Source organism: Natronorubrum marinum (assembly GCF_052040125.1).
In the GTDB taxonomy this organism is placed as follows: domain Archaea; phylum Halobacteriota; class Halobacteria; order Halobacteriales; family Natrialbaceae; genus Natronorubrum.
In genome coordinates, this window is the sequence record NZ_JBPPFV010000001.1 from 1059092 (window position 1) to 1114788 (window position 55697).

58 protein-coding genes (2 of these 58 running past the window's edge) are annotated in these 55697 nt (G+C 64.4%); 37 read left to right on the top strand and 21 right to left on the bottom strand.

Annotated features, from left to right (window positions below; all coding sequences use genetic code 11):
• Positions 1-1629, bottom strand: partial view of an SLC13 family permease gene (locus ACSFC5_RS05315; RefSeq protein WP_440764202.1) — the 5' portion only. 333 nt of this gene lie to the left of the window's left edge; only the first 1629 of its 1962 coding nucleotides appear in the window; the start codon lies at positions 1627-1629; its stop codon lies off the left edge, out of view.
• 224 nt (positions 1630-1853) lie between these two features.
• Between ACSFC5_RS05315 and ACSFC5_RS05320 the strand changes: the two genes are divergently transcribed.
• The 3 genes from ACSFC5_RS05320 to ACSFC5_RS05330 all read left to right on the top strand — a co-directional run bounded on the left by ACSFC5_RS05320 (position 1854) and on the right by ACSFC5_RS05330 (position 4131).
• Positions 1854-2228, top strand: a complete 375-nt coding sequence (locus ACSFC5_RS05320; RefSeq protein ID WP_440764203.1) for a tautomerase family protein — start codon at positions 1854-1856, stop codon at positions 2226-2228.
• A 129-nt stretch (positions 2229-2357) separates the two neighbouring features.
• Entirely contained in the window at positions 2358-3554 is a 1197-nt protein-coding gene (locus ACSFC5_RS05325) for an MFS transporter (RefSeq protein WP_440764204.1), read from the top strand.
• A 109-nt stretch (positions 3555-3663) separates the two neighbouring features.
• Positions 3664-4131: a universal stress protein gene (locus tag ACSFC5_RS05330; protein ID WP_440764205.1), complete on the top strand. Its 468-nt coding sequence runs from the start codon at positions 3664-3666 to the stop codon at positions 4129-4131.
• Between the two features lie 29 nt (positions 4132-4160).
• Here ACSFC5_RS05330 and ACSFC5_RS05335 read toward each other — a convergent pair whose 3' ends face one another.
• The 4 genes from ACSFC5_RS05335 to ACSFC5_RS05350 all read right to left on the bottom strand — a co-directional run bounded on the left by ACSFC5_RS05335 (position 4161) and on the right by ACSFC5_RS05350 (position 9329).
• Positions 4161-4988, bottom strand: a complete 828-nt coding sequence (locus tag ACSFC5_RS05335) for a DUF7847 domain-containing protein (RefSeq protein WP_440764206.1) — start codon at positions 4986-4988, stop codon at positions 4161-4163.
• Between the two features lie 68 nt (positions 4989-5056).
• Positions 5057-6310: an ArsA family ATPase gene (locus ACSFC5_RS05340; RefSeq protein WP_440764207.1), complete on the bottom strand. Its 1254-nt coding sequence runs from the start codon at positions 6308-6310 to the stop codon at positions 5057-5059.
• A gap of 64 nt (positions 6311-6374) precedes the next feature.
• The gene (locus ACSFC5_RS05345; RefSeq protein ID WP_440764208.1) at positions 6375-7802 is read right to left on the bottom strand and encodes a glycosyltransferase family 2 protein; all 1428 of its coding nucleotides are present in this window, start codon (positions 7800-7802) and stop codon (positions 6375-6377) included.
• A gap of 426 nt (positions 7803-8228) precedes the next feature.
• A complete protein-coding gene (locus tag ACSFC5_RS05350) occupies positions 8229-9329 on the bottom strand; it encodes a pyridoxal phosphate-dependent aminotransferase (protein ID WP_440764209.1) in 1101 nt (366 codons plus the stop codon).
• Between the two features lie 106 nt (positions 9330-9435).
• Here ACSFC5_RS05350 and ACSFC5_RS05355 point away from each other — a divergent pair, with 106 nt between their 5' ends.
• The 4 genes from ACSFC5_RS05355 (at position 9436) to ACSFC5_RS05370 (ending at position 12367) form a co-directional block, all read left to right on the top strand.
• A complete protein-coding gene (locus ACSFC5_RS05355; protein ID WP_440764210.1) occupies positions 9436-9948 on the top strand; it encodes a CinA family protein in 513 nt (170 codons plus the stop codon).
• Between the two features lie 129 nt (positions 9949-10077).
• Complete coding sequence (locus ACSFC5_RS05360) at positions 10078-10719, top strand: hypothetical protein (protein WP_440764211.1); 642 nt, start codon at positions 10078-10080, stop codon at positions 10717-10719.
• A 161-nt stretch (positions 10720-10880) separates the two neighbouring features.
• Positions 10881-11366 (top strand): metal-dependent hydrolase, encoded by a 486-nt coding sequence (locus tag ACSFC5_RS05365; RefSeq protein WP_440764212.1) that lies wholly within the window; start codon positions 10881-10883, stop codon positions 11364-11366.
• A gap of 128 nt (positions 11367-11494) precedes the next feature.
• Positions 11495-12367: a CPBP family glutamic-type intramembrane protease gene (locus ACSFC5_RS05370; protein ID WP_440764213.1), complete on the top strand. Its 873-nt coding sequence runs from the start codon at positions 11495-11497 to the stop codon at positions 12365-12367.
• 133 nt (positions 12368-12500) lie between these two features.
• Here ACSFC5_RS05370 and ACSFC5_RS05375 read toward each other — a convergent pair whose 3' ends face one another.
• On the bottom strand, positions 12501-13502 hold the full coding sequence (locus ACSFC5_RS05375; protein ID WP_440764214.1) for a cell division protein CdpA domain-containing protein: 1002 nt from the start codon (positions 13500-13502) through the stop codon (positions 12501-12503).
• 196 nt (positions 13503-13698) lie between these two features.
• Here ACSFC5_RS05375 and ACSFC5_RS05380 point away from each other — a divergent pair, with 196 nt between their 5' ends.
• Positions 13699-13983 carry a DUF5789 family protein gene (locus ACSFC5_RS05380; protein ID WP_440764215.1) on the top strand — a complete coding sequence of 95 codons (285 nt, stop codon included), beginning with the start codon at positions 13699-13701 and terminating at the stop codon, positions 13981-13983.
• 6 nt (positions 13984-13989) lie between these two features.
• Positions 13990-14688, top strand: a complete 699-nt coding sequence (locus tag ACSFC5_RS05385; protein ID WP_440764216.1) for a CPBP family glutamic-type intramembrane protease — start codon at positions 13990-13992, stop codon at positions 14686-14688.
• A gap of 83 nt (positions 14689-14771) precedes the next feature.
• Here the strand turns inward: ACSFC5_RS05385 and ACSFC5_RS05390 are convergent, their stop codons facing one another.
• The 4 genes from ACSFC5_RS05390 to ACSFC5_RS05405 all read right to left on the bottom strand — a co-directional run bounded on the left by ACSFC5_RS05390 (position 14772) and on the right by ACSFC5_RS05405 (position 18014).
• Positions 14772-15452 (bottom strand): DUF7345 domain-containing protein, encoded by a 681-nt coding sequence (locus tag ACSFC5_RS05390; RefSeq protein WP_440764217.1) that lies wholly within the window; start codon positions 15450-15452, stop codon positions 14772-14774.
• Between the two features lie 20 nt (positions 15453-15472).
• Complete coding sequence (locus ACSFC5_RS05395; RefSeq protein ID WP_440764218.1) at positions 15473-16291, bottom strand: putative sodium/potassium/calcium exchanger; 819 nt, start codon at positions 16289-16291, stop codon at positions 15473-15475.
• A 295-nt stretch (positions 16292-16586) separates the two neighbouring features.
• Entirely contained in the window at positions 16587-17678 is a 1092-nt protein-coding gene (locus ACSFC5_RS05400; protein ID WP_440764219.1) for a helix-turn-helix transcriptional regulator, read from the bottom strand.
• Positions 17679-17753: 75 nt separating this feature from the next.
• Entirely contained in the window at positions 17754-18014 is a 261-nt protein-coding gene (locus ACSFC5_RS05405) for a hypothetical protein (protein WP_440764220.1), read from the bottom strand.
• Between the two features lie 186 nt (positions 18015-18200).
• Between ACSFC5_RS05405 and ACSFC5_RS05410 the strand changes: the two genes are divergently transcribed.
• Complete coding sequence (locus ACSFC5_RS05410) at positions 18201-18665, top strand: DUF302 domain-containing protein (RefSeq protein WP_440764221.1); 465 nt, start codon at positions 18201-18203, stop codon at positions 18663-18665.
• 241 nt (positions 18666-18906) lie between these two features.
• Entirely contained in the window at positions 18907-20019 is a 1113-nt protein-coding gene (locus tag ACSFC5_RS05415; protein WP_440764222.1) for an AI-2E family transporter, read from the top strand.
• Between the two features lie 80 nt (positions 20020-20099).
• Here ACSFC5_RS05415 and arcD read toward each other — a convergent pair whose 3' ends face one another.
• From arcD to nreA, 3 genes are all read right to left on the bottom strand, one after another.
• Positions 20100-21536, bottom strand: a complete 1437-nt coding sequence (gene arcD / locus ACSFC5_RS05420) for an arginine/ornithine antiporter ArcD (RefSeq protein ID WP_440764223.1) — start codon at positions 21534-21536, stop codon at positions 20100-20102.
• 203 nt (positions 21537-21739) lie between these two features.
• Positions 21740-21928, bottom strand: coding sequence for a hypothetical protein (locus ACSFC5_RS05425; protein ID WP_440764224.1), 189 nt, complete (start codon positions 21926-21928; stop codon positions 21740-21742).
• A gap of 24 nt (positions 21929-21952) precedes the next feature.
• On the bottom strand, positions 21953-23266 hold the full coding sequence (nreA, locus tag ACSFC5_RS05430) for a DNA repair protein NreA (protein ID WP_440764225.1): 1314 nt from the start codon (positions 23264-23266) through the stop codon (positions 21953-21955).
• Positions 23267-23402: 136 nt separating this feature from the next.
• On the opposite strand from nreA, the gene ACSFC5_RS05435 reads away from it, so the two are divergent.
• The 4 genes from ACSFC5_RS05435 to ACSFC5_RS05450 all read left to right on the top strand — a co-directional run bounded on the left by ACSFC5_RS05435 (position 23403) and on the right by ACSFC5_RS05450 (position 27463).
• Positions 23403-25250: a cation:proton antiporter domain-containing protein gene (locus tag ACSFC5_RS05435; protein WP_440764226.1), complete on the top strand. Its 1848-nt coding sequence runs from the start codon at positions 23403-23405 to the stop codon at positions 25248-25250.
• A gap of 235 nt (positions 25251-25485) precedes the next feature.
• Entirely contained in the window at positions 25486-25665 is a 180-nt protein-coding gene (locus ACSFC5_RS05440) for an HVO_2753 family zinc finger protein (protein ID WP_006090569.1), read from the top strand.
• A gap of 7 nt (positions 25666-25672) precedes the next feature.
• Positions 25673-25939, top strand: coding sequence for an elongation factor 1-beta (locus tag ACSFC5_RS05445; RefSeq protein ID WP_440764227.1), 267 nt, complete (start codon positions 25673-25675; stop codon positions 25937-25939).
• Positions 25940-26146: 207 nt separating this feature from the next.
• A complete protein-coding gene (locus ACSFC5_RS05450; protein ID WP_440764228.1) occupies positions 26147-27463 on the top strand; it encodes an MFS transporter in 1317 nt (438 codons plus the stop codon).
• A 112-nt stretch (positions 27464-27575) separates the two neighbouring features.
• Here ACSFC5_RS05450 and ACSFC5_RS05455 read toward each other — a convergent pair whose 3' ends face one another.
• Both ACSFC5_RS05455 and ACSFC5_RS05460 read right to left on the bottom strand, forming a co-directional pair.
• Positions 27576-28016 (bottom strand): hypothetical protein, encoded by a 441-nt coding sequence (locus ACSFC5_RS05455; RefSeq protein ID WP_440764229.1) that lies wholly within the window; start codon positions 28014-28016, stop codon positions 27576-27578.
• Positions 28017-28101: 85 nt separating this feature from the next.
• The gene (locus tag ACSFC5_RS05460; protein WP_440764230.1) at positions 28102-28791 is read right to left on the bottom strand and encodes an MBL fold metallo-hydrolase; all 690 of its coding nucleotides are present in this window, start codon (positions 28789-28791) and stop codon (positions 28102-28104) included.
• A gap of 134 nt (positions 28792-28925) precedes the next feature.
• On the opposite strand from ACSFC5_RS05460, the gene ACSFC5_RS05465 reads away from it, so the two are divergent.
• A complete protein-coding gene (locus ACSFC5_RS05465; RefSeq protein WP_440764231.1) occupies positions 28926-29921 on the top strand; it encodes a hypothetical protein in 996 nt (331 codons plus the stop codon).
• 217 nt (positions 29922-30138) lie between these two features.
• Here the strand turns inward: ACSFC5_RS05465 and ACSFC5_RS05470 are convergent, their stop codons facing one another.
• Positions 30139-31323, bottom strand: a complete 1185-nt coding sequence (locus tag ACSFC5_RS05470) for a cystathionine gamma-synthase (RefSeq protein WP_440764232.1) — start codon at positions 31321-31323, stop codon at positions 30139-30141.
• A 70-nt stretch (positions 31324-31393) separates the two neighbouring features.
• Positions 31394-31804: a helix-turn-helix domain-containing protein gene (locus ACSFC5_RS05475; RefSeq protein ID WP_440764233.1), complete on the bottom strand. Its 411-nt coding sequence runs from the start codon at positions 31802-31804 to the stop codon at positions 31394-31396.
• Positions 31805-31922: 118 nt separating this feature from the next.
• Between ACSFC5_RS05475 and ACSFC5_RS05480 the strand changes: the two genes are divergently transcribed.
• The 7 genes from ACSFC5_RS05480 to ACSFC5_RS05510 all read left to right on the top strand — a co-directional run bounded on the left by ACSFC5_RS05480 (position 31923) and on the right by ACSFC5_RS05510 (position 37041).
• Entirely contained in the window at positions 31923-32231 is a 309-nt protein-coding gene (locus ACSFC5_RS05480) for a 50S ribosomal protein L21e (protein WP_440764234.1), read from the top strand.
• A gap of 6 nt (positions 32232-32237) precedes the next feature.
• Complete coding sequence (locus ACSFC5_RS05485; RefSeq protein WP_440764235.1) at positions 32238-32594, top strand: RNA polymerase Rpb4 family protein; 357 nt, start codon at positions 32238-32240, stop codon at positions 32592-32594.
• 345 nt (positions 32595-32939) lie between these two features.
• Positions 32940-33536: a DUF655 domain-containing protein gene (locus tag ACSFC5_RS05490; RefSeq protein ID WP_440764236.1), complete on the top strand. Its 597-nt coding sequence runs from the start codon at positions 32940-32942 to the stop codon at positions 33534-33536.
• 94 nt (positions 33537-33630) lie between these two features.
• Complete coding sequence (locus tag ACSFC5_RS05495) at positions 33631-34041, top strand: GNAT family N-acetyltransferase (protein ID WP_440764237.1); 411 nt, start codon at positions 33631-33633, stop codon at positions 34039-34041.
• Between the two features lie 190 nt (positions 34042-34231).
• Positions 34232-35083 carry a 16S ribosomal RNA methyltransferase A gene (locus tag ACSFC5_RS05500; RefSeq protein WP_440764238.1) on the top strand — a complete coding sequence of 284 codons (852 nt, stop codon included), beginning with the start codon at positions 34232-34234 and terminating at the stop codon, positions 35081-35083.
• 108 nt (positions 35084-35191) lie between these two features.
• Positions 35192-36409 carry a mechanosensitive ion channel family protein gene (locus tag ACSFC5_RS05505; protein WP_440764239.1) on the top strand — a complete coding sequence of 406 codons (1218 nt, stop codon included), beginning with the start codon at positions 35192-35194 and terminating at the stop codon, positions 36407-36409.
• Positions 36409-37041, top strand: a complete 633-nt coding sequence (locus ACSFC5_RS05510; protein WP_440764240.1) for a HemK2/MTQ2 family protein methyltransferase — start codon at positions 36409-36411, stop codon at positions 37039-37041. The genes ACSFC5_RS05505 and ACSFC5_RS05510 overlap by 1 nt, the downstream gene beginning before the upstream one ends.
• 48 nt (positions 37042-37089) lie before the next feature.
• Here the strand turns inward: ACSFC5_RS05510 and ACSFC5_RS05515 are convergent, their stop codons facing one another.
• The 3 genes from ACSFC5_RS05515 to ACSFC5_RS05525 all read right to left on the bottom strand — a co-directional run bounded on the left by ACSFC5_RS05515 (position 37090) and on the right by ACSFC5_RS05525 (position 39696).
• Complete coding sequence (locus ACSFC5_RS05515) at positions 37090-37929, bottom strand: M48 family metallopeptidase (RefSeq protein ID WP_440764241.1); 840 nt, start codon at positions 37927-37929, stop codon at positions 37090-37092.
• Between the two features lie 45 nt (positions 37930-37974).
• Positions 37975-38187: a hypothetical protein gene (locus ACSFC5_RS05520; protein WP_440764242.1), complete on the bottom strand. Its 213-nt coding sequence runs from the start codon at positions 38185-38187 to the stop codon at positions 37975-37977.
• A gap of 87 nt (positions 38188-38274) precedes the next feature.
• On the bottom strand, positions 38275-39696 hold the full coding sequence (locus ACSFC5_RS05525) for a GntP family permease (RefSeq protein WP_440764243.1): 1422 nt from the start codon (positions 39694-39696) through the stop codon (positions 38275-38277).
• Between the two features lie 252 nt (positions 39697-39948).
• Here ACSFC5_RS05525 and ACSFC5_RS05530 point away from each other — a divergent pair, with 252 nt between their 5' ends.
• The 5 genes from ACSFC5_RS05530 (at position 39949) to ACSFC5_RS05550 (ending at position 44948) form a co-directional block, all read left to right on the top strand.
• Positions 39949-40950: a 5-methyltetrahydropteroyltriglutamate--homocysteine methyltransferase gene (locus ACSFC5_RS05530; RefSeq protein WP_440764244.1), complete on the top strand. Its 1002-nt coding sequence runs from the start codon at positions 39949-39951 to the stop codon at positions 40948-40950.
• Positions 40947-42023, top strand: a complete 1077-nt coding sequence (locus ACSFC5_RS05535) for a methionine synthase (protein WP_440764245.1) — start codon at positions 40947-40949, stop codon at positions 42021-42023. The genes ACSFC5_RS05530 and ACSFC5_RS05535 overlap by 4 nt, the downstream gene beginning before the upstream one ends.
• A 321-nt stretch (positions 42024-42344) precedes the next feature.
• Positions 42345-42962: a nitroreductase family protein gene (locus ACSFC5_RS05540; RefSeq protein ID WP_440764246.1), complete on the top strand. Its 618-nt coding sequence runs from the start codon at positions 42345-42347 to the stop codon at positions 42960-42962.
• 90 nt (positions 42963-43052) lie between these two features.
• Positions 43053-43835, top strand: a complete 783-nt coding sequence (locus ACSFC5_RS05545; protein WP_440764247.1) for a class I SAM-dependent methyltransferase — start codon at positions 43053-43055, stop codon at positions 43833-43835.
• An 84-nt stretch (positions 43836-43919) separates the two neighbouring features.
• The gene (locus ACSFC5_RS05550) at positions 43920-44948 is read left to right on the top strand and encodes a DUF7972 family membrane protein (RefSeq protein WP_440764248.1); all 1029 of its coding nucleotides are present in this window, start codon (positions 43920-43922) and stop codon (positions 44946-44948) included.
• 70 nt (positions 44949-45018) lie between these two features.
• On the opposite strand, the gene ACSFC5_RS05555 is transcribed toward ACSFC5_RS05550, so the two are convergent.
• The gene (locus tag ACSFC5_RS05555) at positions 45019-45855 is read right to left on the bottom strand and encodes a DUF8054 domain-containing protein (protein WP_440764249.1); all 837 of its coding nucleotides are present in this window, start codon (positions 45853-45855) and stop codon (positions 45019-45021) included.
• Between the two features lie 200 nt (positions 45856-46055).
• Here ACSFC5_RS05555 and ACSFC5_RS05560 point away from each other — a divergent pair, with 200 nt between their 5' ends.
• The 9 genes from ACSFC5_RS05560 to ACSFC5_RS05600 all read left to right on the top strand — a co-directional run.
• Positions 46056-47132 (top strand): TrmB family transcriptional regulator, encoded by a 1077-nt coding sequence (locus ACSFC5_RS05560; protein ID WP_440764250.1) that lies wholly within the window; start codon positions 46056-46058, stop codon positions 47130-47132.
• Between the two features lie 274 nt (positions 47133-47406).
• A complete protein-coding gene (locus ACSFC5_RS05565) occupies positions 47407-48867 on the top strand; it encodes an extracellular solute-binding protein (protein WP_440764251.1) in 1461 nt (486 codons plus the stop codon).
• Between the two features lie 2 nt (positions 48868-48869).
• Positions 48870-49880 carry a carbohydrate ABC transporter permease gene (locus tag ACSFC5_RS05570; RefSeq protein ID WP_440764252.1) on the top strand — a complete coding sequence of 337 codons (1011 nt, stop codon included), beginning with the start codon at positions 48870-48872 and terminating at the stop codon, positions 49878-49880.
• Position 49881: 1 nt separating this feature from the next.
• Positions 49882-50889: a carbohydrate ABC transporter permease gene (locus ACSFC5_RS05575; protein ID WP_440764253.1), complete on the top strand. Its 1008-nt coding sequence runs from the start codon at positions 49882-49884 to the stop codon at positions 50887-50889.
• A gap of 2 nt (positions 50890-50891) precedes the next feature.
• Positions 50892-52106 (top strand): ABC transporter ATP-binding protein, encoded by a 1215-nt coding sequence (locus tag ACSFC5_RS05580; RefSeq protein WP_440764254.1) that lies wholly within the window; start codon positions 50892-50894, stop codon positions 52104-52106.
• A complete protein-coding gene (locus ACSFC5_RS05585) occupies positions 52099-52302 on the top strand; it encodes a DUF8005 family protein (RefSeq protein WP_440764255.1) in 204 nt (67 codons plus the stop codon). The genes ACSFC5_RS05580 and ACSFC5_RS05585 overlap by 8 nt, the downstream gene beginning before the upstream one ends.
• A 144-nt stretch (positions 52303-52446) precedes the next feature.
• Complete coding sequence (locus ACSFC5_RS05590; RefSeq protein WP_440764256.1) at positions 52447-53523, top strand: Gfo/Idh/MocA family protein; 1077 nt, start codon at positions 52447-52449, stop codon at positions 53521-53523.
• A gap of 158 nt (positions 53524-53681) precedes the next feature.
• Positions 53682-54650 (top strand): sugar phosphate isomerase/epimerase family protein, encoded by a 969-nt coding sequence (locus ACSFC5_RS05595; protein ID WP_440764257.1) that lies wholly within the window; start codon positions 53682-53684, stop codon positions 54648-54650.
• Between the two features lie 118 nt (positions 54651-54768).
• Positions 54769-55697, top strand: the 5' portion of a protein-coding gene (locus ACSFC5_RS05600) for a sensor histidine kinase (protein WP_440764258.1). Its footprint extends 211 nt past the window's final position; the window shows 929 of its 1140 coding nt (coding positions 1-929); its start codon is at positions 54769-54771; its stop codon lies off the right edge, out of view.

Here is a 55697-nt window from a genome sequence, read left to right on the forward strand (position 1 = left end):
CAGGAAGATGGTCATGGTGACGACGGAGAACAGGATGAGCACCATCGAGATACCCTCGAGTGCTTGCAGTTGTTCGCCGATCCAGGCCGCGAGGCCGGTGTCGCCGAAGCCGGCGGCGATCGCGAGCCCGCCGCCAAAGAGAAGGATCACGCCCCACGGGATGTCGACGGCGTTGCTCCAGTCGAGCAGGAACGTGTGCTCGCCGTCCTCGGTCGTGGTCGGCAGTGTGAACAGTACCATTGCACCGCCGATGGCGACGACCGTGTCCGCGTCATCCGGAATCGGGAACGCGAAAATCGGATCGAGGAACAGCGCTACCGCACCGGGAACGAACGCCGGAGCGGAATCGAACTGCCCGATCAAGCTGGCACCGATCCAGGCGAGAGCCATGCTGACGAAGACGACGAGCACCAGTCGCTCCTGTTTGCTCATCGAGCCGAGATCGGAGAGCTGTCGATCGATCGTGCCCGCACCGATCGGGAGCTGGTCGAACTGCGGGGACATCGCGATGCGAGTGACGTGAATATAGACTGCAACGAGACCGATCGCCGAGATGGGGAGGCCGTAGAGCATCCACTGGGCGAAGCTAACGCTCTCGCCGAAGAGTTCTCCAGCCTGCCCCGCAAAGAGGATGTTTGGCGGCGTGCCGATGAGCGTCGCGACCCCGCCAACGGATGCACCGTAGGCAATACAGAGCATGAGTGCGATACCGAACGAGAAGTTCCCCTCGGTGGTATCGATATCGAGGTCGCTATTGTCGACCAGATCCGCGGTCTGGTAGATCACCGCCAGTGCGATGGGGACCATCATCATTACCGTCGCGCTGTTCGAGACCCACATCGAGAGAAACGCCGTCGCGAGCATGAACCCGAGGATGAGCCGTGAGGGTTCGGTCCCGACGGCTTTGATGGTTCGTAGCGCGATCCGGCGGTGGAGGCCCCACCGCTGCATCGCCATCGCGAGGAAGAATCCACCCATAAAGAGGAAGATCAGCGGATTGGCGTAGGACGGCGTCGTCTCCGCGGCCGGAAGCGCGCCGGTCAGCGGGAACAACACGATCGGAAGCAACGACGTTGCAGGGATCGGAATCGCTTCGGACATCCACCAGACGGCGACCCACGCGGTGACGGCGGCAACGGCTTGCCCTTCCGGGGTGAGTCCCTCCGGCGTCGGCGAGAGAAAAAGAAGTGCGAACAAGACGGGGCCGAGGCCGAAGCCGATCTTCTGGCGAAGCCCGTACGAGCCGCCGACATCGAACGGGGATTCTTCGTTTCCATCACCGTCATCATCACCGCCGTTTCCGCCGTTACCACCGCCGGTACCGCCGATATTTCCGTGTTCGGTTGCCGTGTCGCTATCGTCGGTACCGCTGTCGACGTCGCGGTCCCGGCCGTCTCCCGCGGTCTCGCCGAGATCACGACCGCCGTCCGCGAAGGCCGTCCGCGCGAGACGTCGTTCCTCCGCGGAGAGGCCGTCCATGTCCTCGACGATTGCGGGACCGTCGAGCGTGAGGTACGCCTTCGTCTGCTCGTTGAGTCGCCACAGGTACGCCCACAGTCGCTGCGTGGCCGTTCGAACGCGGTTCGAGAGCTGGTTCGTCAGTCCGTGGTCGGGCTTTGAGTTCGCCATGTGATTCCGTCGGTGTCAGCGCGCAGTTCGGTCTCGTTAGCGGCACTCGGCTTTCGCGGACCGCTTGGTCGGGCCGTTCAATAAGTAACCAGCAAGTAGCAGCCGTTTCCGCACACTCGAGCGTTGATAAGATCCGATTACGGGCCCGCGATCCGAGCGGTGGGCCACTCGAACGACGGACGAATCGCCGGAATTCACAAGCCGGCGGCCGGCCAAATCCGGGTATGCCGCTGTTACAGTTCGACACGACGCTGTCGCTCACCGGGGACGAGAAAACGGCGCTTGCGGACCGAGTAACGGAACTGTACACCGACGAGATGGCGACGACGGCCGGCCACGTCGCCGTGACGATCCGCGACCGCGAGTCGGCCGACCTCCACCTCGGCCGCGCGGTGGACGGGCCGCTCCTCTTTCTCGATGCCGAAATCCGGCAGGGTCGGCCGTTCGAACGCAAGCGCGCGTTCGCGCTCGAGGCCATGGCGTACCTCGGCGAGACGTTCGACGTCCCCGACGAGAACATGAAGGTCGTCTTCACCGAGCACGCGGGCGAGAACATGATGGGCGTCGACCGCGTCGGTGGCGAGTGGGACGGCGAGTGAGCGACGAGTGAGTGACGAGCGAGCAGCGAGTTCACGTCGGAACCGTGCGACGGCAAAGCGTCACGAGCCGGTACGTCTCTCCGCCACCGGGACAGTAAAGCGCGTTCTCGAGAAAGCACGCGTCGTTCGATGGATCGGTCGTACTGGCGGACGGTTTCGCTCGTGACGCTGTGGCAAGTGTCGGCGAGCATCTGTTACTACACGGTCTTCGCGGCGACGCCGTTCTTTCGTGACGAGTTCGGACTCTCCCGGTTCTCGGTGGGGTTCGTGGTGACGGCGCTGACGCTCGGCTACGCGATCTGTCTGCTTCCCGTCGGCGCGCTGATCGACCGTTTCGGCGAGAAGCGATCGCTCACACTCGGACTCCTCGGACTGGCGACCGGTGCCGTGATGGTCGCCGGCGCACCCACCTACGCCCTGTTGCTCGCGGCTGCGTTCTTCCTCGGTTCGATGTACGCCTCCGCGATTCCGGGGACGAACAAGGCGATCTACGACAGCATCGCCGCGGGCCGCCAGAACTTTGCGCTGGGAATCAAGCAGGTTGGCGTCACCGCCGGCAGCGGCATCAGCGCCCTGCTCGTAACCGGGTTGGCGGGCGTGCTCTTCTGGCAGGCCGGCTTCCTGATCGCCGCGGGTGTCGGGTTCGTCGTTGCCCTCCTCTTCGCCGTGCTCTACAGCAACGCGAGCGGCGGCGGCCAGGCGGAGTATCCGGATTTCCGAAAACTGTCGCGCAACCGACCGTACCGCGTACTCGTCGCGGCGGGCTTTTTCCTCGGCGCCGCGCTGTTCACGACGACCGGCTACACCGTCCTCTACGTCGAGGAGGATATCGGCGCCTCGGTCGCCTTCGGCGGCGTGGTGCTCGCGCTGGTCCAACTGTTCGGGAGCGTCGGCCGCGTCGTCACGGGCTGGCTGAGCGACAACCTGCCCGGCGATCCGCAGGTTCGGATCGGCGCGATCCTGATCGTGCAGGTCGTCGCGGGGGCTGTCCTGTTCGTGGTCGTTGCAGCGACCGATAGCGCGCTGAACGCCGCTATCGCGTTCTCCGCCCTCGGCTTCTTCGTGCTCGGAAACACCGGCATCTACTACTCCTACATGGCGACGCTGGTCACGGCCGACGAGATGGGCGGTGCGACCGCCGCCGGCCAACTCTCGCTCGTGATCGGCTCGGTCGTCGCCCCGCCCGTCTTCGGCTACCTCGCTGACACCGTCGGCTACCGTGGCTCGTGGTGGCTGCTCGCAACCGGTATGGGCCTGGCCGTCGGTTTCCTGCTGTACGCGGTTCAGCTCGAGCCCCCGATCGACGAGCCGGCGATGCAGGAGTGACAGGGTCGGATCGGTTCGCCGACGGCGTAATCGGCGTTCGGAGGCCATGCAGCACCTCGAGGCCGGATCCGGGAGACGACTTTTGATTCGGGCGGCCGAAGGAACGGCCATGTACCGCATCCTACTCCCGGTCGACGAAACCGAGGCTCGAGCGCGCGCACAGGCCGAATCGATCCTCGAGAACCCGGCTGCAGACGACTGTACCGTCGACGTGCTACACGTCCACCGCGACGTTTCGGCACCGAACGCCGAGTGGGCCGCCGGCGGGTTCTCCGAGACCTTCTCGGAGGAGATGGCAGAGAACGTCGAGAACCTCAAGCGGCTTCCGAACGCGGTCGAGGTGGCTGTCGACGTTCTCGAGTCCGGTGACGTCGACTGGTCACTCCACGAGACGACGGGCGAGCCGGCCGAGGCGATCCTCGAGTTCGCCGACGAGCGCGACAGCGACGTGATCGTCCTCGGTATCGGGACGGAGTCGCCGATCGGTAAGGTCCTGTTCGGCAGCGTCGCACAAGCGGTGATCCTCGCGAGTGATCGGCCGGTAACGATCGTGCCGGAGGATCGATCGGAGTCGTAGCTGCGAACAGGGCACCGCTCGCGACTCGGTTACCAGTTCGCGTTCCGGTCGTCGTCCCCGTCGTCGCCGGTTCCCCAGCCGCCGTCGAGATCTCGATCGTCGCCCCCGCTACCGAAGTCCCGGCTGCCGTCATCGTTACCGGCGCCCCAGCCGTCGTCGCGCGCACCACCCGCCGGGCTCGACTGGCCATCGTCCCAGCTACCGGCTCCGCTCGTCGAAGCGGGTTCGCGGTTCTCCAGGTAGACCCTGGCGTAGGACAACTGGACGATCGGTCCGACGATCGCCGTGATGATCGCACCGACGAGGGCGACGAAGACGAACGACTCGACGTCCACCGAGAAGAGGGTGGCGACGATCACCGTCGAGAACAGGACCAAGAGCGATAGCAGCGTGATACCGAGCAGCTTCAACAGATTTCCGTGGGCGACGTTCCAGCTCGTCCCCAGTCCTTCGAACGCGTTCTCGTCGTCGATCACGATGGCAGGGAAGGCCAGGGAGAGTCGAAGCCCGAGGTAGATCCCGGGGATGATCAGCAGGATGAGACCGATCGTGACCGCCACGGCGTAGATCAGGGTCGCGCCGATCAGCGACAGCAACCGTCCGAGGACGGTGTCGAGTTCGATGCCGATCGTCGCCGACTCGCCCCGCGCTTCGGCGAACGCGAATCGGTGAGCGACCCCGTTGGCGACGATTGTTAGTAAAAAGCCGAGGAGCGTGAACGTGACCGACTCATCACCGAGGCCGTCTACGAAGCCGACGATCAGAAACAGGAGGATCAGTATCGGGTTCCGTTTGAGCCAGTCGAACGCCTCGAGCATCGTATCGACCGAATTCTTCCGGTGGAGCTGCACTGACATAGAGTTGCTATTTATCGTTCGCTGATAAAAACGGTGCGTTTTCCGGGACGGCGTCGTACTGAAACCGGTCAACGAAGACAGGCCGCGACGACCTCGAGCATCCCCTCGCCGCGAACCTCCTCGGCGAACAGGGGAACCCGCCGGACGTCGGTGCCACGAAAGAGGTCCTGGGCCTCCGCGAGGGCCTTCTGCTGGACGTCCCAGCGCCGCTGGCAGAACTCGCAGTCGTCCAGATTCGGCTGGAGGAACTCGCCGTCGACGTCGTCGGTGACGTCCGAGAGGGGTTCCATGACGCGGTTGACGACGAGGGTGCCGACGGGAATCTCGAACTCCCGGAGCTGTTGGCGAAGCCGTTTGGACTCGAGGACGCTCATCTCCTCGGGCACCATGACGATCCGGAAGTCCGTCCGCGCGGGATCGCGCAGCACCGCTCGGAGCCGTTCGATCCGGTCTCGGAGTTCGTCCAGATCGTCGAGGTCGTCCTCCTCGGGCGGCTCTTGGCCGCCGAACATTCCTTTCATGCCCTCGAGCATGCCGCTCATCCGCTTGCGGAACTTCAGGATTCGCCCCATCATCGTGTCCATCAGTTCGGGGAGCTGGAGCAGCCGAAGGGTGTGGCCCGTCGGCGCCGTGTCGACGACCACGCGCTCGAATCGCGGGTCGTCCATGTACTCGAGGAGGAGTTGCATCGCGGCGGCCTCGTCGGCACCCGGCATCGCGCCGCCGAAGATGGCGTCCATGGGCGACTCGCCGCCGAGCATGTCGCCGAGTCCGCCCATGCCGCCCATGCCGCCGCTGTCGGAGTCGCCGCCGAACGGTCCCTGATTACTGCCGCCGAACGCGTCGTTGCCACCGCTGCCGAAGCCGGCACTCCCGTCGTCCCTCCCGGCGCTTCCTCCACCACTCCCGCCACCGAAAAAGGCGGTCTGCCCGCGTTCCATCGCGGCCTCGGGATCGATTTCGGCCGCGTAGAGGGGGATATCGTCGCGGAGCCGGCCGGGTTCGGACGGCACCTCGGTTTCGAACGTATCGGAGAGGGAGTGTGCGGGGTCCGTCGAGACGACGAGCGTGCTGGTCCCGCGCCGGGCGCTGTCGAGGGCGGTCGCCGCAGCCATCGTCGTCTTTCCGACGCCCCCTTTCCCGCCGTAGAGCACGTAGTCGGGGCCGTCGATCGGCTCGTCTGACGGCTCCACGTCGATCGTCTCGCGTTCGTCGTCCGCGACGGAGTCCGTCGGCGTCACCTCGATGGTGTGTGCGCCGTCGTCGCCGCTCGAAGCGTCCTCGGCCTCCTCGTCGACCGGCTCGACGTCGATTCCACTCATGCCAGCCGGTTCTCCGTCCCGACACGAGTATTCGTCGGTCTCTCGGTCCGACTTGGCGGGCCAGTCACGGTCGCCCTCGAGCGCGACTCCGAGCGACGTCGCCAATCGCCAGCGCCGTCGGAACTGCCAGTACTAGCAGGATGAGCCCCTGTGTGATCGGATTGACGACGATCGAGTAGCCCGCCTGATGCCAGCGGCTTCGGAAGGGAAGCGCGTCCCAGGCCGCGCGGTAGGCTACCACGCTCAAGTAGCCCCAGACGAGCGCGTTGAAGCCGACGAGCGCGAGAAGGGGCACCGTGAGCGAGCCGACGGCTCCGCCCCCGCTGTACAGAAGCCCGACGAGCAGGGCCGCAGGGATGCCGACGACGGATAACAGCGCCAACGCCTGTATCAGGAAGAGTCCCGTCCAGAACCGGCTGCCCTCGAGGCCGGCCCACCCGCGCGCGTACAGATACCGGTACGGCTCGTGGGTCCACTCCCGCTTCTGTCGGATCCAGGACTCGAGAGCCGTGGGGCAGTGCGCTCGAGCGTACCGATCGACGATTCCGAGATCGTAGCCCCGACGGGACGCCGCGACCCCGAGCGGCACGTCGTCGTCCGCCTCGCGCTGCCAGCGATCCAGGTCGGCCAGCACGCGCGCTTCGGTGACGTACGCGGATCCGAGGAGGTGGTACGGTCCCGTGCTCGATTTGTAGCACAGATCCGACCAGCCCGCACTCGCCATCGACTCGAGCAGCGGCAGGACGCCGTCGTCGGCGTTTCCGACCGTCCGCTTGGCCTGTACGATGTCGTACTCCTCGAGACCGGCAACAGCGAGTTCGAACGTGTCGACAGGGAGTCGCGTGCCCGCCTCGAGAACGGTGACGACGTCGTCGTCCGCGAACGTCTGGGACTGGCTATCGTAGGCTTGCGTGAGCGCACGGGCGTGGGCCCGCGAGACGCCCGTTCCCGTGAAACACCACTCGTTGGGAGACCGATCGCTCGCCAGTGAATCGGGATCGGTTTCGATCGTCACGACCTCGAGCCCCGGCGGTCGATCCCCGCCGATTTCGCCCTCGAGTTCCGGCGCGGCCGTTTCGCGAGGATCGTACGCGACGATCACGCGCACGAGCGACACCGGATAGCTCTGGGACGCGACACTCGTGAGGGTCCGCTCGAGGAGTCCCCACTGGTCGTGTGCGACCGACACGAGGACGTGCATCCGTGGAAGTTCCGTGGCGGGAAGCCGACAGCGGGGGCCGGAACCGTGCTCGAGAGCGGGTGCAACGGCGGCTTGCTCGAATGGTGGGAGGGGGCCGGAGCCGCCGTCGGCGCGGGCCTGGACTGGCCGTCGCTCGCGCTGTCTGGCTGACGTCTCGAGGGCGCGTCCGAGCGTCCGTTCGTCGACCTCGTTCGTCGGTCGACGGACGAACAGGCCGAGCAGCCCGCAGTTGACGAGGGCGTAGCATAACTGCGTCAGGACGAACGCGGCGACGACGGCCTCGAACAGCATCTCCCTGCAACACTCTCGGCCGTTCGTATCTGTATTGCGGCCGGAGCGCGGGTGGGGGTCTCTGTTGAGATCTGATTTTGTAGGTGTGCTTCGGTGCTTAGTGAGCGGGGTGTTGTGATGACGACTTAGTGAGGACAAGCGTGTTGCTGTCGCTGGCGGCGATGATTTCCACGTCCTCCCCACCCGATTCGCTCGCTTCTTCCAGTCGCTCGCTCATCCCTCGCGCCTATTCGAGCCGCGGTTCACCATCGGTTCACCGCGGCTCAGCGCGCGCCACCACACGTGGTCTGACTGGACCAAGCGATAGCGCCTCCGCCTGTACTGACCGTTGCGGGTACTGAACCGATCACTTACTGCGGTTTTCGACGGGTCGTAGATGCTGTATCTGACGTAGCTTGCCGTCGAACTCGACGGTCGTCAATTGGGTCAGTCGAAGTAGGTCGCCAGCCGCTCGGCCGCCTCCTCGACGCGCGGCGTCACGAGGGCGAATCGGAGCCACTCCGTCCGCGAGTCGCCGAACGCCTCGCCGGGCATCCCGGCGACGCCGGCCTCGTCGATCAACCGCTCGACGTTCTCGAGCGTCCCCGGATAGCCGTCGAAGCGGGCCATGACGTAGAACGAGCCCTTCGGCGTGGTGTACTCTGCGCCCGCGGCGTCTAAGGCGTCGGTGAACGTCGCGACGCGCTCCCGGAGTAGGTCGCGATTAGCTTCGTAGTAGTCCGGACCCGTCTCGCGCAGGGCCTGCAGGACCGCGTACTGGCCGGGACGGGTGGTGGCGACGTTGACCAGCATGTGCCGGCTCTTGGCGTTCTCGACGAGGTGGGGCGGAAAGACCGCGTACCCCACGCGCACGCCGGTGATCGCCATCGACTTCGAGAACGCGTTGGTGACGATTCGGTGGGCCGAGTCGACGCCGAGCGCGCTCGAGAACTCCCCCGAGAGGTCGAAGTGGTCGTAGACCTCGTCGCTGACGAGGATCGCGTCGTACTCCTCCGCGACGGCGACGAGTTCCCGAACCGTCTCTTCCGGATAGACCGCCCCGGTCGGGTTGTTCGGCGAGTTGACGACGATCGCCGCGGTCTCCTCGCTCGCGGCCTCGCGAACGTCGGCCGGATCGAGTCGCCCCTCGTCGTCCGCCGCGACGAACCGCTGGGTCCCGCCGAGCATCGTCGTCTTTCCGGGGTAGTAGGGGTAGACCGGATCCGTTAGCAGGACCTCGTCACCTCGGTCGCGCTCTAACGCCCGCGCCATCGCGAGGTAGTTCGCCTCGCCCGCGCCGTTCGTGATTACCACCTGCTCGGCGTCGACGCCCCGGCGGGCCGCGATCTCCTCGCGCAACTCGAGCAGCCCCTCGCTCGGCGGGTACTGGAACTGGTCGGGCTCGAGGTCGGCGTACTCTCGAAGCCCGTCGCGGAGCGCTTGGGGCGGCTCCCAGTCGGGATTCCCGCTCACCATGTCGACGACGTCGCGGTCGGCCCGGTCGGCGTACTGCATGACGTGAAAGAACAGCGGCGTCTCGTACTCCATGTGAGGTAGACGGGAGCCACGGACCGTCGTTCTTTCCGTTCGTCGCTGCGTGCGCTCGCGTGAAACCCGTGCTTTGACACGTCGCCGGCGCCTCGACTCGAGTACGATGAACGACGACATCGACCGCGAACTGCCGATGGCCGTCGCCGACGCGCTCCGGGCCCGCGAGGAGACGCTCGCCGTCGCTGAGTCCTGTACTGGCGGGTTGATCGGCGCGGCGATCACGGCCGTTCCCGGCGCGAGCGACTACTTCGACTCCGGACTGACGACCTACGCCTATGATGCCAAGCGGCGCCACCTCGGCGTCAGCCGCGAATCCCTCGACGAGCACGGGGCCGTCTCCGAACCCGTCGCACACGAGATGGCCCGCGGCGTGCGAGACGTCGCGGACGTCACGTGGGGGATCGCGACGACCGGCGTCGCCGGGCCGACCGGCGGCACCGAGGAGGACCCAGTCGGAACCGTTTACATCGGAATCGCCTACGCCGGCCCGTGGGGGAGCGAGTCCTCGTTTTCCGTCGTCAATCGGTACGTCTTCGACGGCGACCGGGCCGAAGTTCGGGCGAAGACCGTCGATCGAGCGCTCGAGGATCTGCTCGAGGCGATCGACGCTCAGTGATCGTCTGCTCGGTCGGTGAGTGTGTCCACCAGTCGCGAGAGCGTGCTCCGTCGACAGTTTCAGGCGACCGGCGACCGTTTTCGACGGATAGACCAGAACCGGTTTTTGAATTAGCAGGCTAGTGAGCGCATGAACCGTCAGCACGCCGTCTTTGCAGCAGGTGCTCTCGCTCTCTTTACCGCGATCGTCCATCTGGTGGTCGGGGTAGTCGATCTGTACAACTGGCTCGTCAACGGGGACTCCGTCTCGATACTGCCGTTTGCCTTCGTCGCGTTCTCGCTGCTCGTCTTCCTTCTGATCTACACGTACTCAAAGGGCCTGCTTCGAGAGGCGCAGGCGTACGCGGCGGGTGCGGCCGTCATGTTCCTGCCGATCGTCGGTTACGCCGACTGGCACGCCGCGGGCGTAACCGAGTCCGCTCTCGGACTCGACGATGCGGGACTGGGACACGAGCACAGCCACAACGGTGACGGTCACGATCACAGCCATGATGACGACCACGATCACAGCCATGATGACGACCACGAACACAACGACGATGATCACGATCACAGCCACGATGACGGCCACGACCACAAGGACGACGATCACAGCCACGGCGATGGCCACGAACATAACGGGGACGACCACGACCACAGCCACCACGACGAAGGCGACGTGATCGAGGTGACGATCGATCACCTGCGAGACGATATGCTGGCTCTGTCGACCAAAATCGCCGAGTTCGCGGCCTTCGCGCTCTTTACGGCGCTCGCGATCACGGAACGATAACCGAATTCGGAACAGGCTGCCTCGAGCGAGCCGACGACACCGGAACTCGAGACGAGAACGATTCGACTCGCTCCCGTCTCGCACGTCGCGACCGACCGACACGAACCGCTGACAGTCCTCGAGAGAAACCTTTTCGACGGTCGCGTCTCCAGTAGCGATAGATGAACAAGAAGGGACACGTTCACAATGCCGTTCTCCTGAGCCTCGGACTAGGCTACCTCCTCGAGCCGGCGGGCGACCTCGAGACGTTTCGAGCCATTATCATGATCGGCGTCCCGGTGACGCTCGGGGCGCTCTTTCCGGACGTCGACACGGCGTTCGGCAAACACCGGAAAACGCTACACAGTCTTCCGGTACTGGCCGGCTTCGTCGCCTTTCCGTACGTCTTCGGAAACCTCGAGTACGTCTGGATCGGCGTACTGACCCACTACGTGCTCGACGTGGCGGGGAGCAAACGCGGCATCGCGCTGTTCTATCCGCTCTGGAAGAAAGAGTTCGGACTGCCCGTCGGCGTCGCGGTCAGCAGCAAACACGCGACCGCGGTGACGGTCGTCATCACCGTTCTGGAACTGGTGCTCGTCGCGGCGGTTCTCTACGAGGTTCCCCAGTGGGGGCTCGAACTCGGGCGGCAGGCGGTCGGTATCTAGGTCCGTCGACGCTTCGTACTGAACGCGCCCCCTCTTGGGGACGCTCGCGAGGGTTGCGATACTCGAGACGGACCCACGTAACGCCGAGACGTAGCGCACGTTAACCGCGTGGGCGCAGTACGGAATATATGACCACCACGTCGCATCGGACGATCGGTAACACGACCGTCGCCGCCGGAAGCCCGTGGCTATTTTTCGCCGTCTCGGTGGGGGCGACCTGGCTGTTCTGGCTGTCGGCTATCGCCTTCGGATTCCGATTCGACAGCGCCGCGGGACTTCTGTTACTGCTGGCGGGACTCGCCGCACCCGGGGTTGCCGGGGTCGGGTTCGTCTACCTCGTCTACGGGGAGCGTGGCCGGGCGGATTTCTGGGCCCGGATCACGGAGGTTCGCCGAATCGGAATCCGATGGTTCGCCATTATTCTGTTACTTCCGGTCGCGGTGACGCTCGTCGCAGCGGCCGTCGATCTGCTGTTTAGCGGTTCAGGGCTCGTGTGGGGCGAGGGAGTGACCGAGTTCGGGACGAATCCGGCGGCGATTCTGCCGGCGCTTTTCTTCGCGACGCTCCCGCCGATCCTCGAGGAGTTGGGGTGGCGAGGCTACGCGTTAGACAGGCTGCAGCTGCACTGGTCCGCGCTCAGTGCCAGCCTGATTCTGGGCGTCGTCTGGTCGCTCTGGCATCTCCCGCTGTTCTTTATTCCGGGGTCGTTCCAGCACGATGTGGTCGGATTCGGGACGGTCGGATTCTGGCTGTTCACGATCGGAATCGTCGCGCTCTCGCCGGCATTCACGTGGGTGTACAACCACACCGCACGGAGCATCCTCGGTATCATCCTGTTGCACGGCTGGGTCAACTTCACCGCCGAAACGCTCGAGGTCGCGGATCCTGCCTACTACCTCCACTGGATACTGTTAGCTGTTATTCTCACGGTGGTCTGGGGGCCGAAGACCCTGACGAGAGACGACGACGTACCACACCCGCCGACCGATTCCGAGCGATAGCTCGGCGTTCAGCAGGATATTTCTAGCCCCGAATCGGGTGGTGGTTCGCGACCGTTACAGCCGCCATACGAGTTCGTAGTGGTCGGTTCGTCCACAAAGCAAAGGCCTCGAGTGCGAATCGGCGACCGGAAAATCAGTTGTTCGGCGTCCACTCCCGGCAGGCGTCCATGTCGTCCATCGCTTCGTCGTGGCGACCGCAGTACGGGACCATTCCCTCGGACGACCGAACGTACTCGAAGTGGCCACAGTTGCCGCAGTACTGGTCCGTCGGTTCGTTCGGCGTGGCCGGTTCCGAGCCGACGATTTCGGCGTCACGGCCGTCACCGGCGTCGAGCGGCGAGGAGAGATCCGACGTCGCCGTCCCGCCGTCGCTTGTCGGGGTACCGGCGGTCGGCGCTCGAGGACGCGCCGAGCCACTGGAACGGCCGGCGCCGGCGCCGGTTCCCGTCGTCGACCGCGATTTTGATTCAGAGACGGTCGAGGATTCGTCGTACGACAGTTGTGTGCCGTCGGATTCGGGCTCGTTCGTCTGCGTTTCGACGTCGCCGTCCGGCGTGCCGCCGAAAAAGCCGATGCCGCCGAGGCCGGTCGACTCGTTCGATTCGGTAACTTCGACGACGGTCTGGTTGTGTCGGGTGACGTTCATTTCGAGTGCGCCGCCGGGGTCGTTTCGAGTCTTGAAATTGACGACAGCGGTGAACAGGCTCCAGAGGGCTGTAAACAGACCGAGCAGGTAGATTGCGGAGACCCGGAGCGTGTGGTCGTCGCCGTAGGATCGCCAGTCGTGGGGGTACGCGCCCCAGAAGAGGACGACCCCGAGCAGGCACAGGCTTACGCTGATCGCCGCGGCGGCCTTGACCCGACGGCCGGCCGGAAGGACGATGAAGACGCCGACGAGTGCGGCTGGGACCCCGAGACCGGCGAGTACGCCGGCGACCCGGATGGACGCGTAGTGGGCGTCGATGGTCGGAGAGAGCGATGTGGCGAAGCCGCTCCAGAGGTCGGTCGTCGCCATGAGCACGGCCGCGACCGCCAAGACCGCGCCGACGAGGACGAGTGCCGTCCCCGCGTACAGACGCCGGGGGCTCGCCACCTCCCCTGCGCTCCCGTCGTAGGCCTCGGTCAGGCTTGTCATGCACGGGTGTTCGGACTCCCACCACAAAACGATACGTCAGACACGCGTCGTGCGATAGCGCGGTCACGCCTCGCCGAACTGACGGGGTCCCCACCGTTGTCAGGCCGAGCGACCGGCGAATCGAGCCCGAACCATCGACGCCGGCATCCCCTCCGGAAACGAAAGCTTGAATCGACGCGCTCGCAAACCCCCGTTCATGAGCGACGAGGACGACGAGGAGCCAGCCGTGACACTCGGAGAGTCGACCCCCGTCGAGGGTGCCCCCCTCGCCCGCGTCACGTCCCGGCTGGTCTGGCCCAAAGAGAAAAGCGAGATCGATCGACTCGAGGGTGACAGCGTCGTTCGGACGCCCGACGGGCCACGGGAACTGTCGACCATCCTCGAGAAAGTCGATGAGACGTACTTTCAGCGCCACCAGGAGTTCGAAGACCACGTTCGAGCGGTTATCGGCACCGGACCGATTCCGACGGCGGACGAGTAACTATCCGTGGCGACCGAGGGTGCCCGGAGCGGCGGTCGGTGGCTTCGCGACCAGTTCGATCGCCTCTCGTGGGTCCAGAAGTCGCTGCTAACCGGTGCGGTCTTGACGATTCTGTGGATGAACACGGTTCCGGGCGAACTCGAGCGACGGGTCTGGGTCGACGGATTCCTGCTGATCGGCGGCCCGCTCGCTCTGGGCCTCACGCACGGGAACCACATCGGCTGGAATATCGATCGTATCGCGGTCCGGAACGCGGTCCTGCTCTCGTTGTTCGTCCTCCCCTTCTACCTGATCGGTTCGACGCTGCCGACGATTCGGGAGTTCTATCCGATGTGGGAGACCTCGGCCGCGCTGGGCGAATTCCTGCCGCACGCGGTGCAGCTATTTATTCTGGCGCTAGCCGCCGAGACGTACTACCGCGGTCTGCTCTGCGTCGGCGTCAAGGAGATCGGGTTTAAAGCGGTGCTCATCAGCCCCGTCGTCTACATGATCCACCACGCCGGGAAACCGCCGATCGAGTTCCTGCTGTCGGGACCGACCGACATCCTCTTCGGGGCGGTAGACTACGAGTCGAACTCCATTCTCCCATCCGTGATCGCTCACGGTGCGGGTCTCGTCTTACTCGACTGGCTCGTGGTTCACGACCCGCTGTTCGATCCGACGACGGCGTTAACGTCTCTCGAGTGGCTCCCGATTCCGTTGTGACTCGAGTTCAAAACCGAAGGACATCCATCGCGGCCGATACCGGGACGGACGGCCCGAGCAGTGACCGACTGAGTAGCGACCGATCAGCGACGATTCGCGGCGAGTGAGGCGACGGTGATGCCGACGGCGACGAGCGCAACACCCCTGGTGAATCCGGGAGTGCCATCGCTCGCGTCGTCGCTCGCCGTCGCCGCTCCCGAAACCGTCAGCTCGAATCCGTCGAGATCGGTTTCGGCGTCCCACGTCGCCCGAGTCTCGTCTTGCGTCGTCGGCTCCGGCGTCGACGACTCGATCGTCGCCTCAGTTGGTGCGGTCACGACGAGTGGCCGATCGGCGTCGAACCCGCTTGCGAACGGTTCCGTGACGACGAGCGTGTCGTCTTCGACGGCCGCCAGTCCCTCCCAGGTTACGGAGAGCGTCACGATTCCGCGATCGTCGGAGACGGAAACGTCGGCCGATTCGGCAACCACCGTCATCTCACGCTCGACGTTGGTTTCCGCGTTTGTCGCAACTGAATCGAACCGATCGGCGGCCCGGTCCAGTAACTCATCCTGTGTTGAGTCGTCCTCCCGAAGCGTCTCGAACGCATCACGCTCGTCCGGGTCAGTGAGATCGTAAATCGAAACCAACGATACGGTGGCAGCTCCGTCCGCGTCGAGATCAACGTGAACCGCCGATTCCTCGGCGGACTCACTGCTGTTCGGACTCGACGCCGCGGCTGGCAGTGCGAACGCGCTCACGAGGAGCAGCGAAATGACGCTCACGGTAGCGAGTTCGCGCCGCGTCACTCGTCACCGCTGTAGTCGTCGGGTCCTTCCTGCTCGGTTTCCGAGTCGTCGCTACCGGATTCTGGATCGTCTGCTACGTCTGCGTCGTCAGCCGAATTGGATTCGTCCGCGTCGTCGCCAGCCGATCCGGCATCGGCGTCGCGATCAGGAGCGGTTTCAGTCTGCTTCGGGGCATCGTTGCCACGGTCCGTGCCCGGCGTGTCTATCGGGGCCCCTGGCTCACGGTCAGCGACGGGTGACTGGCCGACGCTGTCACCGGCGATCGACTGTGCGATCGCGGCGACCTCGTTACCGCCGAGTTCGGCAGCGTTAGTACGGAGCTCCGCAATCGCGCTCACGTTGATCCCTCGATCCTCGAGGACGGACTCGTTCAACTCGCTCGCGGTTGCGTTTGCATTCTCTGCGAGGCGTTCGACGGTCGCCGTTTCAGCGGCAATCGTCGCTATTTCGGCGCGGTACTGTCCTTCGCTGATCTCGCCGGACTCGCGGGCCTCTTCGAGTTCCTCGAGGCGCTCTTCATGTTCGGCGAATCGCTCTTCAGCGTCGGCGAACTGCTTCTCGACGACGTCCGCTCGCTCGTCCTCGGATTGTGCGTTCGCGAGTGCGATGCCGTAGGTTCGCTCCGAGAGCTCACCCTGAAGCTCCGCCTCCTGTACGCCGATGGCCCCGGTTAGCTGTTCGCCGGGGGCAATCGATTCGGTGTCGTCCTGGTTTTGTTCGTCTCCGTTCGCGAGGGCACCCGCCGCGCCGAGTGGCATCGCTGCCAACGCGACAACGAGTGCGACCGCCAGTGTGATCGTCGTTATTCGTCTCATGACATCCCATCGTATGTGCCATCCGGAGATATACACTCGAGTTGATTACTCCGGTTCAACGACCGTTTCCGACGTTTTCTCCCATTTTCGAACCGTTTCAGTCTGGCGATTTCTCGAGTTACACGCGCGAAGCGCGAACGCGTGTTCGACGGCGTCAATTCCCGCCGGGAATAGATTGCGACTGCTCCACTGTGTTTCTCAGATCGATGCGACAGCACCGACCGCTCACTGCCACCGACAAGCAAATCGCTGGAGTCCGATCGCTACCCGCTGACACCGTGCCGACGACGGTCGCTCACCCGTTTTGTATCGAGTCGGCTGCCGTATCTGAGGTCTCGTCGTCCGTCGGAAGCGACAGCACGTTCTCGCGTCCGAGACGGAACGATTCCAGCTTTCCCTCCTCGCGGAGGGTGCTCACGACCTTACTCGTTTTCGCGTCGGTCCACTCCAGTTCCTCGACGACGGTCTGCTGTTTCATTCGCCCGTCGTACTCCTCGAGCAGACGGAGAACCTGTTCTTCGTTGCTGAGCAGGTCATCCCGCGGATCGGGCGTGGCGTCGGTCCCCGCGGCTGCCGTCCGGGAATCGGCCTCGCTCGCTTCCCCAGCGGCCGGTGACGTGGGTGCGTCGGTGGATTCGCTCGCGGTGGACGAACGAGTTCGGTACCACCAGATCCCACCGGCACCGATGGCGACGACGACCGCGGCTGCACCGATGGCTATCGTTGCGAGGCCGAGTCCACCGGCGGAGACGGCGACGCGGGGCTCCCCGGAGACGAAGTCGGTCTCGCTTCCGTGCCAGATGACGGTCCGGTCACGTTGGTCGTCCGGGTCGGGGTCGGCCGAGACGAGTTCGTACTCCTCGGGCCACCCGATCGACAACCGCGTTTCGTCGTCGAGGTACAGTCCCTCGATCGCGTCGCCCGCGTGGAGTTCGTCACCGTCGGTGGCGGCGAACCCGGTCCAGCGGAACGAGTACCGAACGACGCCGTACTCGGAGCCGAGCGACTGTCGGCTGGTTTCGACGGCGAACTCGTCGACCGTCATCTCTCGCTCCGTCGCGGCGGTCGCCGTCGAAACGGTGTTCTCGATACGTTCTGCGAACCGTTCCGTATATGGCTCCGGATCGTTGTCGATGTCGTCCCTAATGGATTCGAAGGCTTCCGTACTCTCTTGGTCGTCGAGGCGAACCCAGAACTCGACGGTCCACTCCGCGCTCCCATCTGATTGCAGCGAAATATCGAGACGCGTCTCGTCGGCGTCGATCTCTTCGGGCTCTCCGAGTGCACCGGCGGAATCGCTACCGCTCGATTGTGCGGTCGCAATCGGGGCGGCCACGACGGTCCCGACACAGACGAGCAGGACCAGCAGACCGACGCCTCGATTCATACGCGACCCTGCTACTACGGCCGCTTAAAATAATCGGACTCTGTGAACACCTGTCAGGTATTCTCGCCTATTTTCTTATACCCCGGCCGGTGGAGCACCGCTAACACCGGGGACGATACGTTGGACGGCCTCACTCAGCGCGGTGAGAACGCCACTGACAAAGTCGCTAATCGCGCCGAGGAGATCGGACACGAAGTCGGGAACCGGTCCCGGTAGGTCGACCGGCGGGCCGTCACCGTCGGCTGCCGCCCCATTGTTCGGCTGTGCTGTTACTGTCGCCGTCGCTCCGAAGAGGACGACGAGGGCAATCACGAGGGCGAGTAGGTATCGATTCATCACGGCAGTTCGAAGGACTGTCACCGATATCAACCAGTCAGTTCGTTACCTCGGTTTGTGCCGATTTTTTGGCGGGTTGCATCCGGTTTTCCGCCAGTTGCCTCGAAATGAGGGGATCGGCGTCGCATCCGACCTCGAATAGCGGGCCGACCACACGTATTTGAGCCGCGACGGCGAAGGGTGGGTATGTCACTGCCAATCGATCCCGCCACGATCGATCCCGAAGATTTCGGCGAGAAACAGGCCGTCCTCGAGATGGACCACGAGGAAGCGATCGAGCACGTTCGCGAGGTCTGTGAGGACGTCGGCTTCGGTATCCCCGTCGAATTTTCACCCTCGAAACTGCTAAACGAGAAGGTCGACGCCGACAGAGACCCCTACTACGTGCTCGGGGCCTGCAATCCATCCATCGCCGATCAGGCGCTCGACGAGACGCTGAAGATCGGGGGGTTCTTTCCCTGCAACATGATCGTCTGGCAGGAGGAGCCGGGTCGCCAGCGGGTCTACCACCTCTCGATCATGAAGGTCGCCCGACTGCTCGGCACGGCCCCGGACAACGAGGCGTGGGACGACATCATCGATACCACCGGAAACCTCACCGAAGAAGCCTTCGAGCGGTTCGATTCGGTCGATACCGACGTCACCGACTGACGCCGCGAGCGGCTGTCGACCCGGTCGACACCGATGTCACTGATTGACGGCACCGACTATTGCCGACTCGACCGACGACCGCACTGCCGATCTCTTCTCCCCACCGAACGACTCGAATCCGACGAGGACGACGAACGCCGTCGAGGACGTGCTCGAGCCCTCGAGCCATCACATTCGGAATTTCGAGATCGTTCGCGCCCCAAATGTCAATCTTTACGTATTGTTCGGCTCACTGGACAGTATGGACGTTCGAACCGCGTTTTTCGCCCTCCTGCTCGTCGCTCTCGGCGTGATCTGCGCCCTCCTGGTCGCCCCGCTGTTGCAGTACGTGCTGGCTGCGGGTCTCCTCGCGTTCGTGCTCTACCCGGCCCACGAGCGACTCGAGAGGCGAATCGGCGCCCGGCCCTCGGCGCTCTCGCTCACCGCGTTCGCAATCGCTGTCGCCGTCGTCCCGCTGATCTACCTTTCGATCGTCGTGCTCCAGACCGTGTTTTCGTTTCTCGACGAGTTCGACGAACTCGCCGCCGTCGAGGAACTCAGGAGCGTCGCCCTCGAACTCGGCATCGAGGCGGCGGTGCTCGACGAACTCGAGGCCGAACTCATCGCTGAGATCGAGGGCTCGCTCTCCGGCTCCGTCGAACTCGTCTTACAGGAGCTGATCGGGCTCCTGAACGCGAGCATTCGAATGAGTTTCGGATTGCTCGTGCTCGTGTTCCTCCTGTACTATCTGCTGGTCGACGGCGACCAGTTCGTCGCCTGGGTCAGCGACATCGCGCCGCTCGAGGACAACATTCGCGACGAACTGTTCGACGAAATTGAGGTCGTCACCTGGGCGGTGATCTACAGTCACGTCCTCGTTGCCCTCGTCGAGGGCCTGCTGGGTGGACTGGGCTTTTACTTGCTCGGCGTCCCGAACGTGGCGTTCTGGACCGTCGTCATGATCGTCGTCTCGTTCCTACCGGCGGTCGGCGTCTGGCTGGTCTGGGGTCCCGCCGTCGTCTACCTCGCGATCACGGCCGATCCGCTTACAGCGGCTGTAATGCTCCTGTACGGCATCGCCGTCCTCTCGATCGTCGACAACTACCTGCGGGCGATCTTCGTCGACCGCGGCTCGGGACTGCACCCGGCGGTAGTCCTCGTCGGGGTTATCGGCGGGATCTACCTGCTCGGAATCATGGGACTGTTCCTCGGCCCGGTTCTGCTCGCCGTGTTCAAAGCCGGACTCAACGTCTTCAACAGGGTGACCTTCGGGGAAGAGGAACAATCGTCCACAACCGATCTCGAGGCCAGCCAGGGGCCGGCGACGGCGGCCGGCACGAAGCAACGGCCGGCGGAGTCGGATAGTGCGGATTAACGCAGTGGCCGTGAGATCAACTCGCCACGGATCGCTTGCGAGCCGCCGAGAGTCAGCGAGGCGGCGATCGAAACCGGTAATCAGTCGGCCGTCTGTGGCCGTTCGGATCGGTACGTCGTCGGGATAGTGAATCCGGTCGCAGCCATCGCGAACAGCACGAGCGGCGAGAGGATTCCGAACAGGTAGTACGGCGCGTACGACAGCGTCGGCACGCCGGTCGCGGAGGCCATGAAGACGCCGCCAGCGTGCCACGGGATGAGCGCGCCGGTCGGCGTGCCGGCGGCCTCGACGGCCCGGGAGAGCTCCTCGCTATCGAGCGAGAACTCCTCGTAGAGGTTACGCAGCGTCATCCCGGGCAGGACGATGCTCATGTACTGCTGGGCGGTGAGCGCGTTGATCGCCATCGCCGAGATGCCGGTGCCGGCGATCAGACTGCCGGAACTGGTGACGCCCTGAGAGAGGCGGTGAGCGAATACCGCGAGGACGCCGGTCTTCTCGAGGAGGCCGCCGAGTACGAGCGCGGCGACGACGACGGTGATCGTCCAGGCCGAGCCGGTGAGTCCGCCGGTCGCGAGGAGGTTGTCGACCAGTTCCGAGCCCGTTCCGGGTTCGGTGCCGTTCAGGAAGACTTCCCACGCGGGGACGAAGCCGGTTCCCTGGAGAAGTATCGACGTGAAGACGCCGGCGATGGTCCCCACAACGAGCGTCGGGAGGGCGGGATAGCCGCGAAGCGCGAGGACAAAGGTGACGACGAGTGGCAGGAAGGCCAGCACCGAGACGTTGTACGTTCCGGCGAGGGCGGACTGGATCTCGCCGACGCTGCCGGCCGAGACGGCGCCGCTAGCCTGGAGGCCGAGCACGGCGAAGACCGCGACCGCGATGCCGAACGCGACGGCCGTTCCGGTTCGCATCCGGTGGATGTGGTCGTACAGCGGCGTGTTCGTCACGCCGGCCGCGAGGTTCGTCGTATCGGACAGCGGCGACTGTTTGTCGCCGGCGTAGGCGCCCGAGATGACCGCACCGACGGTCATCGGCCCGGGAACGCCGAGGCCGGCGCCGATGCCCACGAACGCGACGCCGAGGGTCCCCACCGTCGTCCACGAGGAGCCGATCGCGAACGCGACGACGGCGGCCAGGACGGCCGCAGCGGGGAGGAACACCGCCGGCGTCAGCAACTCGAGGCCGTAGTACATCATCGCCGGAATCGTCCCGGCGTCGACCCAGGTCGCGATGAGCGCGTAGATGGTGAAGATGATCAAGATTGCCTGAAGCCCCATCAGGAGTCCGTTCGAGATCCCGTCGTAGAGGTCGTCCCACGTGTAGCCGAGGTAGTGACCGAAGGCACCCGTAAATACGATACTCCAGAGCAGCGGGACGTGCGGGTCGAGGCCGAGTACCGCAGACCCCACGCCGAGAAAGGCGACGACCGCGAACACCGGGACGAGCGCGAGCCTGAACGAGGGCCGTCGCTCCGGATCGAGTTCGTCGATCGTCGTCGGAGTGAAATCCAGTGACATCGGCCGAGATATGCAATCGGGGAATAAAAGAGACACGTCTTATTATCCATAATTATTCATCGAAGGATCGAGGACGCTCCTTCCGGTCGACTGAAACCATCGACGACCAGTCGGGCGACCCGCTCGGGGAGAAGCGTAACCGAACCGCTCGAGGCGAGGCCTGACTGAACCGCTCGAGGACGATCTTGCCGGCCGCGGAGACGCTATCTGGACCCGTCGTCCCGCATCGACCCCTCGTCGGCGTCGAGGTCCTCGAGGTAGCGTTCGCCGTCGTACTGCACGTACGCTGAGAAGACTGCGATGACGGCGACGACGAACAGCGGGACTCCTACGAGGAGGACGAGTATCCCTATCACGGTGAGGAGTTCAGTGCTGACGAGTGCGAGAGACATACCGAACGGAGGGGCGCGAGCGAGTTAGGGACTCGGATTCCCGCCGCTCGAGAAGGCGCTGAGGTTCGCTTGCAGTCCCGCCGCAAGTTCGGATTTTCGCCGGAGTCGGGCGTAGGAGACCGGCAACCGCGTCGCGACCTCCGCGACGGCCTCGTGAAAGGTCTCGGCCTCGCCGTATTCGCCCTCGAAGGCATTCCGCACGCTCTCGCGGACCTGCCAGACGCCGACTGGGGCCCAGTAGTCGTCGCTCACTTCCCGGAGGACCAGACACTTCGCCTGGCGGCCGATCGACTCGAGGTACTCTAGGACCCCCAGTCGGGCGGCGTAGTAGGCTCCGGCGGTCTCCTCGACGTAGCTCGAGCGCCCGTCGTACCCCTCGGACGCGCTCTGAAGCCAGACGTCGTCGTTCGGGTTTGGGTTCCAGATGCTGCCGGGCGCTTTCATCTCGACGAGTTCGAACTCCCAGTTGCCCGGCGCGAGGACGATCCAATAGCGGTTCCCGACGTACTCGTTGGCCCAAACTTGGACCTCGTCGATGCTGGGTTCGGTGCGGATGCCGCCGCGCAGGTACTGGCCGATCGTATCGTCGACGGCGGTGATCGACCAGCGCGTGGGGACGAGGCGACGCTGTTTCGTCTCGCCGAGCGCGCCCGCCGAGAGGATCGAGTTGATCTCGTAAACGTCGAAGCCGCGCCGATAGAGGTAGGTCATCGCGCCCTGTGCCTGCCAGTCGTCGTCCTCGAGAGTCTTTTTGACCTGTTTGGGGACGTAGGGGTTCTCGCGCAGTTCCGCGTTGCGGGCGTTAGCACGGGGACCGCGGGGCGTCGCGACGTCCGTCCCCGCGTCGAGACCGAGATCCGGTTTCGCGTCCAGTCCGATCTCGAGATCGACCGGTTTCCCGGCGATGGCAACTTCGCGCTGGACGCCCACGAACCCGTCCCAGGTGTCGTGGACGGAGGGAGCCAGTCGGCTCGCGATGCTCGGCGAGTCGACGTTCGCGCGCTTGCTGGAGTTCAACAGCCCCGTGCGTCGCTGGAGCACGTCGGGGATGTCGTACCCCTGCTGGTACCAGTTGCCGTCGGTGACGTACTCCTCGGCCGCGTCCTCGTCGCCGACCGGCGAGAGGAGTCCGACGGGGATATCGGGGTAGTTCGACCGGCCGACGAAGATCGATGGCGCCGTCGACCCCACGAGGGAGTCGCCGCTGAGCGCGCTGTCGAACCGCTGCTCGAACTCCTCCAAGTGGTCCGTGATCGCGTAGGACTTCTCCTTCGCGAGGCGCCGTCGCTCGGCCTCCTCGTCGGGCTCGAGGTCCTCGATGTAGTCGTCGAGGCGCATTCGGTAACGTGTAGGAAGGGACCGGGTTTGAATGTTGAGTTGCGAGCCGACGGGCGGCCGTCCCGAATCGGACCGTTTCAGGGTCCGAAATAGGCCGAGGCGTTATGTATTGCTCCGTGGTACTCTTCTCTACACCGTGGATCTCCTGTCTGTCGTGATCGCGATCCTCGCACTCGGCGTCGGTGCGCAGGTGCTCGCCAAACGCCTCCAGGTCCCCAGCGTGCTCTTTCTCATCGTCATCGGCGTTATCGTCGGCCCGGAAGGGTTCGGATTCGTCACCATCGAAACGTTCGGCGACGGACTCTCGACCGTCGTCGGCGTCAGCGTCGCCATTATCATCTTCGACGGCGCCTTTCACCTCCGGCGCGAAAAACTCGAGCAGGCCCCACAGGCCGTGATCCGGCTGATGACGATCGGCGCGGCGCTGACGTTCGTCGGAACGGCGCTCGCGGTCCGCTTCTTTCTCGGCACCGAGTGGGACATCGCCTTTCTGATCGGCGCGCTGTTGATAGCGACCGGCCCGACGGTGATCACCCCGCTGCTCGAGGTGCTCACGCTCCGGGAACACGTCGGCACCGCCCTCGAGGCCGAGGGGATCTTCAACGACGTCACCGCGGCCGTGCTCGCGATCGTCATCTTCGAGGTCCTCGTCGTCGGGGATTCGCCGGAGCTGATTCCGCCGGCGTTCCTCCAGCGGCTGGCGGCGGGGATCGGTATCGGGATCGTCGTCGCGCTGATCGTTCGAACGATTCTCGTCCATGCCACGACGCCGGCGGGGAACGCGCCGCAGCTGGCGCGGTTGGTGACGCTCGTCGGCGCGCTCGTTGCGTTCGGTCTCGCCGAGTCGGTGTTCCCCGAAACCGGCGTGGCCGCGGCCGCGACCGCCGGCTTCGTCCTCGGTAACGTCGACCTCCCCCACCGAGAGGAGATCCTGCAGTTCAACCGCGACCTCACGCTGATCGTGCTCTCGTTCGTCTTCATCTCGCTCGCGGCGCTGATCGACTTCGACTCGTTGATCGGGCTCGGAACGGGTGGTATCGCCGTCGTCGTCGCGGTCACGCTGTTCATCCGCCCGATCCTCGTCGCCCTTTCGGCGACCGACCGACAGTTCAGCCGCGACGAGCAACTGTTCCTCTCGTTCGTCGGTCCCCGGGGGATTATTCCGGCGTCGGTGGCGACGCTGTTCGCCATCGAACTCGAGGCCGCGGGCCAGTTCGAGGCCGCCCAGACGCTCGCGGGCACCATCTTTCTCGTCATCTTCATCACAGTCGTCCTGCAGGCGGGGCTCGCCCGCCAGATCGCGGAGTACTTTCAGGTCATTCCAATGCGCACTATCATCGTCGGCGGTGGCCGGGTCGGCCGGTCGCTCGCCACACGACTGGAGAATCGCGGAGAAAACGTCGTCCTGATCGACGAGAACCCGGACATCGTCGAGGATCTCCGGCGGGACGGATTCACCGCCCACGAGGGTGACGGCACCGACGACGAAACGCTGCGAGAGGCCGGCATCGAGGACGCGAAGATCACCGTCGCGACGACGGCGGACGACGACACGAACCTGCTGGTCTGTCAGCTCGCCCGGACGAAATACGACGTCAAGACCGTCGTCGCGCGGGTCAACACGCCCGGAAACGTCGACGCCTTCGAGACGCTCGACGTCCGGGCCATCGACGTCTCGAGCGCGACCGCGTGGTCGCTCGACAATCAGATCGAACGACCCGCCCTCGCCCAGTGGATGACCCAGATCGGGGAGGGCCACGACGCCCAGGAGATCTCGGTCACTGCCAGCGACCTCGGCGGGTCGACCATCGCCGAACTGGACGCCGAGATCCCCGACGGCTGTATCGTCGCCGTCATCGCGCGCGAGGGCGAGACGTCCGTCCCGAGCGCGAACACGGTGCTCGAGGAGGGAGACAAAGTGACGTTTCTCGGACGCGAGGATGCGGTGAAAGCAGCCGTCCGGCGGTTTCATCCGCACGACTGACGGCTGCAGTTCGACCGCAGAATGTCAGAGGCAGAGGTCCGGTCTGGCGTTCACCCACCGAACCTCATCCTTCTCTTTCGGCTGGAATATAAAGTACCCAGCCGGGTGTTTTCTGGCTCAGAAAACGCTGGGGCGTTCCGTCCCATACCACTCGTCAACACGCACCGCGGGCAGCGTACCGGTCTCGAGCCCCCAAAAGACAACCGTTAAAAACGGCGGGCGGGAAGGAAGGGGTATGAGTACGACGGACGACAAGCAGACCCGATCCTGCGTCTCCTGCGGGATCAACATCGCGGGCACGAACGCCGCCGCGTTCAAGTGTCCCGACTGTGGCGCCCAGATCTACCGCTGTGCCAAGTGCCGCAAGCAGAGCAACCTCTACGAGTGCCCCGACTGCGGATTCACCGGCCCGTAAGATAGCCATGGGAAAAGTAGCTGCCAAAATCAAGGTCATGCCGGACAGCCCAGAGATCGACCTGGACGCGCTCCAGGAGCGCCTCGAGAGCGCCCTCCCTGAGGGTGCGAAGATCAATGGCGTCGAACGCGAAGACGTCGCGTTCGGGCTCATCGCCCTCTATCCCACCGTGATCGTCCCCGACGGCTCGGGCGGGACGGAGACCGTCGAGGAGAACTTCTCGGAAGTCGAGGGCGTCGAAAGCGTCGGCGTCGAGAACGTCGGCCGTATCTGATCCGGTTTTCGGCCGCATTCTTCAGCAACCACAAACTCCCGAGGAGCCGTCGGCATCGCGCCGTTCGTTGCTTTAGCATGACTCGTGGGTCGCCGTAGCGTGACTCGAGGTCGGTCGTCGCCGCGGTGTTTCGGTCTCGAATCACGCTCCGCCAGCCGCGCGAGTATCTCGCAATTCTTACCACCCCGCCTGAGAAACAGTGTCGACGTGAACGTCCTGTCGGATCCGACGAAACGCCGATGGCTCGCGTGGGGTGCGCTGGTGATCGTCTTCCTGCTCGTCAATCTCCACCGGCTGTCGACGGCCGTACTGTCGGAACGGCTGACCGCCGATTTCGGGACGACGGCGGCACAGCTCGGGACGCTGCACGCCTCGTTCTTCCTCATCTATGCGGCGATCCAGATTCCCACGGGCGTCCTCGCCGACCGACTCGGCCCGCGGTACGTCGGTTCGATCGGGGCCGTCGTCCTGAGCGCCGGGGCCGTCGGCTTCGCGCTCAGCGGGAGCTATCTCGCGGCGTTCGGCTCGCGCGCGCTTATCGGTCTCGGCAGCGGCGTCATCTTCGTCTCGATTTTGCGATTCTGTGCGAACTGGTACCGCGCCGACGAGTTCGCGACGATGACCGGGTTGACCGGCAGCGTGGCCGGTCTCGGCGCGATCCTCGCGACGACGCCGCTCGCGGTTACCGTTGGGCTGTTCGGCTGGCGGGAGACGATGCTCGGCCTCGCGACCGTCGGCTTCGTTGCGGCCGGAGCCGTCTACGTCCTCGCGCGCCAGTCGCCGGCCGACGCCGGACTGGAGCCGATCGAGGGCGTCCCCGAACAGCCGTCGGTCTCGCTCGAGGAGATCGGCGGCCACCTGCGGACGCTCGTGCGAGACGTCGACCAGTGGCTGCTCTCGATCGTGTTCTTCGCGGGCAACGGCGCGATGCTGACGCTGGTGGGGATGTGGGGCGTGCCGTACATCGTCGTGGTCTACGACCTGAACGTCACGACGGCGTCGTACTTCACGCTCCTCGCGTCGATCGGCGTGCTGTTCGGTCCGACGACCATCGGCTGGCTCTCCGACAGACAGGGCCAGCGGCTGCTGCCGATGACGGTCGGGATCGGGCTGTTTGCGGTCGCGCTCGCCGCGGTTCCCGTCTTCGGCCGACCGCCGCTCGCGGTCATCGCCGTCTCCTATCTGGCGTGTGGCTTCCTGTTTGGGGCCGCGATGCTCTCGCTGTCGGTCGTCAAAGAACGGTATCCGGCCGGCGCCAGCGGCGTCGCGACGGCGACCGTGAACACGGCGGGCTTCGTCGGCGGGACGATCCTCCCGACGGTGATGGGGATGGCCCTCGACGCCTATCAGACCGGCGAGACCGTCGGCGGCACCGTCGCCTACACGGAGTTTGGCTACCGGATCGCCTTCGGCATTCTCGCCGGCACCGTCGCGATCGGTTTCCTGTGTTCGTGCTGGCTGCTCGTCCGGGATCGTAGGGCGAGAACGTCGCCGCCGAGCCAGACGGTCTCGAGTTCGGACTAGCGGTATCACGGTCGGTCGAGCGGTTCGATTCGGCCGTTGCACCTCGACTCGAGCGGCCAGCGAAAAGAGTTTGCTGGAGCCGACCTCGTCGGGTCGGCCCGACTGACGGACGCTACGGCTGCTTTTCGCGATCCGCGCCGAGACCGGCGCTGGAGATGATCTCCGCACCCTTCGGCGAGAGGTCGACGGTGACGTCGCCGGGGACGGCCTTGCTGATCTCGTCGACGTTGCCCGCGAGCACGGTCAAGATGTCGTCAGGGTTCGCGTAAAGCAGCATGTTGCCGTCCTGTCCCTCCGCGACGAGTTGCGTGTCGTTCAGGACGATTTGGTTGCTCTGGATCGTCGCCGCGACGACCGGTAGCGCCTCGGGTTTCCCCTGCTCAGTGTCCTTAACTTTCCGGATGTGGACGTCTTCGAGGTCGAGGACGTCCTTGTACTCTTGAATCACTTCGGCACACGCGACCATATCCTGAAGCAGCGCCGACTTGTGGTGCCCGCCGTGTCCGTCGTCGCCGTCGAGACAGTGCTGGCAGACGCGAAGTTCGATTCGCATTGTACGAGCGTTCTCGCTCGAGCCCGATGAGAATTCCGTTTCGGGGACTGCGACCCGATAGCTGGATGGGGCGGACCCGGAGCACTCAGTCCCGGTGGGTCTCGGCGATCTCTCCAATCGCCTCGGAACCGCAGTCGACGTAACCGCCGTGGAAGCAGACGACGTGTTCGATACCGAGGGCTGCCAGGTCGGCGACCGACTCGAGCGCGCGGTCCATATCCGGCGTGAACTCGGGCTTCGGACCGCTTACTGGTTCGTTCCCGTCCGCGACGAGCGCGTCACCGGCGAGCAGCAGGCCGCCTTCGGGGAAGTGCAACGAGACGTGTCCCGGCGAGTGGCCGGGGGTATCGACGACGTCCATCGGCCCCGCGAGCGTCGGGATTCGGACGCCGTCGGAGAGTTCCAGATCGACGACCGCTGGCGGATACCGATCGCCGTCGCCCTTGATCGGATCCCGTTCGCCCGTCACGTACGGCGCTTCCTTCCGGTGTGTTGCGACGACCGCGTCGACGTGCTCGAGCAGGTCCGCAAGCCCGCCGGCGTGATCGCCGTCGTGGTGGGTCAGAAGGACGAGCCAGACGTCCTCGAGTTCGTATCCCAGCGATCGGAGGTGCGTTCGAACGGCGTCGACCGTCCCCGCCGGACCGACGTCGATCAGGACCAGTCCGCGCTCGGTCTCGACGGCCGTCGGGGTGATCGTCAGCTCTCGGCCGCCGTAGTCAACTGTCATCGGAAGCGTGTGAACGCCCGCGTCGCGATCTTCGTTCGTTCCCATGCGTGAGATGTTCACCGCCAGAACGAAAGAGTTGCCCGTCGGTCACTGGAATCTCTCTCGCCCGAATATCTTCTGTGCACCCAATACCGAACCAATGAGAACTTATAAATTTAATACGTTATATTGAGTTAGTAATGAAAAATACTGCAGGCTTTCCTCCACTCGAGGTCGAGACGGACCCGTTCGCCGAGGCCGACTCGCGGCCGCTCCCGAAAACCGTTCGGCCGATAGCCGACGCCTACGACGAGCGCATCGCGGACCGAGATCGATCACTCTGGCGCTGGTTTTACCGAGCGACGGCGGAATTCGGCCTCTCCTGTGTCGATACGGATCACGTCCGGCGAACTCGCAGCGCGAAGGTCCTCGCCACGATGTTCATCACCGTCGTCGACGACGTCGCCGAACGATACGGCGACCGCGCGACGCTCGCAGAACTGTTGAAAGTTCCCTTCGAGCACCAGCACGCCGATCCGACTCGAGCGAGCGTCGCGGGCGAGTACGTCCGATTTCAGCAGGAGGTCTGGGCGGCGTTGCGAGCCCTGTACGACGATGGTCCGCGGGCCGGAGAGTTCGCGGCACTGTTCCGGTTCGATCTCCGGCAGGCGCTCCAGTCGGTCGACTACTCCGCGCTGTTGGCCCAGCATCCCGGACTCGCCTCCGAGCGAGAGCTCTGGACGTACGACGCGCACAACATGATGGTGCTCTGCTTCGCGGATATCGATCTCGCGCACTCGTCGTCGTTCGATTCGGCCGACCTCGCCGCGGTCCGAGAGGTCGTCACGCGGGCCCAGCGGATGGCTCGGGTCGGCAACTGGATCGCGACCTGGGAGCGCGAACTCGCCGAGGGCGACTACAGTTCGGGCGTCGTCGTCCGCGCGCTCGAGTCCGGCGTCGTCTCGACCGACGAACTGCGGGCACTCGAGGCGCGACCGACGGGCGACGCCGTCGAACCGATCGTCGCGGCGATTCGCGAGTCCGATATCGAGGGCTCGTTCGTCGATCGCTGGCGCCGCGAGTACGACGACGCGGCGCGGTTCGTCGACGCGGTCGAGAGCGTCGACCTCCGGACGTATCTCGAGGGGTTCGAGACGATCTTTCGGGCGCAACTGGCGAACCGCCCGTCGAACTGATCGGGTCGCACACCGCGACTGTTGGGACGGGCGTGACACTGTGGGTCCGCGAGCGGTCGAACGGATACGACCTCGTGAGACGCTGTACGAATGAGCGAGCGAATCGGACGCGGGGACGGAGAAATCGCTGCCAGCAATTGGAAACCACGCTCGAGTCCGTCTGATTCGCCGCTCGTCGATCGACGGAACGGAGATCCTCGCTACGCGGTCGATCCGATCAGTGAAGCGCCGACTCGATCGCCCCGTCGAGGTCGGCGATCAGGTCGTCGACGTGTTCGATGCCGACGCTCACGCGAATCAGGCCGTCGGTGAGTCCGGCCGCGATGCGCTCCTCGCGGGGGATCGCCGCGTGGGTCATCGGCGCGGGCTGTTCGATCAGGCTCTCGACGCCGCCGAGGCTCTCCGCGAGCGTAAAGATCTCGGTGTTCGAGACGACCTCGCTTGCCTCCTCGAGACTCGCGTCGAGTTCGAAACTCAGCATGCCGCCGAAGTCGTCCATCTGTTCGGCGGCGATCTCGTGGCCGGGGTGGGACTCGAGGCCGGGATAGTAGACGCGGTCGACGTCGGGGTGGTCCTCGAGCCACGCCGCGATCGCACGGGCGTTCTCGCAGTGACGGTCCATGCGGACGGGCAGCGTCTTGGTGCCCCGAAGGACGAGAAAGGATTCGAAGGGGCCGGGCGTCGCCCCGACCGAGTTCTGGTAGAAGCCCAGTCGCTCGTCCAGGGCCTCGTCGTTCGTCAACAAGGCCCCGCCGACGACGTCCGAGTGGCCGCCGAGGTACTTCGTCAGGGAGTGTGAGACGATGTCGGCGCCGAGATCCAGCGGCCGCTGGAGGTACGGCGTCGCGAACGTGTTGTCGATCGCACACAGCGCGTCGTGTGCGTGGGCGATCTCGGACGCGCCCGCGATGTCGACGATCGACATGAGCGGGTTGGTCGGCGTCTCGAGCCACAGCAGTTCCGTATTCTCCTGAAACGCGCCCTCGATCTCGTCGAGGTCGGTCATATCGACGAACGTGAACTCGATATCGTACTCCTCGTACACCTGCGTGAAGATGCGGTGAGTGCCGCCGTAGACGTCGGTGCCCGTGACGACGTGGTCGCCGGCCGAAAGGAGGTTGAGGACGGTGTTGATCGAGGCCATGCCGCTGGCGAACGCGCGGCCGTAGTCGGCGTTCTCGAGGCTCGCGAGGTTCGCTTCGAGATCCGTTCGGGTAGGGTTCCCCGTTCGAGAGTACTCGTAGCCCCGGTGCTCGCCGGGCGCGTCCTGCTCGTAGGTCGAGTTGGCGTGGATCGGCGTCATCAACGCGCCCGTCTCCTCGTCGGGGTCCTGTCCGGCGTGGATCGAACGGGTCTCGAGTCGGTACTGCTCGTCGCCGTCGCCGCCGTCGCGATCGTCCATACCGGGCCCAACGGACTGCAGTGGGGTTACTCTTGCTTTCGGCGTCGATCGGAACGGGTCCTCGAGACTTCTATAGTTGCTGGGACGTCGTCGACTCGGAGAGCGGTTCCGAGACGACGTGTTCGACGAGTTTCGCCTCGGTCTTCCGGAGGTGTTCGCCGACCGTGCCGCCGGCGATGCCGACCTCGCGGCCGATTTCCTCGTAGGTCGTCTCCCGCGGCGAGGCGAAGTAGCCGAGATCGATCGCCGTCCGAAACAGCCGACGCTGTTGTGCGGTTAGCGTCGCGAGGAAGACGGTTTCGTCGGGTTCGAACGCCTGTTTCGTCTCGAGTACGACCTCGACGCTGTCGGGGACGACGACCATCGCCCGCTGAAAGGACGGCTCCGTCGCGAGGTAGGTCACCCGTAGATCCCCGTCGCGGACGTACGTCATCGGCGGCTCGAGTCGGACGCCGATGCGATCGGCAGCGTGGCTGACCACCAGGTAATCCCGCGAACTACACGAACGACGTAGCCGTAAGCGAGCGAGGAGCCCCGATAAAAGGGAGGCGGAAGACGTGTGTTTTATAACCATCACCGCTCAAGAGGGCCGTACGACTATGCCACACTCTAATGGCCCTCGTCAGGGAACCCGTCGGAAGCTTGCGAACAAACCTCGAGACCGCGGTACGTCGCCACCACAGCGAGCGATTCAGGAGTACGAGACCGGAGAGAAAGTCCACCTGAAGATCGACCCGAGCGTTCCGAACGGACGCTATCACCCGCGCTTCGACGGTCAGACCGGCGAAGTCGTCGGCAAACAGGGCGACGCCTTCAAGGTGCAGATCAGCGACCGCGGCAAGGAGAAAACGCTGATCGTCACCGCGGCACACATGCGCGCACAGAATCAGGACAAGAACCGAATCTGAGACAGGATGACGATCTTCAAAGAGATCGTCGACGAGGAGTTCCTGACGATCTCGGAGACGAAGGAGCTGCTCGCCGACATCGAAGCCGAACGCGCGCTGGACGAAGAGCGTGAGCTGCGCTACGAACTCGCGCGAGCGATCGAACACGTCAACCGATTCACCGTCTTAGAGCCGGAGGAGGCGCAAAACCTCGTCGACGACCTGCAGGAACTCGAGAAGGTCGACGAACCGACGGCGTACAAAATCGCGAACCTCCTGCCGCGTAACCGGGACGAACTTCGCTCGGTGTACGCCCAGCAGCGCTACTCGCTTTCGGGCGACGAACTCGACGAGATTCTCAACGTCCTCGCGCAGTACGTCTGATACTGTCTGTTGGAAGTCATTTCCGGTGGGACCGCGAACCGTCCTGCGATCCCACCGATACATCGGTACAGCAAACCGTATGAGCCGGCGCCGTTCAGGGCGTACGTTTTCTGGCGAGGACGGTTCGTTACGACCCGAGCAGTCGCATCTGGACTCGTCGTCGATAATCGGACCCACCGCCGATCGGTTCGGCCGTCGCGTCCACGAGTCGCCAACCGAATCGATCACGCCCTTCGACTCGACGGCCGTCGCCAGGCACATCGTGGCTTCTGGCTGGCCACGGCGGTTCCCGTCCCACGATGGCGGGCCGACTCTTTAAGTACGCCCTCGACGTATCCAAAACCAATGAGCGAAGCCGACAGCGACGGGACGGATATCCGCCGCGCAGTCGTGTTGGACTATCTCGCACACGGGCTCTCGAACGACGGCCGGCCGCAGTACGAGAAGTCACCAGCAGGATACGCCCTCGGGATCGACGATTTCCAGCTCTACCAGGTCGCCTTCGACGAGGAGGAGCGACTCACGATCGGGAGCGAAGTCGTCGTCGAACCACCCGGTGAACGCGAGATCGTGACCGAAGCCCACCGGGTCGACTACGCGGACCTCTCCTCGGGTGCTCAGTCGGAACTCGAGTACGTTGTCGCCGACCTCGTCGAGGAGGACGAACAGCGATTCGTCGACTTCTACAACGACGCCCAGCCGATTACGCTGCGGCTCCACCAGCTTAATCTCCTGCCGGGGATCGGGAAGAAACTCCGCAACGGGATTCTCGACGAACGCAAGCGCAAGCCCTTCGAGAGCTTCGAGGAGCTTTCGGAACGCGTCTCCGGGCTCCACGACCCCGACGAGGTGTTAGTCGAGCGGATTCTCGAGGAACTCCGCGACGACGATCTCAAATACCAGACGTTCGTCGGCCGGCGCGAACAGGAACAAAATCAGTAGGTCGACCGAGCGCCGGCTCGAGGACGGTCGCCACGCGTTGCGCAATAACTGTTGGATCCTACACACTGTAGTGGATACGCCGACAGGGGTCCGTATGGAGATTCGCGAGGTAGTCGGCGAGACGGAGCGCCGCGAGGCCGTTCCGATCGTTCGCCAGCTGTGGAGCGACGCCGAGGCGAGCGACGTACTCGAGTGGACCGGCGAGGACGAGTACCACCTGTTCGGTGGGTTCGCCGACGGTGACCTCGTCGGCGTCGCGGGCGTCCGCCTCGAGGACGTCCTCCACCACGCGCGACACGCGTGGCTCTACGACCTCGTCGTCGACGAACCACACCGAGGCGACGGGTACGGAACCGAACTCGTGCGGTTCGTCGAGGAGTGGGCGACCGAGCGGGACTGCGAGTACGTCGCGTTGGCGTCGCCGCTGGCGAAAACGGGCGTCCACGAGTACTACGACGGGCTGGGTTTCGAGCGGTGGGGGTACGTCCTCGAGACGGAGCTCTGAGGGGGTGCTGTAGAGAACCCACCCTCTCTAGCAGATAGACTGCACGAGTCGATGTAGAACAAGTGACTCGTGAGCGACGTGGAACTCACCGCCGCCGGTGGGAGCACTCCGCTCGAGCGAATTACTACTCGCTACAAACGGCGGTCCGAAAGACGGTGCGTTTACACCGATCCCCGCCAAAGCGCCGGCAATGAGAGATCCAGACGGACTGATCGCCCGAGCGGGCGTTCGGGGCGATCCGGACCGCGATCAGCACTTTCTCGTCGACGACCGCGTCCTCGACCGACTGCCGACGTATCTTGCGGCTATCGGTGCCGACACCTCCCACCTGCTCGAGATCGGCGGCGGAACCGGCGTGCTGACGGACCGCCTGCTGGCGATGGGCGACGAGGACGATCAAGTCACGGTCGTCGAGCGTGACCGAAAGCTCGCCGCGTTCCTGCAGGAGGAGTTCCGCGAGGAGATCGATGCGGGACGGTTGACCGTGATCGAAGGCGACGCCCTCGAGGTCGACCTCCCCGACTTCACTGCCTCTGTATCCAACCTTCCCTACGGCGTCTCGAGCGAAATCACGTTCCGACTCCTGCCCGAAAAACGCCCGCTGGTGCTGATGTTTCAACAGGAGTTCGCCGAGCGGATGGTCGCCGAACCCGGAACGCCCGAGTACGGCCGACTCTCCGTCTCGACACAGCACTACGCGAACGCCGAACTCGTCGAGTCCATCCCGAAGGAGGCGTTCTCGCCGCCGCCGGCCGTCCAGAGCGCGGTCGTCAGACTCGAGCCCCGCGATCCGGACTACGAGGTCGACGACGAGGACTTTTTCCTGCGGTTCGTGAAGGCGCTGTTCACCCAACGCCGGAAGACGATTCGGAACGGGATTCGGAACACGGCCCACATTTCGGGACTCGAGGATCCCGACGCGGTCGTCGAGGCGGCAGACGAGGAGATCCTCCAGAAGCGCGCCGGCGCGATGGCACCGGCGGAGTTCGCGGCGCTGGCCAAGCTCGCGGCCGATGTCAGCGCAGTAGGTGAGGGACAGTAAGGCCGTGACGGCCACGCTCGAACGACCGAGAACCGTTGGCAGTATCGATACCGACCGACGGATACTCGTAGCTACGCGGCCGACTGCCTCGAGAGACGACGACTACCTATGTCCGAGATACTGATGGGGTTCGACTGGCTATCGAACGTCTTCGAGACGACCAACGGCAGACTCGCGGTCACGTTCGCAGCGGTCGGCGTCCTGCTCGTCGTCCTCCTTTCCTATCGCCAGCTTCAGGGGTGGCTCGCCGAGCGAACACGGCCGCTGTACAGCGACATCGTCTCGGTGGGCGTGTTAATCTCGACCTGTCTACTCTGTCTGGCCGTCGTTTCAGGCGTCTGGGACTATACTAGCCAAATTCAGTCGGTTTACGGGGATCTGGATCTCGGTAGCGACGTCATCGCGCGCGGCGTGCTCACGTTCGTTCTCGTCGTCGGAACGCTCATCGCCACTCGATTCGTCCGCCGAGTGCTCCAAGAGGTGCTCGGTTCGTCAACGGCCGTAACCGACCACCAGCGAGAGATTACCCACCGCCTCTCGCAGGTGCTGATCTGGTCGGTTTCGCTCGTCATTATTCTCGGCGTCTGGGTCGACGACCTCGGCGGCCTGCTCGTCGGGGCCGGATTTCTCGGTATCGTCATCGGTATGGCCGCCCGGCAGACGCTCGGCACGGTCATCGCCGGCTTCGTTCTGATGTTCGACCGGCCGTTCGAGATCGGCGACTGGATCGAGGTCGACGACGAGGAGGGGATCGTCACAGACATCTCGATCGTCAACACCCGCCTCCAGTCGTTCGACGGCGAGTACATCATGATCCCCAACGACGTCATCGCCTCGGGTATGGTGACCAATCGATCGAAACGCGGTCGACTGCGGGTCGAAGTCGACGTCGGCGTCGATTACTCGACGGACGTCGAACGGGCCGCCGAGATCGCGAGAGCGGAGGTCGAAGCGCTCGAGGAGTCGCTGACCGCGCCATCGCCACAGGTGATCACGAAGGAGTTTGCCGACTCGGCGGTCGTCCTCGGGGTACGCTTTTGGATCGACAACCCCAGCGCCCGCCGGTTCTCGAAATCCAAGACGGCCGCGATTCACGCGATCAAGCGCGCCTTCGAGGACGACGGGATCAAGATCCCGTACCCGCAGCGCGAACTGACCGGCCGGGCCGAAACCGGCGGCCTCCGAATCGCGGAGGACGAGCGGCGGGACGCGGGGAACTCTTCGTTGAATCCGCCGGACGACGATACCGGTGACTCGTCGGGGGACGGCGAGGCCGAGGAACCGAAACGGGAGAGTCAGCCCGGAACGCCCGCGGAGGACGACTGATGGGACTCGAGGACCGACGTGGCGTCGACATCGACGTCTACCAGCCCGCGGAGGACTCCCACCTGCTCGCGCAGGCGGCCTGCGATCGGCTTGCGGGGGCCGACGACGAAACGCGAGCCAGCGAACCGCGAGGCGACGACCCACGAGACGGAGCGACCGGTCCGCTCGTCCTCGAGGTCGGCACCGGCTCCGGCTACGTCGCGGGTCGGATCGACGACGAAACGAGCGCGCGCGTGGTCGCCGCGGATCTGAACCCGCACGCGGTTCGACAGGCCCAAGAGCGGGGCCTCGAGGCGGTTCGCGCCGACCTCGTCGCGCCCTTCGCCGACGGCGCGTTCGACGCCGTCGTTTTCAACCCGCCGTACCTCCCGACCAACCCGGAAAACGAGTGGGACGACTGGATGGAGCGCGCCCTGTCGGGCGGGGAGGACGGCCGGGCCGTGATCGACCCGTTCCTCTCCCGCGTCGGTCGCGTGCTCGCGCCCGACGGCGTCGTCTACCTGCTCGTCAGCAGCCTGACGGGGGTCGAGGAGGTCGTCGAGGAGGCCGGCGAGCACGGGTTCAGCGCCGTCGCGATCGCGGACGACTCCTTCCCCTTCGAGACGCTGACGGTGCTCGAGTTGCTCACGTGAGACGGCCGGTGAGTGTGTGTTCGAAAGTCACCGAAAGTCGGGAGCGGTTCACTCGGTCTCGTCAGCCATTTCGAGCAACCGCTCGATTCGCTTTTCGGTCGGCGGGTGCGTCGCGGGTCGCCACTCGAGGGCGCGCCCGAGACGGCCGAACACTCGCGATAGCCCGGAAACGATTTGCGCGCCTTTCAGCTCGCTGTCGCCGGCCGGCACCCAGCGGGCGATCGACGACTCGATCGGGGGCGACCGTCCGTGGTCGGTCGATAGCCGCCGCGATACGATCCCGAGCGTCGCGGTCGCGTGGCGACTCCGTGCGTCTTCGCAGGGCGTCGCTTCCTCGAGCGTCTCGAGGGCGGCGGCGAGCGCAGTGGGATCGCCGACGAGTTCGGCACCAGCCCTGTCGGCAGCGTACTCTCGGGCCTGTGCGTGGAGACCGATACAGATCGCGTTGACGGCGAGGACGAGACGGGCGAGAACGCTGACGAGCAGGTAACAGATCGAGAGGACCACGACGGGAACCGCGACGAGCAGGAAGACGAGCGTAACCGACCCCATCGCGAGCAGAAATCGGATCCACTCGCCGAGGCGTCGCTCGCGGGCGAACAGTCCTTCGGAGACCGACCCGATCGTCGCGACCACCGTTGCGAGTATCGTATCTCGGTTCGCGAGGTGAGCGACCTCGTGGGCGAGTACCGCGTCGAGTTCGGATTCGGAAAGCGCCTCGAGTAGCCCTCGCGTGACGACGACGGTCGCGGCAGTGCCGCTGTCGGCGGTGAAACTGGTGGCTTCGTCCGTCTCGACGATCGCCACGGTCGGCGTTTCGGCCCCGGCGGCGAGTGCGAACCGCCGGACGCGAGCTTCGAGTCCGTACGCATCGTCCACGCCGTCCACATCGAGCGGGCGAGCGTCGACGTCCTCGAGCGTTCGTCGGTAGCCCTAGCGGACGTACGCGAGAGCGAAAAGTGCCGCCGCCAGAACGAGCGTTCCGGCAACCACCGGGGTCGATGCGGCGACGTTCGGTCCGATCGCCGTCACCGCGGTGTAGAGGACTCGAGCGACGAGCGCGACGATTCCGATAGCGACGAGCGCGACGACGGCAAGCGTCCCTCCCAGTCGGACGTGAAGGGAACGGGACGACTGCGAGGCCATACGAGGAGTGTCACACTCCCGTTACAAAACGGTGCGCGTTCCACGGTGTCTGCGGAAAAAACGGCGGACGGAAACCGTTCGAATCGATCAGGCTGGCACGTTCGGAATCACCGTCGCCAGTGCGATGATGATGATGAACGCCGTCACCGAGATGATCGTGGTCAGCACCGTCCAGATCTTCACCGTCTCGGCCTCGGTGAGCCCACCGATCTCCTTGATGAGCCAGAACCCGCTGTCGTTGAACCACGAGCAGATGTTGCCGCCGGCACCGATAATCAGCGCGAGGTAGACCGCGCTCACGCCGAGTTCCGGTACCTGCGGTGCCATGATGCCCGCCGTCGTGATCATTGCGACCGTCGCAGAGCCCTGTGCGATCCGAATCGCCGCCGCGATGACCCACGCCGAGACCAGCACCGAGATACCGGCGCCGCCGACGCTGATGAGTTCGACGATGTAATCACCGATACCGGACGCCGCGAGCAGGGCACCGAACGCACCGCCGGCGGAGGTGATCGCCGCGATGTGTCCGCCGCTCTTGAGCGCCTCGACGAGTTCGTCGTTCCAGACGTCCCGATCGAGGTTCCGAATGCGCAGGTAGGTCAGCGCGGCCACCAGCGCGGCCGCGGTGAGCGCGAAGTTCGGATCGCCGACGAAGGCCGCGGCCGGCTGTGCCGCCTCGAGCGGCCCCTCGAGCGCGCCGAGGCCGAAGACGCCCTCGCCGGCCAGGTCGAGGAGGTACTCGAGCGTCGTGTTCGACGCGACGAGGACGACCGCGAGCAGGATCGGCAGCGCGGCCTCGAACACGCCGGGGAGCGCCGACGTCTCCCGTTCCGCGAGTTCGTGTGCGTCTTCGGCGGTCGATCCGACCGTCTCGCGGAGCGGGATGTCGTCGAGCCGGCGATTGATCCACTTGCCGTAGAGGATCCCCGAGACGATCGCCGTCGGAATCGCGACGGTCGCACCGACGATCATCGTCCACAGGAGGTCGGCTCCGAGCTCGAGCGAGACCGCGAGCGGGCCCGGCGTCGGCGGGACGAGAACGTGCGTCGTCGCCGCACCGGCGCCGATGACGGCGATGTACAGCGCGTAGTCGCGGCCGGTGCGGGCCCGCATCGAGCGCGCGAGCGGGGTCAACAGGAAGAACACGTTGTCGAAGAAGACGGGAATCGATAGCGCGGTACTGCTCCCCCACAGCGCCAGATAGGATCGTTCCTCGCGGAGCCTCGACTGGAACGCTCGAACGATCCGTTCCGCGGCGCCGCTTTCCATCATCGCCTTCCCGATGATGGCGGCCATCAGAATCGGAATACCGACTCCTTCGAACGTTTCACCGAGGCCGACGGCCAACTCGGACGGGACGTCACCGAGCGGAACCTCGGCCGTCGCGATACCGACGATGAGGCCGGCGATAACGAGACCCAGCACGGCGGGTAATCGAAGCCATACGAGTAGCGCGATTACGGCAATCAACCCGATCGCGAAGACGATCAGGGGATTTTCGAACGCCATACGCTGCCATCCAGCACCGGGTAAATAACAATTAGGTATTCGAGACTGTATAAGTATCTATACATTCATATTAATCTAATAATGGGTCGAGGATACTCGTACGCTGCCACAGTGTCGATTCCGCGTTGCTGGATGGACGACAGCGGTAGCTCTGGAAGCGATACCGCGTTCGATTATCTCACTGAAGATTACTGCCACGTATTTATTGATATGGAAAATATTAAGCGTCGGTATAGCCTAGCCGCAGTCACGATGACTGAGTACGTTTCGACCACGCCGGGGCTCTTTCCGCTCCCGGATTGGGCGAAAGACGACCTCTCGGACCTGAAGGGGCACCAGAAACACGACCTCATCGGCGGCGACGAGGGCGGAGAGATCGCTGCGGCCTACGAGAACGCTCGCGCCGACGTGATCGAGGACCAGCAGGACGCTGGGCTCGACCGAATCGTCGAGGGACAGCTCCGGTGGGACGACATGCTCGCTCACCCGCTGGCCGTCCATGACGCCGTCGAGACGCGCGGAATCGTCCGCTACTACGACAACAACAACTTCTATCGAGAGCCCGTCGTCTCCGACGAACTCGAGTTTTCGGGTGACGTCGCGAACGAACTCGAGGCCGCAAGCGAGTTGACCGACGGCGACCTGCAGGCCGTCCTCCCCGGTCCGTACTCGCTGGCCGAACTCGCCACCGACGAACAGTACGGCGACGAGGCGGCGTTCCTCGACGCCATCGCCGACTTCCTCGCGGGCGAGGTCGACGCCTTCCCCGCCCACGAGACGCTGTTCCTGCTCGAGCCATCCCTCGTCGAGGAGCCGCCGGAAGACGGCGCCGACGAACGCGCGAGCGAGGCGATCGATCGGGTCGCGAGCGCGACCGACGCCGACGTCGTCGTCCAGCCCTACTGGGGCGCACTCGAGGAGAAGGTCTACGCCCACCTGCTCGACGCGGACATCGACGCGGTCGGCTTCGACTTCGTCGCGAACCAGGACGACAATATCTACAACATTCAGGAGTACGGCGCGACCGGCGACATCTCGCTCGGCCTCGCCGACGGCCAGAACACGCTCGTCGAGGATCCCGAAGCGATCCGCGACCGCGTCGACTGGGTCGAAGACCAGCTCCAGGTGACGGAGTTCGAGACGGTCTACCTGACCACGAACACGGAGACGTTCTACCTGCCGTACGCGAAGTACCAGGAGAAACTCGAGGCGCTTGCCGAAGCCGCGGACCTCGCGGAGGTGACAGCCGCATGACCACGAACGAGAACCGAGACCAGTTCCGACCCGAGGACCACGAGAACGACCACTTCATTATGACGAGCGTCGTCGGCAGCTATCCGAAGCCAAAGTGGCTCAACCGTGCGAAGGAGCTGTACCAGGATCCCGATCACAGCTTCGACGAGGACGATTATCAGGAGGCCAAAGACGACGCCGCTCGCCTCATCACGAACGAACACGAGCGCGCGGGTCTCGATACCGTCGTCGACGGCGAGATGCGGCGCAACGAGATGGTCGAGTTCTTCGCCCACCGTATCGAGGGCTACGAGTTCAACGGTCCCGTCAAGGTTTGGGGCCACAACTACTTCGACAAACCCTCCGTCGTGAGCGAGGTCGAGTACACCGACTCCTGGCTCGTCGACGAGTACGAGTTTACCGCGGAGGCGGCGGACCGACCCGTCAAGGTCCCAATTACGGGCCCCTACACGCTCGCTAACTGGTCGTTCAACGAGGCCTACGAGGACGACGACGAGCTTACCCTCGCGCTCGCGGACCTCGTCAACGAGGAAGTCGAGAAGCTCGTCGACGCCGGTGCGCGCTACATTCAGATCGACGAGCCCGCACTTGCGACCACGCCGGACGATCACGCTATCGTCGGCGAAGCGCTCGAACACATCGTCGCCGACATTCCCGAGGAGGTCCGCATCGGCCTCCACGTCTGTTACGGCGACTACTCGCGGATCTACCCCGAGATCCTCGACTATCCCGTCGACGAGTTCGACCTCGAACTCGCAAACGGCGACTACGACCAGCTCGACGTCTTCAAGGACCCCGAGTTCACCGCCGACCTCGCACTCGGCGTCACGGACGTCCACGTCGCCGAGGTCGAATCCGTCGAACAGATCGAGGAGAATATCAAGAAGGGCCTCGAGGTCGTGCCGCCGGAACAGCTCGTCGTCTCGCCGGACTGTGGCGTGAAACTGCTACCCCGCGATGTCGCCTACGGCAAGATGGCGAACATGGTCGAAGCGGCTCGCAACGTCGAGGCCGACCTCGACGAGGGCAACATCGATATCGAACGCGGTGCGCCGACGCCGGCCGACGACTAACCTCGAGCGGTTCGTTCAACGTAGCTTACTTCCCGTTTTTTCTGCGGTTCCAGCGGTCAACCTATTTCCATAGCTCGTTGCATTTCGATCGTTGCCATCTACATCGGTCACGACGATGGTCGGTGGGCTCTTGGGCGGCCCAGTCAGGCGGAGCAAGCCGATCTGGGACGTTCGGTCGATGGGTTCGGATCGGTAATTAGTACTCAACCAGACAGTTATATTCCGGTTGTCAAATGGACACACGAGACGGGGACGTGACCGTTACCTGGTAGCATCTATGTCTAACAATAAATATGTAGTGTAGCTGCGAACGGGCACATAATGCAACGAGCCGCTTCGACGCAGCCCGACCTCCGCGAGGAAGCCGCCGCGCATCGCGAATCCGAACACAACGTCGCTCCGCTCTTCGTCGATCGTTGGTCGCCCTACGCGATGACCGGCGAACCGCTCGAGGAATCCGACTACCTCCCGCTGTTCGAGGCCGCCCGGTGGGCCCCTTCGGCGTTCAACAACCAGCACTGGCGGTTCGTCTACGCCGCTCGCGACGACGACGAGTGGGACACCTTCGTCGACTTGCTCACCGAAGGCAATCAGGCGTGGGCAACTGACGCGGCCGTGCTCGGCGTCATCGTCTCGAAGACGACGTTCGACCACAACGGCGAACCCGCCCCGACGCACTCGTTCGACACCGGCGCAGCCTGGCAGAACCTCGCGCTCGAGGGCGCGCGCCGAGGCCTGGCGGTCCACGGAATGGCCGGCTTCGACTACGAGCGCGCCGACGACGAACTCGAGGTCCCCGAGGCGTTCGCGGTCGAGGCCATGTTCGCGGTCGGTGAGCACGCACCGCCCGAAACGCTGTCCGAAGAGCTTCGGGAGCGCGAACGGCCGAGCGGCCGCAAGGATCTCGAGGAAATCGTCCACCGCGGGCGCTTCGAGTAATATCCGTCGCGCTCTGTGGCACTTCCCGCGTCGTCTCCACTGAATCCGATCGAGAGCAATCGTCAAGCCTCCTCGTTCGGTTGTATTCGTATGGTCGACGAGACGGCCGGTCCGAACAGGTGGGACGCAGACGATTACGACGAGAATCACTCGTTCGTCGCCGAGTACGGAACGGACGCGCTCGAACTTCTCGAGCCGACGGCCGAGAACCGGGTTCTCGACCTCGGCTGCGGGACGGGACACCTCACGGCCCGAATCGCGGAAGTCGGCGCAACCGCAGTCGGCGTCGACAGCGCTCCCGAGATGATCGAACGGGCTCGAGAAGCGCATCCGAACCTGCGGTTCGTCGCGGCCGACGCCCGCACGATGTCGTTCGACGATCCGTTCGACGCCGTCTTCTCGAACGCGGCCTTACACTGGATTTCCGACGAGGAACAGGGCGCCACCCTCCGGGCTGTTCGCGATGCGCTCCGACCCGGCGGTCGATTCGTCGCCGAACTCGGCGGAACGGGGAACGTCGAGCGGATCGTCGAGGCGACACTCGCGGAACTCGAGAGCCGCGGCTACGACGCCGAGAGCCCGTGGTACTTCCCGAGCGTCGGCGAGTACGCCGGCCGGCTCGAGGACCACGGCTTCGAGGTCCGTTTCGCGCGGCTGTTCGATCGGCCGACCGAACTCGAGGCGGGCGAAGACGGGCTCCGAAACTGGCTCGAGATGTTCGGTGACAGCCTCTTTTCGTCGGTGTCGACGGACGAGCGGGCCGCCGTGATTGAGGGCGTCGAGGATCGACTCGAGGCGAGCCTGTACGACCGCGACGAGGAGACGTGGACGGCGGACTATCGCCGGCTTCGGTTTCGTGCGGTCCGTCTCTGAGCCGTTATCGCCGCCTCGTCCGAAGATCGCTCGAGTCCGCGATTCAGGCTCAACCACTTTTCGGCCGGGTCCTGAACGGTCCGTATGGACGATCCGTTCTCGACCGATACGCTCCGAGGACGAACCGGCGAGAGTCGGGTCGCCCACTGGTTTCTGCTCGATGCGAACCGGTGGCTCCTCGCGGGACTGCTGTCCGTCGTCGCGTTCGTTGCGTTCGTCGCGCTCGGTGCAGTCGCCGTGCCGCTTCGAGAGGCGATGGCGCACGGGACGCCGGTCAACACGGCGTTCCAGGCCCTGATCGCGGCGATTCTCACGGGCGTCACGCTGGTCGTCTCGATCAATCAGCTGGTCCTTTCGCAGGAACTCGGGCGGCTGGGCGACCAGCAACGGTGGATGGACGAGGCCATGGAGTACCGACGCAACGTCGAGGCCCTGTTCGGATCGATCGGTCCGCCCGGTCCCTCGCAGTTCCTGCAGGCGCTCGTCAAAACGAGCAGCGACCGGGCCGAGGACCTGCAAGCGGCGGTCGCCGACAGCGACGACGAGGTTCTCCGCCGCCGGACCGAGCGACTGGTCGAGAACGTCTGCCGGAACTCCGACGAGATCTACTCACAGCTCGAGACATCCGATTTCGGTGAGTTCGACGTCCTCCGATCGGGGCTGAACTACAACTACTCCTGGAAGATCTACGCCGTTCGGCGGCTCCGTCACGAGCACGAGGACGCGCTCGGCGACGACGAATACGAGGCGTTCGACGAGCTTATCGACGTCCTGACGCTGTTCGGCCCGGCGCTCGAGCACTTCAAATCGCTGTACTTCCAATGGGAACTCGTCCACCTCACGCGGTCGATCGTCTACGCCGGGCTGCCGGGCGTGGTCGTCGCGACGGCCACGGTGCTCTATCTCGATCCGGCGTCGGTTCCGGGGGCGGTGCTCGGCGTGGACAACATGGTGTGGGTCGTCAGCGCCAGCACGACCATCGCGCTCGTCCCGTTCTTTCTGCTCGCGGCCTACGTCTTGCGGATCGCGACGATTTCGAAACGGACCGGCTCGCTCGGGCCGTTCATTCTCCGGCACGCGGAACGAACGGACGCGATCGACTGGGAGGAGTAGGGTGAGGTCGGACAACGGTCGTTGCACCCGATCACACACCGATCAGGGCTCGTGTTTCGGGCTGTACCGCTCAGCGGTCGGCGTCCTCGAACGTGTAGAACCGTTCGTCGCAGGCGGGACAGACCAGCTTCTCCGACGGGAGGCTACCGACCGGCGTCACCTCGCCACAGCAACTCGAGCGACTGATTGTCAACTCCTCGTCACAGAGGGGACAGCGCTCGAGGATCGTTCGGAGCGGCCGACCCGCCGCGCGACGAACCGCGTCGGACTCGACGCGGGACTCGAGGGCGCGCGCGGCGGCGAGTTCGGCGATGGCGATTCCGCGCGAGAGCGTGACTGGGGTACCGGTCTCGGGCATGAGGACGATCACGGACCGGCCCCAACTGCGCCGCGACTGCGTGTCGACCGACGGGTCGGTTTGGCGATCGGCGACGCGCGTGAGACCGGCGAGATCGGTCTCGCGAAGCGTTCGCATCTCCCGTCGCCAGTCGTCGCGAAAGTCGGGATCGAGGGCGATTTCGTCGCCGTGGAACTCGACGACGCCGGCTTCGACGAGTCCGGCGACGATCTCCTCGCCGGATGGCTGTGCTCGCGTCGCGTCGTCGGGTTCGGTACCTGCATCCGAGAGCGAGCCGTCGTCGGCCGACGCCTCGCGGTGGAACGGATCGATCGGGAGCGCGGCGACGAGGTGCGGGGCGAACCGGGGCGTGTACGGCACGACGTAGCCGCGAAGTGCGATCGCGGCGGTCCCGACGACGGCGACCGCACCGGCGAGGCGTCGACGTCCCTTGAGCGCGGTGACGGCGACGAGGACGGCGAGCACTACACCGTTGGTGATCGTACACGGCCAACAGCGATGCTCACCGGTGTACTCGGGTCGCCGAATCGGCTCGAGCGGATCGGACATACGCCGTGCGTTCCGATCGAATCCCCTTCAGTGTACTGTCTCAACAACAGGTTTTTACAACACCTGTTATATCTGACTGCACATGGACGAGTATGCGAAGCGTATCAGAGAACACGTCCCGGCTGCACGCCAACGGCTCCGGCCGGCCCGCCGACAGTGGTCGAGCCAGTCGCGTGACGGCTTCGGGAGGGTGAGAGTCGATGGACGCTGACGAACTCGTCGAGACGCTCGAGGACGCGGGGCTGTCACCGTATCAGGCGGACGCGTTCGTGACGCTGCTCGGCCTCGGCTCCGCGTCGGCGACCGACATCGCGCAGGCGAGTTCGGTGCCCGATCCACGGATCTACGACGTCTTGCGCGGGCTCGAGGAACAGGGGTACATCGAAACCTACGAACAGGACAGTCTGCACGCCCGGGCCCACGATCCGGCGGAGGTGCTGACGGATCTCCGTTCCCGCGCCGACCGGTTCGAGACGGCGGCCGGGGAGATCGAGGACCGCTGGAGTCGTCCCGATATCGAGGAGCACAAGGTGAGCATCGTCAAACGGCTCGACACGGTGCTGGCGCGGGCCGACGAACTGATCCGCGAGGCCGAGAATCAGGTCCAGATCGGCCTGACGCCCGGACAGTTCGCCGATCTCTCGGACGCCCTCGCAACGGCCCGAAAGAACGGCGTCGACGTCAAGGTCTGCCTGTTTCCGGAACTCGGTACCGAGCCGACGCTGCCGCCGACGGATGCGCTGGCCCACGCCTGTACGGAGGCGCGCTACCGCGACCTCCCGTCGCCGTTTCTGGCGCTGATCGACCGCTCGTGGACCTGCTTTTCTCCCCACGGCGACTCGACGAACGAGTACGGCATGATCGTCAACGATCGGACCCACGCGTACGTTTTCCACTGGTACTTCCTCACCTGCCTCTGGGAGGTCCACGAGACGATCTACTCGGCCCGGCGCGACGAGCCGCCGATCACGTACGTCGATCTGCGGCAGTGTCTTCGGGACGTCGAACCCCTGCTCGAAGAGGGGGTGACGATCGAGGCGACGGTCGTGGGGTTCGAAACCGGCACGGGGCGGCAGGTAACGAAACGGGGGACGATCACCGACGTCGCGTACGCCGGCGTCTCTGCCAGTGACGAACGGGTGATGCCGCTCTCCCAACTCGCGGGGAAGGCGGCGATCGCGATCGAGAACGGGGAGGAACGAACCACGATCGGCGGCTGGGGGGCGATGCTCGAGGATCTCGAGGCGATTCGGATCACGATCGAGTCGCTCGAGTGATGCGTCGGTCGGTTCGGTCACTGGTTTTCGCGACTCGAATCCGGCTCCAACTCAGCGCTGCACGCGGGTTTTGTTTTCGATACTGGCTACCGGTTTGAGCGGACAATCGGAGCCCTCCGTTCGATATGCCGGACGAATAACGCGGCAGAGAGGCTTCGAGACGTATGGAAATCGGAGATAATCATTCCCCAAGGAGTGTGTTGATTACGATTAACTACACCTGTTGTACACTGACCATTAGATATAAATAGTAATATCTATCATGTCTCCTTATATGCCTGGTAAGCACTCACAGGGGAAGCGTCGAACTGACTCGAGCGTCTCGCGGCGAACGTTCGTCAAAGCAGCAGGTGCAGGTGGGGCCGCCGTCGGCCTCGCGGGCTGTATTTACGGGAGCGAGACGTCCGAGGACGCCATCGTCATCGGGACGGACCCAGTCATGATCGAGGCGGTCGGCGACGAGTTCATCGAACTGCTCCAAGACAACGGCGCAGACGGAATCAACATCGAACTTCAGGCGGGTAACGAAGACACGGGCGAGCGACGTGACTCGTACACGAACCTGCTTCAGGCTGGTGAGGCCCGACCGGACCTCCTGATGATGGACGTCGGATGGATCAACGTCTTCATCCAGCGCGGCCACATCGCGAGTGTCGACGAACAACTCGGCGATGACGACATCGCTACCCTCGAAGACGAGTACTTCGGACCGAGTCTCGATGCGGGCCGTGACCCTGAGTCTGGCGACCTCTACAGTGTCCCGGTCTTCCCTGACTTCCCGACGATGCAGTACCGCAAGGACTACGCTCGAGAGGCCGGATACGACGATGACGACTTCGACGAGTGGGCTTCGGAGCCGATGACCTGGCAAGAGTGGGCCGAACTTACCGAAGAGATCACCGAGGCCTCCGACGCCGAGTACGGCTTTGCGACGCAGTGGGACCAGTACGAAGGGACCGCTTGCTGTACGTGGAACGAGGTCATGTCGTCGTTCGGCGGTGCGTACTTCGGCGGCCGAGAAAACGTTCTCGGCCCCGTCGGCGATCGACCAGTGACGATCGACGAGCCGGAGTTCATCGAGGGTCTCGAGATGATGCGAACGTTCGTCGCCGACGAACACGACGACGACACGAACGAGGATTACCCGGTCGGAATCGCTTCCGAGAACATCACGTCCTGGATGGAAGAAGACGCTCGTGAAGCCATCCTCGAGGGAGACTGTGTGATGCAGCGCAACTGGCCGTACGCCATCAGCCTGAACCTCGACAGCGAGGACCACGATCTCACGACCGACGACTACGGCGCGATGCCGATTCCGTACGCTGTCTCCCAGGAAGATGCCAACCAGCCTGGAACCGGCGGCTCGACGGCCGCCCTTGGTGGCTGGAACATGTGTCTCAACCCCAACTCCGAACGAACCGAGGACGCGGCCGAAGTCCTTCGCGCGATGATGGCCGACGAGTTCTACCTCGGCATGTTCGATATCTACGGATGGGTCCCACCGAAGCCCGACCTGTTGGAGACCGACCAGGCCCGAGAGGTCGAACCGATGGGATACTACCTCGACACGCTCGCTACCGCCGGTCAAAACGCCATGTCGCGCCCAGTCACGACAGTCTGGCCGGATCAGTCCGGTCTCATCGCGGAGGAGGTCAACCTCGCCGTTGCAGGCGACAAGAGTCCCGCAGACGCTGCGGCTGACCTCCAAGATGGACTCGAAGCCACCGAAGAGTAAGGATGAGCACTGAAGACCGGACAGGCCCCACCAGACAATCGAATCGAAAGGGGCCGCTCGTCGCGATCACGCGATGGATGGAGAATCTCGGGGAAACCGGGTTCGCCTATCTACTGTTGACACCAGTGATGGTGTTGTTGGGCGCCGTCGCACTCTATCCGCTGTTGCGGACTCTCGAGCTGTCGCTGTACCAGAACGTTCTCTCGGATCCGGAGTTCGTGGGCCTGGCCAATTACGTGCAGATGTTCACGGGTGAAGCGAATCCGCGTTTCCCGGGGACGACGACGTTTCTCCCCGGTGTCAGCACCAGCGGGAGTTTCCCGTTCGTCCACTTCGAGGGGCTGCTGCGGAGCGCGCTCGCGGTGACGATCATCTTCACCGTCGTGAGCGTGTTCTTCGAGACGATCATCGGCTTCGGCCAGGCGCTGGTGCTCGACCAGGACTTCCGGGGTCGACGGTGGGTCCGCGCCGCGATCATCATCCCGTGGGCGATCCCGATCGTCATCCAGGGGATGATCTTCTACCTGATGTTTCACCCGAGCGCCGGCTTCCTGACGGGGCCACTGGCCGACTGGGGGATCATCGCCGGATCTAACACGCTCAACGATCCGTTCAGTTCGCTGCTGATCATCACGGTCGCCGACATCTGGAAGACGACCGCGTTCATGGCGTTGCTCATCCTCGCCGGCCTCCAGAGCATCGATCGGAGCCTCTACGACGTGGCGAAGGTCGCCGGCGCGTCCAAGTGGCAGCAGTTCAGGTACATTACGTTCCCGCTGGTTCTACCGGCGCTCGGCATCGCGATCCTGTTCCGAACGATCGACGCGATGCGGATCTACGGACTTATCGACTCGGTGTCGGGCTGTACGACCGTCCCGTCGCTGTCGTGTATGGTCGTCGCAACGTTTAACACGAACCGAGGACTTGCCTCAGCGGTCGCGTTCGTGACGGCCGGCATCATCGGTATCGCTGTGATGGGCGTCATCTACCAGCAGTACAAGGAGGGGTTGTAACGTGGGAACTGCAACCGAACCACAGTCGCAATCGACCGACGACAACCTGGGTCTCCTCGAGCGGTGGACTCGCGGCGTCGTCAACGATCCCGAGAAGCGAAGTCGACTGTACAGAGCGCTGTTCTACGTCATCACTGCGTTCTTCCTGGTGACGACGCTGTTCCCGTTCTACTGGCTACTGGTGCTGGCACTCACGCCGAACAGCGTGATTCGACGCGGAGACTGGGACGTCACCGTTCCGCTCCTCGGTGAGATTCCGTTTCCGACGCCACAGGGCTTCAACGTCACCGCGTTCGTCGAGGTGTTCCAGCAGGTCCCGTTCCACCTCTACGTGTTCAACAGCTTCGTGCTCGCGACGACGACGACGATCATCGTCCTGATCCTCGCGAGCCTCGCAGGCTACGTCTTCGGCCGGCTCGAGTTCCCCGGCCGCGGGCTGATGATGCTCGGCATCCTGGCGGTCTCGTACTTCCCGCCGGCGGCGTTCCTGATCCCGCTGTTCGACGCGTTCCTCGGGAACGCGGTCGTCGTTCCGTTCCTCGGGATCGAACTGTTCGAGCCGCCGCGGCTGGTGAACACGCCGGGCTCGATGATCATGCCCTTCAGCGCGCTGTTCCTGCCGCTGTCGATCTTCATCCTCACGACGTTCTACGCCCAGATTCCGGACGGGTTAGAGGACGCGGCGCGCGTCGAGGGGACGACCCGACTCGGCGCGCTGTTCCGGGTCATCATGCCGCTGTCGGCACCCGGCGTCGCGACCGCCGCCGTGTTGACGTTCATCGCCGTCTACAACGAGTACTTCTTCAGCTCGATCATGGCGCTCCAGAACCAGCCCGAGCAGTGGTCGCCGCTGGTGGGCGGGATCTTGAGCTACCAGACGCAGTACACGACGGACTTCAACCTGATGGCTGCAGCGAGCATCGTCGGCGTGTTGCCGATGTTGATCCTCGTAGTCGTCGCACAGGAAAAGATTGTCAGCGGGCTCACTGACGGAGCACTCAAAGAGTAACAATGGCACGAGTACGACTCAACGACGTTACGAAACGCTACGAAGACATCGTCGCCGTCAACGAGATGAACCTCGACATCGAGGACGGCGAGTTCATCTGTCTCGTCGGCCCGTCGGGCTGTGGCAAGTCGACGACGATGGAGACTATCGCCGGGCTCACGAAACCGTCCGACGGAACGGTCCACATCGGCGACGCCGACGTGACGAAACTGCCGCCGAAAGACCGCGGGGTCTCGATGGTGTTCCAGAACATCGCCCTGTTTCCGCACATGGACGTCTACGAGAACATCTCGTTCGGCCTCCGACTGCGGAAGTACGACACAGACGAGATCGACCGCCGGGTCGATCAGGCGTCCGACATCGTCCAACTCGAGGGGATGTTAGACCGAATGCCCAACGAGCTGTCCGGCGGCCAGCAACAGCGCGTCGCGATCGCTCGCGCGATCGTCCGCGAACCGGACGTCTTCCTGATGGACGAGCCGCTGGCGAATCTGGACGCGAAGCTCCGGGTCCACATGCGGACGGAACTCCAGCGACTCCACAAACAGCTGGACACGACGATCATCTACGTCACCCACGACCAGGCCGAAGCGATGACCATGTCCGATCGGATCGCGGTCATCAACGGCGGGAAACTCCAGCAGATCGACCCGCCGCTGGTCTGTTACAACGAGCCCGCGAACCTGTTCGTCGCGGGCTTCATCGGCTCCCCATCGATGAACCTCGTCCAGGGAGAACTCGCCGCTAACGGCTTGCGGACCGATCACTTCGACCTCGAGTTCGCCGCCGACGACCTCGAGTCCGCCGTCGGCGACGGCGTGACGATGGGGATCCGCCCCGAGGATATCTACCTCACGAAGAACGCGGACTCGGTCGACAGCGCGTCCGAGGTGATCGAGGCGCGAACGGACGTCCTCGAACCGATGGGCGACGAGATTTTCGTCTACCTCTCGCTCGACGACACGAGCAGCGAGATGATGACGAGCGAGGAGGTGTCCACGGCCTCGAACCAGTTGCTGATGAGCGTCGATCCCGATACCGTCATCGACGCGGACGAATCGGTGTCGGTCGTCCTCGATCGCTCGAAGATCCACCTGTTCGAGGCGGCTTCGGGGACGGCGATCACGCACGGCATCGCGGACCTGTCGTCTCGGCCGACAGCCGCCGAGACGGAGCCGACGCCGACGGAAGCGGAATCGGGTGGACAACATGAGTGAACTCGTGCCGATCGTCTACTACGGCGGGACGACAGTCCTGTTTTTCTTCTGGATCTACGGGATCGTCTCGTTCGCACTCGACGTAAAGAACAAGCTCATTCCCGGAATCCGGCAGTATCGACGCGGACGAACGCAACGCGAACAACGACACCAAGATGACCATGAACGGAAAGAGAACGAGGAGCAGTTGTACTGATACTGTCGGACAGAACTATTGTGAAGATTCGCCGTGCACATCTGGCGAATCTTCTTCATTGACTTCTGTCCGACAGTATGAACGGAGCGCGAGCACCTGCCGATACGGAGTCGCGGTCGGCCGACCTGACCTCCCGGAGGGCCGATGACGCGGGACTCGACGTCGCCGGCCGTCCCGACCGGAATCGTCGGTCTCGGAAACATCGGCCACCACCACGCCGAACGGCTCGTCGATCTCGGCGTGCCGCTGGTCGGCGGGATGGACGTCTCCGCGGAGGCCCGAGAGCGGTTCGCGACCCAATACAGCGCCACGAGCTACGCCGACCACCACGCGCTCTACGACGACGTCGACGCCGTCGTCATCACCACGCCAAACAAGTTCCACGAGGAGTACGCCGTCGCCGCGTTCGAACGCGACCTCCACGTCCTCCTCGAGAAGCCCCTGGGTCACACCGTCGAGAGCGCGGCGCGGATCAGGGAGGCCGCGGCGAAGAGCAGCGGAACGTGCATGATCGGCTTCAACAACCGGTTCATGAACGCCGTGAAGCTCCTCGAGAAGCGGATCGAGCGCGGCGACCTCGGGGAGGTGACGCACGTCGAGGCGAACTACGTCCGTCGACGGGGCATTCCCGGCCGCGGCTCGTGGTTCACTCGCGGAGAGATCTCCGGCGGCGGCGCGCTCATCGATCTGGGCGTGCACGCCATCGATCTCTCCCTGTACCTGCTTGGCTACCCCGCAGTCGAGGAGGTCTCGGGCGTCACCCGCTCGGAGTTCGGCTCCCGCGAGGAGTACTCCTACCTCGAGATGTGGGGCGACGATCAGGGTGCCGACGCGTTCGACGTCGACGACTCCGCGAGCGCGTTCGTCCGCTGTGCCGGCGACCGGACGATCTCGCTCGAGGTCGCGTGGGCAACGAACCGGCCGCCGACCCACGATTTCGTCGTCCGCGGGACGGAGGCCGCCGCGCGGTTCGACCTCCTCACGAACGAACTCACCATCCACTCCGCGAGCGCGGACGTTACCGACCACATGCTGGATACGACGGTCGAAACCCGCGAGAACGATACGCACGGCGACGAACAGGCCGCGTTCTTCGACGCGATCGAGAACGGCGGCGACGCGGGCTCGTCCGTCGAGGAGGCGTTGACCGTCCAGCGGATCGTCGACGGGATCTACCGCTCGAGCGAGAACGGGCGATCGGTCGCGCTCGACGACACCTAATCGGTCGAGGGAGGCGTCGCAGACGGCCGACATGGGCCGTCGTTCGAACGGCCGATGGTCCCTGTCGACTGATCGACGACGGCGTAGTCGCTACTGCGGGTTTGTTTTTACTACAAAAGATAGAAATATATTTGCCAGTGGCGCCGCTACCGATTCGTATGGACATCGGTGTACACACGCCACCGCTGGCGGACGAATCGCTCGAGGGTGCCCTCGCGTACCTCTCCGATATCGGCGTCGACGCGATCGAACCCGGCGTCGGGGGCTATCCCGGCGACGACCACCTCGTTCGCCGAGAGTACCTCGACGACGAGGACGCACAGGCCGAGTTGGCGGAGCTGCTCGAGGCCTACGGAATGCGAATCAGCGCGCTCGCGACCCACAACAATCCGTTACATCCGGACGACGAGCGGGCCGCGGATGCCGATACCGAACTCCGCGAGGCGATTCAGCTCGCTGACCAGCTCGACGTGAACACGGTCACCTGCTTTTCCGGGCTGCCCGCCGGCGGCCCCAACGACGAGGTTCCGAACTGGATTACGGCGCCGTGGCCGTCCGAACACGCCGAGGCCCACGAGTACCAGTGGGATGTCGCCGTCGACTACTGGTCGGATCTCGCCGCACACGCCGACGAACACGGCGTCGACCTTGCTATCGAGATGCACCCGAACATGCTGGTCTACGAACCCCACGGGATGGCTCGGCTGCGCGAGGAGACGAACGAGCGCGTCGGCGCGAACGTCGATCCCTCCCACCTGTACTGGCAGGACGTCTCGATCACCGACGCGATCCGCTACCTGGGGGAGCGCGACGCGATTCACCACTTCCACGCCAAGGACACGAAGGTCTACGAGGAACAGGCCCGCGAGAAGGGCGTCCTCGACACGACGGCCTACGACGACGAGCCCAACCGATCGTGGCTCTTCCGGTCGGTCGGCTACGGCCACGGCGAGGGCCACTGGAAGGAGATCGTCTCGACGCTCCGGATGGTCGGCTACGACGGCGCGTTGAGCATCGAACACGAGGACTCCCTGACAAGTTCCCGCGAGGGCCTCGAGAAGGCCGTCGACCTCCTCGAGCGAGCGGTGTTCCGCGAGCAACCCGGGAACGCGTACTGGGCCGAGTGAGGAGGAACCGAGACCGCCGGCTTCGTCACCCCTTTGAGTGTGGGTTCCACATCAGGAACGCTGAGTGTCATCGTGAGCCACCGCAGTGGCTTTTGCGTCTCCGCAGGCTACGTTGGGTATGTCACGTGAAGAATTGACCTACGAATATCTGGGAGGTGGTGTGATTGTCGGATTGGGAGCAGTATTTCTCGTTCCACTGATCAGCGATTGGATCGAATTCGGGGCCCCGGTCGCCGATCTTCGGGTGACCAAGCTTCTGCTCCCCCTGCTGTACTTCGGAGTGTTGCTCTGGTACGTCAGATGGCGGCTCTCTCAGCCGAACGACACCGCGTTGCCACGCATCGCCGCGTGGTTTCTTCTCGGGGCGATACTGACGCCGGTCTTGGTCGGGTTTTCACTCATCGGTCGTGAAGAGAGTTTGATCGATATCATTCACATTACCAATAGGGCAGCGCTTCGAGGTGGAGTGATCTTCCTGATAATCGGTCACTATAGCGCGAACAATCATCACACCAAGATGCGACTCGAGGAGCGTACCGAACAGCTAGAGTTCGTCAACCGGCTGCTTCGTCACGACATTCGAAACGACGTGATGGTCATCGTCGGATACACCGAAATGCTCTCCGATCAGTCCTTAGACGAGCGACTCGCCGAAAACGAGGGGATCTCCGGCGAACCGCTCCGACGAATCGAAGACCGTGCCAACCGCATCGCCGAACTCGCAACCATCGCGGGTCGACTCGACACTGACGAGGAGTATCAGCCGGAACGGATTCCGTTGATTGAAACCCTCGAGACGACAGCGGACCGCGTTCAAGCCGAATACCTCGACGCGGAGTTCGATGTCGTGACGAACGACGACGGAGAGCAATACGTCGCTGCGGACGACGCGTTGAACGGCGCGTTCGAGAACCTCTTTCGGAACGCCGTCCAGCACAACGACCAACTGACGCCGCAGATCACGGTGACGACGTCGACCGACCCCGAGACAGTAACGGTACGAGTGGCCGATAACGGTCCCGGACTGTCCGAATCAATACGGGCTAC

Bases quoted from the DNA above. Each gene is read 5' to 3' on its own strand.
- ACSFC5_RS05320 (WP_440764203.1), top strand. From the start codon at position 1,854: ATGCCGCTGTTACAGTTCGACACGACGCTGTCGCTCACCGGGGACGAG.
- ACSFC5_RS05325 (WP_440764204.1), top strand. From the start codon at position 2,358: ATGGATCGGTCGTACTGGCGGACGGTTTCGCTCGTGACGCTGTGGCAA.
- ACSFC5_RS05330 (WP_440764205.1), top strand. From the start codon at position 3,664: ATGTACCGCATCCTACTCCCGGTCGACGAAACCGAGGCTCGAGCGCGC.
- ACSFC5_RS05335 (WP_440764206.1), bottom strand. From the start codon at position 4,988: ATGTCAGTGCAGCTCCACCGGAAGAATTCGGTCGATACGATGCTCGAG.
- ACSFC5_RS05340 (WP_440764207.1), bottom strand. From the start codon at position 6,310: ATGAGTGGAATCGACGTCGAGCCGGTCGACGAGGAGGCCGAGGACGCT.
- ACSFC5_RS05345 (WP_440764208.1), bottom strand. From the start codon at position 7,802: ATGCTGTTCGAGGCCGTCGTCGCCGCGTTCGTCCTGACGCAGTTATGC.
- ACSFC5_RS05350 (WP_440764209.1), bottom strand. From the start codon at position 9,329: ATGGAGTACGAGACGCCGCTGTTCTTTCACGTCATGCAGTACGCCGAC.
- ACSFC5_RS05355 (WP_440764210.1), top strand. From the start codon at position 9,436: ATGAACGACGACATCGACCGCGAACTGCCGATGGCCGTCGCCGACGCG.
- ACSFC5_RS05360 (WP_440764211.1), top strand. From the start codon at position 10,078: ATGAACCGTCAGCACGCCGTCTTTGCAGCAGGTGCTCTCGCTCTCTTT.
- ACSFC5_RS05365 (WP_440764212.1), top strand. From the start codon at position 10,881: ATGAACAAGAAGGGACACGTTCACAATGCCGTTCTCCTGAGCCTCGGA.
- ACSFC5_RS05370 (WP_440764213.1), top strand. From the start codon at position 11,495: ATGACCACCACGTCGCATCGGACGATCGGTAACACGACCGTCGCCGCC.
- ACSFC5_RS05375 (WP_440764214.1), bottom strand. From the start codon at position 13,502: ATGACAAGCCTGACCGAGGCCTACGACGGGAGCGCAGGGGAGGTGGCG.
- ACSFC5_RS05380 (WP_440764215.1), top strand. From the start codon at position 13,699: ATGAGCGACGAGGACGACGAGGAGCCAGCCGTGACACTCGGAGAGTCG.
- ACSFC5_RS05395 (WP_440764218.1), bottom strand. From the start codon at position 16,291: ATGAGACGAATAACGACGATCACACTGGCGGTCGCACTCGTTGTCGCG.
- ACSFC5_RS05400 (WP_440764219.1), bottom strand. From the start codon at position 17,678: ATGAATCGAGGCGTCGGTCTGCTGGTCCTGCTCGTCTGTGTCGGGACC.
- ACSFC5_RS05405 (WP_440764220.1), bottom strand. From the start codon at position 18,014: ATGAATCGATACCTACTCGCCCTCGTGATTGCCCTCGTCGTCCTCTTC.
- ACSFC5_RS05410 (WP_440764221.1), top strand. From the start codon at position 18,201: ATGTCACTGCCAATCGATCCCGCCACGATCGATCCCGAAGATTTCGGC.
- ACSFC5_RS05415 (WP_440764222.1), top strand. From the start codon at position 18,907: ATGGACGTTCGAACCGCGTTTTTCGCCCTCCTGCTCGTCGCTCTCGGC.
- arcD (WP_440764223.1), bottom strand. From the start codon at position 21,536: ATGTCACTGGATTTCACTCCGACGACGATCGACGAACTCGATCCGGAG.
- ACSFC5_RS05425 (WP_440764224.1), bottom strand. From the start codon at position 21,928: ATGTCTCTCGCACTCGTCAGCACTGAACTCCTCACCGTGATAGGGATA.
- nreA (WP_440764225.1), bottom strand. From the start codon at position 23,266: ATGCGCCTCGACGACTACATCGAGGACCTCGAGCCCGACGAGGAGGCC.
- ACSFC5_RS05440 (WP_006090569.1), top strand. From the start codon at position 25,486: ATGAGTACGACGGACGACAAGCAGACCCGATCCTGCGTCTCCTGCGGG.
- ACSFC5_RS05445 (WP_440764227.1), top strand. From the start codon at position 25,673: ATGGGAAAAGTAGCTGCCAAAATCAAGGTCATGCCGGACAGCCCAGAG.
- ACSFC5_RS05455 (WP_440764229.1), bottom strand. From the start codon at position 28,016: ATGCGAATCGAACTTCGCGTCTGCCAGCACTGTCTCGACGGCGACGAC.
- ACSFC5_RS05460 (WP_440764230.1), bottom strand. From the start codon at position 28,791: ATGGGAACGAACGAAGATCGCGACGCGGGCGTTCACACGCTTCCGATG.
- ACSFC5_RS05465 (WP_440764231.1), top strand. From the start codon at position 28,926: ATGAAAAATACTGCAGGCTTTCCTCCACTCGAGGTCGAGACGGACCCG.
- ACSFC5_RS05470 (WP_440764232.1), bottom strand. From the start codon at position 31,323: ATGGACGATCGCGACGGCGGCGACGGCGACGAGCAGTACCGACTCGAG.
- ACSFC5_RS05480 (WP_440764234.1), top strand. From the start codon at position 31,923: ATGCCACACTCTAATGGCCCTCGTCAGGGAACCCGTCGGAAGCTTGCG.
- ACSFC5_RS05485 (WP_440764235.1), top strand. From the start codon at position 32,238: ATGACGATCTTCAAAGAGATCGTCGACGAGGAGTTCCTGACGATCTCG.
- ACSFC5_RS05490 (WP_440764236.1), top strand. From the start codon at position 32,940: ATGAGCGAAGCCGACAGCGACGGGACGGATATCCGCCGCGCAGTCGTG.
- ACSFC5_RS05495 (WP_440764237.1), top strand. From the start codon at position 33,631: ATGGAGATTCGCGAGGTAGTCGGCGAGACGGAGCGCCGCGAGGCCGTT.
- ACSFC5_RS05500 (WP_440764238.1), top strand. From the start codon at position 34,232: ATGAGAGATCCAGACGGACTGATCGCCCGAGCGGGCGTTCGGGGCGAT.
- ACSFC5_RS05505 (WP_440764239.1), top strand. From the start codon at position 35,192: ATGTCCGAGATACTGATGGGGTTCGACTGGCTATCGAACGTCTTCGAG.
- ACSFC5_RS05510 (WP_440764240.1), top strand. From the start codon at position 36,409: ATGGGACTCGAGGACCGACGTGGCGTCGACATCGACGTCTACCAGCCC.
- ACSFC5_RS05520 (WP_440764242.1), bottom strand. From the start codon at position 38,187: ATGGCCTCGCAGTCGTCCCGTTCCCTTCACGTCCGACTGGGAGGGACG.
- ACSFC5_RS05525 (WP_440764243.1), bottom strand. From the start codon at position 39,696: ATGGCGTTCGAAAATCCCCTGATCGTCTTCGCGATCGGGTTGATTGCC.
- ACSFC5_RS05530 (WP_440764244.1), top strand. From the start codon at position 39,949: ATGACTGAGTACGTTTCGACCACGCCGGGGCTCTTTCCGCTCCCGGAT.
- ACSFC5_RS05535 (WP_440764245.1), top strand. From the start codon at position 40,947: ATGACCACGAACGAGAACCGAGACCAGTTCCGACCCGAGGACCACGAG.
- ACSFC5_RS05540 (WP_440764246.1), top strand. From the start codon at position 42,345: ATGCAACGAGCCGCTTCGACGCAGCCCGACCTCCGCGAGGAAGCCGCC.
- ACSFC5_RS05545 (WP_440764247.1), top strand. From the start codon at position 43,053: ATGGTCGACGAGACGGCCGGTCCGAACAGGTGGGACGCAGACGATTAC.
- ACSFC5_RS05550 (WP_440764248.1), top strand. From the start codon at position 43,920: ATGGACGATCCGTTCTCGACCGATACGCTCCGAGGACGAACCGGCGAG.
- ACSFC5_RS05555 (WP_440764249.1), bottom strand. From the start codon at position 45,855: ATGTCCGATCCGCTCGAGCCGATTCGGCGACCCGAGTACACCGGTGAG.
- ACSFC5_RS05560 (WP_440764250.1), top strand. From the start codon at position 46,056: ATGGACGCTGACGAACTCGTCGAGACGCTCGAGGACGCGGGGCTGTCA.
- ACSFC5_RS05565 (WP_440764251.1), top strand. From the start codon at position 47,407: ATGCCTGGTAAGCACTCACAGGGGAAGCGTCGAACTGACTCGAGCGTC.
- ACSFC5_RS05570 (WP_440764252.1), top strand. From the start codon at position 48,870: ATGAGCACTGAAGACCGGACAGGCCCCACCAGACAATCGAATCGAAAG.
- ACSFC5_RS05580 (WP_440764254.1), top strand. From the start codon at position 50,892: ATGGCACGAGTACGACTCAACGACGTTACGAAACGCTACGAAGACATC.
- ACSFC5_RS05585 (WP_440764255.1), top strand. From the start codon at position 52,099: ATGAGTGAACTCGTGCCGATCGTCTACTACGGCGGGACGACAGTCCTG.
- ACSFC5_RS05590 (WP_440764256.1), top strand. From the start codon at position 52,447: ATGACGCGGGACTCGACGTCGCCGGCCGTCCCGACCGGAATCGTCGGT.
- ACSFC5_RS05595 (WP_440764257.1), top strand. From the start codon at position 53,682: ATGGACATCGGTGTACACACGCCACCGCTGGCGGACGAATCGCTCGAG.